Genomic DNA, 57,671 nt, shown 5'->3' with positions numbered 1-57,671 from the left:
CTTCCTGAGTTTCCACCAAGCGATCACGAAATTGCTTTTCGTAAAGGGAGCGCTTGATCGGCTCAAGTATGAGCGGATTTTCGCCAAGGAACGTAAAGATCGCCTGACGGTCTTCCGCGATGTGCTTGCGGTAGGCGGCGTCAGTATTGAGCTTACGCAACAAGGTCAGATTCTGCGCGATGAGTTCCTTGTTCTGGTAATACTGCACGGGATACACGCGGAGAATGTCGTCCAGCCCGTAGGTGTAGGGATCGTCGCCGAATTCCTGAATTGCATTAAGGTATTCCTCCAGCATGAGCTGAGGCTGCTGGTTGAGCTCATAGGCGCGGCCAAGCTGATAAATCGCGGCCGTCAACTCTCCCTGGTCCTCATACTTCTCGATGAACTGGCGCAAAACTGCAGCCATTTGCTGGTACTCACCATTAGCTTCCAAAAGCTGTGCCATCCGGAAATAGGCGTTTTGGATGAACTGAATGCTATCGGTGTATTTTTCAACATTACCGTAGTGCGTGAGGGCCGACTTGATGTTACCCGTAGCTGAATCCACTTCCCCGAGGAAAAATTCAACTTCGCCGCGCTGGGAGGTATGCGGGTATTCGCGAATATATTGATTGAAGTCCTGGCGGGCGGCGTCGAATTCCTCGATGCCCATTGAGCAGATGCCGCGACGGTAGAGGGAGTCTTCCGCGTATGTGCTGGTCGGGTAGTCGAGCAGGATCTTGTTGTAATATTCAAAGGCGTCGCCGTATTTGCTCTCAAGGATCTGGGCCAAACCGATCCAGTAGTAGAGGCCAGGAGTGATGACCTTGCCAGCATAAGCTCTTTCCCACTCTTTGAACTGGCGGGTCATTTCATCGTATTGGCCCAAACGGGTGTAAGAATCGCCCATCAAGAAAATAACCGACTTCGCGTAGTCCTTGTCTGGGCTCTTTTCCACGAAAGATTTCGCCAAATCGAAGAAATCCAGGTAGTTTTCGTTGTTCTTGTAGTATTCGAGCAACTTAACGATCACGTCGTCGCGGTATTCGGCGTTCTTGCTATCGGAAAGATATACCTCGCCCAATTCAACAACCGCGGCGGGCTTATTGATTTTGGTAGCGCCAGTGAAGGCAGCGTAGAGGTATTGCTCAAGGGCTGGGTTATCCGGGTATTGCTCTATCAAGTTACGATAAGCGTAGAAAGATTCCCAGTCGCGATTGGTGAGGAGGTAATTGCGGGCAATACGAACCTGCAACTCCGCGGTATAAGACTTGAGTTTTTCCAGAGCCTCGATCTGAGCCTTACAATTAAAAATGGCTGTTTCCAACTCAATTGCCCGATCGTTACTAGTATCCTGAACCATAACACGAAGACGAGTGAGCTGGGTTTCGAGATCCTTTAGGCGTTCCTTCTGCCATTCTTTGATATCTTCAACCGTTAGCACCATGCGATACATAAGCATCGCCTCGGTGTAACGCTTTTCTTTGGCTAGTTTGTCACCAGCATCAATCAGCGCCACATTGAGTTGTAGATTGTAGCGGGCTGGTGATTCGCCAACGAGGAAGCGGAGAAACTTTAAAGCGGTATCGTAGTTACCGACCTTGATGTTACCTTCTAACAATGCGGCCGCAGCCATAGCTTGATTGTCAGCATCTCGCGTTTCCTTGAGGAACATTTCGAAGTAAGGCAGGCCGCGCTTCCAGTCACGCTTAATGTAGAGGCACTCGGACAACTTTTCCAGCACTTCCATACGCTGCTCATAGTTCATTAGAGATTCCAGAGGCGGACGCAGCATTTTCTCGTAAATATCGGCTGCCTTCAGGAAGTCCTGCAATCCGCGGTAGGCGTCAGCCTCGTAAAGGTACCCCTTAATGGCGTTAGTGCCAACAGGAAACTCTTTCTGCATGCGCTGTAGCCACTCGATCGAATTCGTCAGGGCGTCCTTACTATTGTCCTGAGAATACTCGACCAAGTAACTAATCGCCATGTAGAAGTAAACGCTCTCAAGGTTATCCTTTTGCTCGCTTCCCTGAAATCGGTTTACCAGTTCTAACAAGTAAGGGCGCGCTGCAATGAACTCTTTGCGACTGACCATGGTATCGGCCGCCTCGAGAAGGTTGGACAGAGTCATGTTCGCCGCGTCTTGGGCTACGGCTTGGGAGCCGAGGCACAGGCCTAGGCAAACAATGACAAGCTGAGCAGAACGATGTAGGAATCTCCGCACGATAAAGTTAAAGGGGGTGAAAACTAAGGTTTAGCGCCCGCTAACGGGCTAGGAAGATTGAAGAACAAAGAGTTAATGCGTAATGACAAGCTTTTTTCAAGGTCCCACTATACACTGCGTTGAGCAAAATTAACACAGAACTCTAGCTAAAATCCAAAAATAGATCATAGAATTGACTCAAACTGAATCGATCTGACTATCACTCGCACAAACGCTTTGCGCCCCCCGAAATTTAAAAATAGATCAAAATTGATGATGAACCTGCCAGTCGCCCTATCCATAGCTACCAGTGACTCTGGCTGTGGAGCTGGCGTCCAAGCTGATCTCCTCACCTTCGCAGCCTGCCAAACCTATGGTATAACGGCATTTGCCGCCCTCACCGCCCAAAATCCAAACGGTGTTTCGGCCATCCACGAACTTCCCCCGGAATTCTTAGTTAATCAATTAAATCAGCTCGCGGAATACTATCCAATACAAGCCGCCAAAACCGGCATGCTCTTCTCCGCACCCCTCATCGAAGCAACTGCGGATTTTATCCGCAAGAAACAGTTAAAGGTTGTTGTCGACCCTGTTATGGTCGCCACCAGCGGCGCACGCCTCTTGCAGGATAACGCAATTAGTTGCCTCAAGGAGCAGCTTCTCCCCTTGGCCACTGTCATCACCCCCAATCTCGACGAAGCCGCTGTTTTGCTCGGCTATCGGCCACATACTGCGGACGAGATGCGCCAGGCCGCGCAAGAGCTGACCGCACGTTTTGGCGCAGCGACACTGCTCAAAGGAGGACATCTCCCCGGCAACGCTCTCCTTGATATTCTCCATCTTCCAGACGGCGGGCAACACGAAATCCTCGCTCAGCGTATACCGGCAGTAGACACTCACGGTAGCGGCTGCACACTCTCGGCAGCGATTGCAGCCCACCTGGCCCGTGGGCTTAGCTTGCCCTCAGCCGTCCGAGCCGGGCATGCCTACCTGAAAAATGGTTTACAAAACCCGCTTCACGTTGCGGGCAAGGCCTTTATTCGCCACTAAAGCAGGCGCAAATAGGGTATCTAAAAAGCCCAACCAGGTTGGTAGTGTGTATTTGAGCGGCAAAATTTGGGCTCCTTAATTGATGTAAAGCCAGTTCGTCGAGGTGAAGAAATGAGCTCATGACCAATGAAGACGTACTCCGACGGAAGCCAACGGCCTTCTCGGACGCTCTGAGAAAATTTCCGTTAAGGATTAAAGGGGCAACGCGATCTTCATATTTGCAGCATTAAACCCAAGCGCAACTACTGGCGAAATGGAGTAAGGCGTACTCTCAGCAACATGCCATGATAAGATTCTGCGTCTTTTCTGTAGCGAATGAATAAATCGCATTCTTAACCTTCATTCAAGCACAATTAGGATCACCCGTGATACTTGAGAATCATAAAAGCCTGTGCGTATTTTTTTATAATATTTACCTTTACATCGACCAGATGTGTTGCTCTGATGCCCATCGTTCCAAGGACGGAATATTATATATTAATTACAAGCTATCAACAATATGCACCGACTACCAACCTCCCGCCACCAAGGATTCACTCTGGTCGAAATCATGATTGTCGTGGTGATCATTGGCATCCTCGCCGCGATCGCCATCCCGGCATTTCAGCGCGTCCGTAGCAGCAGCCAAACCACCACACTCGGGGAAAACCTCCTCACCTTCCGTGAAGCACTCTACCTTTATGATATGGAAGAAGGCAGCCTCCCCGCCACCATGGAAGAAGACCTCGAAACCTGGATGCCCGAAGCTTGGGGCGCCACTCCACCTATAGCAGGAAGCTATGCCTATGCAGGTAGTGGCAGCAACGCCACCGTTACATTTACCTCCGCTGGCACCCTCGACGCTGAGCTAGCCCTTGAAATGGATGAAAAACTAGACGATGGCGACATCGCTACTGGCCTCATTCGTTCAAGCGGCAACACCATCACCATTAACGTCTACGATCCAGACGAAGCATAATTTTTTTAGCCAGTATGCAAATCAAGAAGAGGCTCCCCACCACGTCGGTGGGGAGTTTTTCTTTAAACGCTAGTAAGACTTCGCGAAGACCACGCGCTGCGGGCTCGGGTTGCCGGTAAAGGGGCAAACGCCGGGCGTCAAATCGCCTTCCAGTGGCACGTTGCGGATCGTGACCTTGAATTCCTTGGCCAGCGCGTCTTCCTCTTCGGCCGTACCGCCCCAGTGAGCCAGCGCGAAGCCGCCGTGGATCTCGGGCTTGTCCTTGTTGGACGGCTTGAAGAAGTCGACGAACTCGTCCTTGGAATTGATTTCCTTGGTGTTCTCTTCGCGGTAAGCCTTGGCGCGGGCCAACAGGTTGCCCTGGATCTCGTTGAGACGGGCAACGGCGGTCGCGCAGAACTCGGCGCGGGAAATGCCGGCCTTCTCGCTGGTGTCGCGGCGGAACGCAAAAACGCTGTCGTTGGCCATGTCGCGCGGGCCGACTTCAAGAATAATCGGCGCGCCCTTCTTGATCCATTCCCAGCGCTTGTCACCGCCACGGATATCGCGCTTGTCGATCTCCACTTGAATGGCACGGCCGGCAAAGAGCTGACCTTCGAGCTCCTTCTTGATGCCGTCGCAGTATTCGAGGATTGCGCCTGGGTTCTCCGCTTTGTGCAACACCGGCAGAATCACGACTTGCTTGGGGGCCAGCTTCGGCGGCAGCACGAGGCCATCGTCGTCGGAATGCGTCATGATCAAGCCGCCCACGAGGCGCGTCGAAACACCCCAGGAGGTCGTCCAGGCGTATTCCTGCTGACCTTGCTCGGAAAGGAATTGAATGCCGCAGCCCTTGGCGAAGTTTTGGCCGAGGAAGTGGCTGGTGCCGGCTTGCAGCGCCTTGCGGTCCTGCATCATGGCCTCGATCGAGTAGGTGTGGTCGGCGCCGGGGAAACGTTCGCCTTCGGTCTTCTCGCCCTTGATGACCGGCATGGCCATCCAGTTCTCCGCGAAGTCCGCATAGACGTCGAGCATCTGGCGGGTTTCAATCATGGCTTCCTCGCTGGTGGCGTGGGCGGTGTGGCCCTCCTGCCAGAGGAATTCAGCCGTCCGCAAAAAGAGGCGCGTGCGCATTTCCCAGCGAACGACGTTGGCCCACTGGTTGATCATGATGGGCAAATCGCGGTAGCTCTGGACCCACTTCGCGTAGCTCGCGCCAATGATCGTTTCCGAAGTCGGGCGCACGATAAGCGGCTCTTCGAGCGCGCCATCGGGCTTGAGGCCGCCTTGACCGTCGTCCACCAGTCGCGAATGGGTCACCACCGCGCACTCCTTGGCAAAGCCATCCACATGCTTAGCCTCTCGCTCAAGGTAGCTCTTGGGGATGAACAGCGGGAAGTAGGCGTTCACGTGGCCCGTGGCCTTAAACATGTCGTCCAGCGCGCGCTGGATGTTCTCCCACAGCGTGTAGCCCCACGGCTTGATGACCATGCAGCCGCGCACCGGCGAATTTTCCGCCATGTCGGCGGCCTTGATCACTTGCTGATACCATTCGGGGTAATCGTCCGCCCGGGTCGGGGTGATGGCTGTTTTCGCTTTGCCCATAAGAACTCGCGAGAAAAACCCAAATCCCGCCACATGCAAAGGCCAAAAAGCGGGAAATCATCACCACCCCTCAAATAAGCGGGACTACCGATCTTGCTAAAAAACAGCCTGTACTACTAAGTTATTCTAAATCATTTTTTTTACAGGAACTTTTCTCACCCCGCCCTGTCGTTTCTATCCGAGTAGTGATATTCTTTTGTTAGGTCCCGCGAGGGACGTTTTGGGGTAGAAACTAGCGCCGTCCATCTCACTGAGGTGGACGGCCATTTTCTTTTTAAAGGAGACGCCCTAACTGCTTAGATAGCAAATCCTCAACGCACCATACTGTCCTCCACCGACTATTATCCGGGCCAGACGAAAAAATTCGATTCCACCGTTGGCAAAAATCCGCATGGCGCCTTAACTCGCCCCCATGGAACTCCAATCCACATCCAATCGGGGCTATCAAGGCACGCTGCAGGTAACGATCACTGCCGAGCAGTTCCCTGCCCTCACCCGCCTGTGCGCCGGCGACCCGCAATTCCCCAAACTCATCGCCGAAAACCTTGAGCGCGTCGTGGAAGAATACCTCCACGCCGCCGAGCAGCAGGTAACCGCCGCCCAAGCCCAAAATCCCGACAAGCAATCCTAGCGACCACCAGCCTTCCTTTAATTTTTAATCTTTTTCCTTTAATCTCCCAAACCCATGCCTCGCAAATACTGGCTCATCAAATCCGAACCGGACGTCTTCTCCATCGACGACCTGAAAAACTGCCCCAACGGCACCGAGCCCTGGGACGGCATTCGCAACTATCAGGCGCGCAACTTCATGCGCGACGAGTGGCAGGTCGGCGACCAAATCCTCTTCTACCACTCCAACACTACGCCCCCCGGCGTTGTGGGCCTTGCCGAGGTAGCCGGCGAGCCGGAGCCCGATCCCCTCGCCTGGGACAAGAAGAGCAATTACTACGACGAAAAGGCCTCGCCCGAAAACCCACGCTGGGTCCGCGTGCCGGTAAAATACGTCGACACCTTCCCGCGCACGGTGACGCTCGACGAGCTCAAGTCCGAGGACAAGCTGGCCGAGATGCGCGTCGTCCAGCGCGGCAACCGCCTGTCGATCAACCCGGTCACCAAGGCCGAGTTCGACCACATCTGCAAGCTAGCCAAGAAGAAGGCGAAGTAGCCGCAAAATTGAAACCTCTTGGACAACGTTTTTCCTCTCGCAAAGGCGCGAAGGCGCAAAGCAGAAGCGCACACAACATTTCGTTAATCTTTGCGCCTTCGCGAGAGATACTAGCGCCTTGCTGGTCGAAGTTCGCCTCAAGTCCTTCATGGTAAATTAAAAGCCCAAATGAAGAAACCCACCTTTTCCGCCCCCACTGCGATCAGCACCGTCGCGCAGTCGTTGACGCATTTCATCGACACCCAATTCGCACACGGGGCCAAGTTCGAGGCCGAGCAATACCTGCAGTTCGGCTGGGTGCAATTTAAGATCGAGGAGGTCAACGGCGGCTTGCAAATCCTCGCGCCCAAGCCCGAAGCCACGCCCCTGCAATTTCAACCCGACTGCTCCGACGCCCTAAACCTCATCCTGCGCCAGCGCTACATGTGCGACAGCTTCGGCGTGCAAATGATGTCCTGCCACCTGGGCTCGTCCATCATCTGCATCAAAGACTTTGCCGAGCGCAAACAGCTCTTCATCGACCGCCTCGACGCCCCCAAGGAGCATGCCTCAGGCTGGTTCCTCGGCGCGCGCGACAGCGAGCTCGACACGCAAAATGTCGAAAACCTCGAGCTCCGCAGCCTGTGGGAAATCGCCTGCGCCTTCCCCGACTTCGTGGACTTCTTCCTCCTCCCGCAAGGCTGGCAAGTCATCCTTGAAGAGAAGGCCCCCATGGTCACCCACGCCTACGAAATCGCCACCGCCGCCCCCGGAACCTATTACGCGGACAAGTATCAGCGGTAGCGACTAGCTTCTCTGTAAATTCCAACGCTCCGCTCTAGCGAGTTCGCTTAGTAATGCCTAGAGCTTTCTTCAATTCCGGCGATAGCTTGGGCTTATTACGCTTGTCTTCCTTCCTCGTAGTTTTGACACCCCATTCTTCGCCTTTTTCCTGACACTCCCTTATTCGATTCCACTCCTTGACATCATTCTTTTGAGGGGCTCGAAACTTGTATCCCATGTAGGTCATTTCTTTACCGCATTCGGGGCACGGGTAAGCAGGGCCACCCAAACCATAATGGTGTGGTTTCTTGAAGACTTTCCTGCATTCGAAGCAGGCATGCGAAGAAATATCTGGCATCCTAAATCAACTAATTTTGAGCCAGCATATCGCCCGCTCTACTTCGACCACTCAAGCATGCGCTTAATGGGGGCGTAGGCGGCTTGGCGGACGGATTCGTCCATCGTAATTTCGGGCGACATGTCGCGCAGACAATCGCGGAGCTTTTCGACGGTGTTCATCTTCATGTAGCGGCAGTCGTTGCACGCACAGGTGTCCGTCGGGCCGGCTACAAAAGTCTTCTCCGGAATCTCGCGCTGGAGGCGGTGAATCATGCCCGTTTCGGTCACGACGATGATCGTGTCCGCCGGGTGATTCTTGCAGAAGCCGATCATTTTTTCGGTCGAGCAAACTTCGTCGGCCATGTCGCGGACGGCTTCCACGCACTCGGGGTGCGCGACGACCGGCGCGCCGGGGAACTCCAGCTTCACCTTCTCGATGGCGCGCGTGGTGAACATCACGTGCGCGTAACAGCTCCCGGGCCACAGACGCATCGGGCGGTCGAGCTGCTTGCTGACCCACTGGCCGAGGTTTTGGTCGGGCACGAAAAGGATTTCGCGATCAGCCGGAATGCGTTCGGCGATCTTCATGGCGTTGCCGCTGGTGCAAATGACATCGCTCAGCGCCTTCACGCCGGCCGAGCAGTTGATGTAGGCAACGGTGTAAAGATTGGGATTGGCGTCCTGGTAGGCCTTGAGTTTTTCGGGCGGGCAGCTGTCCGACAGCGAGCAACCGGCGTCCATCTCCGGCAGGAGCACGGTCTTGCCGGGGTTGACGATTTTCGCGGTCTCCGCCATGAAGTGCACGCCGCAAAACACGATCACATCGGCATCGGCCTCTTCGGCGTGGTAGGCCAAGCCCAACGAATCGCCCACGTAGTCAGCCACCTGCTGAATGGGATCGATCTGGTAATTGTGCGCGAGGATGACGGCGTTGCGCTCCTGCTTCAGCTTCAGGATTTCCTCCTGGATAGCCGACAGCGGCGCATCCCCCGTGGGACGCGGGTTAAAGACCAATGGTTCGTAATCAAGGACTGCCATGATCCGGCAAACAGTTAGGATTGGCGCCGTTTTGTCAAATACGGGCTTCGCAACCGGGATTTTTTAACAGAGGCCGGCGGGTGGTGAAGGTGTAGGTTTTGAACCGAAGGCAGCTAAGAGAGCAAAGCCATCCAACTGTTTTGTTTCTCGCGAAGGCGCGAAGCCGCGAAGGTTAATTTAAATTATGAAAACCAAAATGCCTTTCGTTGGATGGTTCTACGCGTCTTCGCAAGGGATCATCACTTGCCTCAAAGCCTTTGCTCTCTCTGCGGCCTTCTGTTCAAAAATCTCGCATATCATTACAAATAAACACCTTACAGAACAAAATCACCTTATCCGACTCCCCAAACCAATACTTTTATGCACTTTTCGATAGAGGCTTAAGTCCAATTCATGGAATCTAAAGCAAACTTTTGGTCGGCGCTGGCCACTCCAGCGCGGCGGCTCGCATGCCTGCCATGTGCGAAGTCGAATGGTAAGTTGCGCCCTACTAGCGCGAGCGGATGAAACTGCGGATCGAGACGATCCGCGCCATCTTTTCCACTCCAACGAGGCGGCTTGTCTGGAGACTGCACCCTACCCGTTCAGATGGATAGGCCATTGGCGCAATGCGCCAATCCAGATGCGCAGCATCTACCGGTCAAGCGGGACGCTTGGGGCGCCAGAGGCGGCGGTCGAGGAACCACAGGATGCCGATAGTCAGCAAGGTCAGGTAAAGCGCGATTAGACCCAGTAAAATCAGGAGGCGATGGAAGGCGTCCTCGATCAGGCGACTTCGCATGATCTCGACATCCTTCACGAGGTGGGCGCGCTCGTCTCCCAGCGCCGTGACAAAGCGGTCCATTTCCCGGTGGATGTCTTCCATGACGAGTGCACGGGCTTGGTGAAGCTCGCCCATGACGGCCTTGCGCTCATCGGTAAACTGCGCCATGATCGCCTTGCGCTCTTGGGAAAAGGTCGCCAGTGCCTTGTCCGTGGTCGCGCGAAATTCCTCCAGCGCCGCCTCCCGCTCCTTGGCAATGACGGACGGCATTTCCTGCATGGAAGCCTTGGCCTGGGTGAGCGTCTCGGTGCTCACCTCCATAAACGGCGCCATACTGGCGAAGGTCTCCTCAATCTCGTATTCGTCCGAGGCTTCGTGGACAAAAAGCTGGGCCTCCCAACGCGCCTGCGAGGGCAATTGATCGCTGTAAACATCCAGCTTGCGGCTGAGATCTTCCACGCTGGTCACCATAGCGTCGACGGCGCCGCCGAGCGAGAGCCCGAGCTGGAGCGTCATCTCGGTGGCGCGGTTGGTGATGTTTTCGCGAGAGTCAAACTGGCCCTTCACGGGATGATGCGCAGCCCATTTTTTAAGCATCGTGGCGGCGTCATTCATCGGATCATCCACGTTGATGTCGTCGTAGAGGAATTTCATGCGCTCGTTGATCTTCTTGGCGGCGTCGTAGCCCACGTAGGCGTAGTCCTTAAACGCAGCTTTGCCGGGCCCAGTCTCGAAATAATCCATCATCTGGTAGCTGAGCGCCCAGGTGTCGAGCAGCGCCACGATTGGGTAGCGCTCAAAGAGAGACTCCCGCACCGCCGGCACCGCGGCAACCTTCCAGCGTAGCGCTGCGCGGCGCACCTCGGGGTCGTCCGACTCGTCAATGACTTTATCCGCGGCATCGGCCACGATGCCCGTCATCGGGTTGACCAGCGACTGGACCCGGAGCCGCAGTTGCATACTCGTGACGCGCGTCCCCTCGACCACGTGGTCCTTCGTCTTGCCGCCAAAGAGGATGGAATCCGCGCACCCGGCAAACATCAACAACGCCGACAACAGCGCAGCGCTTAACACCCGAACCAGCAGAGATTTCCGTAGCATACTAGCCCCAATGACAGCAATTTCCCCGCCAATGACAAGCGCGGTTTGAGTGCGGAATGCGGAGTGCGGAATGCGGAATGTTTGGGAGGGAGTTGTGAGGGGCGAGGGGCGAGCAAATTCGCCAACTCAAAATCGCTACCTAATTAGCATCTGCCTTTTGAGCGACTGAGAGCGCTTGATTAATGTTTTTCAGCAACCTGTATCCCCCAATGCCAGGGACATTTGTTAGCGCAAGCTTGTATGTCTTGATCGCATCTTCACGTTGCCCCATGGCAAAATAGTTGTCTCCCTTTAGCTTTAAAAGTCTGGCCTTCATTGTTCGCTCACGGCGTAGATCCTCAATGGTTATCGCCAAAGCCCGATCGATTAACACGTTCGATTCCTGAAAATTCGTCTTCAGGTTAGCCATCAATGCCATCAAATAAATCGCCTGAACACGAGAGTATGCATTCATAGACTCATTATTATCAATGGCTTGAAGCACACGAATAGCATCATCAAGAAGCCCATACAGCATATACAACCGGGCAATGGAGAGCTGTATTTCACCGACAAAAGCTAAATCCGGTTCCGCCTTTGCCTGCTCCATATTTCTTGCCGTCTCAAAAACGGCCAGCGCATCTTTAGGCTGTAGCCTTACCATTAGCTCGCCCTTTCTTTGCATAGCTTGCAAACACAGGAGATGATCTTCCCCAAGCTTCTCGGCAATCCCAGCAACTGCCAAATCCGCCATTTCAATAGCTTGCGGGTAGTCGCCTTCACCATCGAGAGCTGATGCAAGCGTTAAGCGAGCAAGCCCAATGGTCGCAGGATGCGCCTCATTGAGCTTAATTTTTAATTCCATGACTTCCACTAGTACTTGGGCGGTTTTCAAGTCGCTATCGCCCAATTTGGTCCTCTCGCCAACCGTCATGTAGGCGTCCAAAATCTGCTGATTCAATTGCTTAGCCAGCTCACTTTCACTCACAGGCGGGGAGTCTGCATATAGCAACCCATGAGTAAAAAATAGTCCCCAGAGGAGCAGTGTTGATATATACCGCATAGCGGCATCCAACCTGGCGTGAAGAAGTTAAACAATAAAAATCACACACCATCCGTCATCCCCTCTCAAATTCCGCACTCCGCACTCCGCATTCCCCACTCAATATTCGCTTGCCTTCGGGCCCAAAACACTGTGTTTTCAATACTTTGCGCCGAAGTGGGTTTCCACGGCGGCATCACAAAAGAACAGATAAACCAACAACATAACCGTCAACCCGTGGCTGGCTAACGCCGGACACGACATCCAAATAACCACCATATGAGTTCATTAATGGAAGAGCTGCTGGCAGAAAGCAGCTTCGCAAACCTCCTCCCCCACGCCATCGTCAAGGGGTCCATCACCGAAATTCGCGCCAACGAAGTCATTGTTGACATCGGCGGCAAGAGCGAAGGCTCGATCAACGCCAACGAATTCATGGACATCGGTGAATTGTCCATCGGCGACGAGATCGAAGTTTACGTCGAAAAGGTCGAAGACAAGGAAGGCAACCCCATCCTCTCGTTCGACAAGGCCGAGCAAAAGAAGAACTGGGAAAACATCGTTAACCAGTGCGAAGAAGGCTCCATCGTTCCTGGCCGCGTGAAGGCTAAGGTCAAGGGCGGTCTGATCGTCAACATTGGCGTCGACTCCTTCCTGCCGGCATCGCAGATCGACATCCAGCCCCCGAAAAACCTGGATCAATACCTGCACCAAACCTACGACTTTAAGATCGTTAAGATCAACACCGAGCGCCGCAACATCGTTGTTTCCCGTCGCGAGCTGATCGAAGAGCAGCGCCTCGAAAAGCGCCGCACGCTCCTCGAAGAAGTGAAGCCGGGCGACGTCCGCCGTGGCGCCGTTAAGAACATCACCGACTACGGTGCGTTCATCGACCTCGACGGTCTCGACGGCCTCCTCCACATCACCGACATGAGCTGGGGTCGCATCAGCCACCCGAGCGAAATGCTCAAGGTGGGTGAAGAGATCAACGTCATGATCATCGAAGTGGACCGCGACCGCGAGCGTGTTTCCCTCGGCCTCAAGCAGACCGTTTCCAATCCTTGGGACAACATCGAGCACAAGTACCCGGTCAACGCCAAGGTTGCTGGTAAGGTCGTTAACCTCGTCCCCTACGGCGCATTCGTTGAGCTGGAAGAAGGCGTGGAAGGCCTCGTGCACGTCACCGAGCTGTCCTGGACCAAGCGCATCAACAAGCCGAGCGAAGTGCTCAAGGTTGGCGATCAGATCGAAGCCGTTGTTCTGGGCATCCAGAAGGACGAGCAGAAGATCAGCCTCGGCGTCCGCCAGCTCGAGCCGAATCCCTGGGATATGGCTCGCCACAACTACCCGGCCGGCGCCCGCGTTCGCGGCAAGGTGCGCAACCTCACCAACTACGGCGCATTCGTCGAGCTGGAAGAAGGCATCGACGGTATGGTTCACGTCTCCGACATGTCCTGGACCCGCAAGGTCAACCACCCGAGTGAAGTGGTCAAGAAGGGCGACGAAATCAATGCGATCGTCCTCGACGTCGACAGCGACAACCAGCGCATCTCCCTCGGCATGAAGCAGCTCATGGAAGACCCATGGGACAACATCGAGCAATACTTCAAGATCGGCGACATCGTGCAGGGCAAGGTTTCCAAGCTCACCGGCTACGGCGCGTTCATCGAGCTCGAGCACGGCATCGACGGCCTGGTTCACATCAGCCAGATCGCCGAAGACCACGTGGAGAAGATCAAGGACGTCCTCAGCGAAGGCCAGGAAGTCAACGCCCGCGTCATCAAGATCGACGCCGAAGAGCGTCGCGTGGGTCTCTCGATCAAGGCCGCTTCTTACGACCAGGATCAGCTGGCCGCCGAAGTTGCTGCATTCGACCGCATTCAAGGCTCCGAGCAGCTCACCAGCCTCGGCGACATCCTCGACGAAGCCACCAAGGGCTAAGCCCACGGTTGCCCAACCGATTTCCCCAAACCCCGGTCAGCAATGGCCGGGGTTTTTTGTAGTCACTAAACCGCAGTGGGCCCGCGTCGCCAATTTTCATGCCGCTATCCAGCGCGCTCAAATTCGATTCCCCCGGAAACACCAGTGTATTCCCGCAAGCCCCACTGGAGTTTTTAACAAAATCCACCAGCGCAGACTGACAAAACCACGCGGCAAATCGCACTGTAGATGACGTAGAGTCAACAGTATCGAGGTCAGCGAGTCGGGGCAAATCATCCACCAAAGCGGCTATCACTAGCTGCTTATACAGGAATGAGGCAGGAATCTTTCAAAAACCCCTTAAGTCTTACATTATAGTGGCAGGGAAGCCGGGATTCGAACCCGGAACCAACGGTTTAGAAAACCGCTGCTCTATCCATTGAGCTACTCCCCCAAGTTGGCCGGTAGAGACTTACCGACTGTTGCTTCTTATTCGAAACAAAGGCGGAAACTATGCCAATGCGAAAAACAACGGCAAGCAAATCCGCAGGGCGAGTCATCCACGCCAATCCATTAAGCGAAGGCTAACGCGTAACTAACTCCGCGAAACGGGCGTCCAGACTAGCGTAGGTTTCGGTGGAGGCCAGTGGGCGTATTTCGCTGTCGGCTTCAGGTTGGCAGAAGGTGTTTTCCAGCGATGTGATGTCGAGGCCGAGTGTGCTGTTTGCGGCGCGCATGGCAGCGCCGAGAGCCACGGAGCCACTCACCGCCAGGCGTTGGATCTTCGTTTGGAAGACATCGGCGGCGAGTTGTGCGATGGCGTCATTTTTCGAGGCACCGCCGGTTAGGAAAATCACTTCAGGGGCGAGCTGCATCCATGCGCTGCGTTGCTTGAGGTTGATGAACTGCCCTTCCACGCAGGCGCGGATTGCGGCAGCCGGCTCCTGCCAATTTTCGAAGGCTTCGCCACCAGCGAGCACCGGCTGTATCCAGTCCAGCCGTGGACTGATTTCGGGGCGGAAGAAGGGTAGCATCAGCTTGCCCTCGTTGCCCGCAGGCGTGGATTCCAGCGCCTCGGTGAAGCGCGCCCAGTCGTAGCCAAAGCGGCCCTTGACCTCCTCGCGCGCAAGTGAGCCATTGATAAAACACTGGAGCGACATCGGGCCGCCCAGCGGATTGCCAAACACATGACCACAGCCCGCGGGGTCCGTCACGATGCCCGGCATCGCCGCGAAGAAGGTGTCCGACGTCCCCAGCGAAACCACCACCTTGCCCGGTTGGCTCGCGCCCATGCCGACGAGGCTGCTCGGGTTGTCTCCCGTAAACACGGTGATCGGAATGCCTGCTGGCATCCCGTATTTCTCCGCAAAAAAGTCTGACAAATAACCAACCTCCGTCGCACCCGGCACGACCGGCGGCAGCTTGTCCTTAAGCCCGGGCGCCGTCGCCTCAAGCAGCGCGACATCCCAGTTCCATGTTGCGACATTGAGCAGGTTCATGCCAGCACCATCGCCGGTGTCGAGTGGCGCATCTGCCCCACAAAGCACCGAGCAGATGAACGAGCTAACCAAGTGAATTCGCTCCGTGCGCGCATAAGCGCCGGGATCGGTTTTATAAAAACGGCGAATCTGCGGGCCGGTAAATCGCTCAATCGCGACCGAGCCCGACTTCGCGCAAACGACCTCATTGCCGCCGACGGCAGCGGCGATTTCCGCACACTCGGCACCCGTGGATGTATCCATCCAAATCGGCGAAGTCTTGCGCGCCAGGCATTGCGCGAGCTGTTCACTGAGTTTGCCGTTTGCGTCGAGCATGCTCACGCGGTCGACCCATTTTCCGTTCAGGTAAACCGAGCCATGCTGCTGCCCAGCGCCGGAGATCGCCGCGATTTGCGAGAGGTCACACAAGCCGCACAAATCCTCCAAGAGCAGCTCCAAGGCATCGAGCCACATCAGTGGGTTAGCGTGCACCTCCCCCGCCGGTCCATCAGGGATGTAGCCGGACGGCGCGTTGTATTCAGGCAGGCGCTGGCCGAAGTTGACCGATGCATCGGCCACGATTGCGCCGCGCTCGGTGTCGATCACCAGTGCGGAAAAACTTTGGGTGGAAGCGTCGAGTCCAAGAACGAGGGGCATGCGGCTGAGAATGTTGAGGGTTGGCGGTTCGACGAATACTTTACGCGATGCGCGCGTTTTTGGAAATAGCGCGGTTCGACAAAAACATTGCAGTTTCAGTCAATTTGAAGTCGCCATGCGCTCGCAGAATCTGACCCAGTTCAACCGCGAACTCATCTAAAAGAGTGCTGGTTTGCGAGATGACAAGCGCCTGGGCAGGCAACGCGCCAAGTATGAATGAAAGTGCGAGAAGAAAGCGCTTCATCGTGGCAGATTGTCTAACGCTGAATTAACGAACAGGTAACCGTAGATAGATTTCACAGAGCATTTGCCTAGCTATCGTGCTTGCCAACGCCGCGCCAGCCCTCACCGTTAGCGGCATGTCTTCGTATGACGCCATCATCGTTGGTTCCGGGCACAACGGCATGATCTGCGCCGCCTACCTCGCGCAGGCCGGTAAGAAGGTCGCCGTGTTTGAGCGGCGCGGGACCGTGGGCGGCGCGGTTTGTACCGACACCACGAAGATCCCCGGCTACAAGATCGACGTCGGCAGCTCGGCCCACGTGATGATCCACCAGACGCCGGTCCTCGCCGATCTCGAGCTCTCCAAATACGGCCTCGAATACCTGGAGATGGACCCCTGGGCTTACTACCCCCTCCCCGGCCAGCCGGGCAAAGGCATCGCCTTTTATCGCGACGTCGAAAAGACCTGCCAAAGCATTGCCGAGATCAGCCCCAAAGACGCCGAGGCCTACCGCACGTTTGTCGACGCCTGGGGCAAGCTCAACGAGGGCGTGTTCGACGCCTTTCTCAAACCGCCGACGCCGTGGAACCTCGTCAGCACGATGTTCGGACGTTCGCTCAAGGGCAGCGACCACATGAACATGGTCCGCAAGCTCATGGGCCCCTACGGCCAGCTTGTCCTGGAAACCTTCGAGCACGAGGCGCTGCGCACGGCCATTATTTGGCTCGCCGCGCAGAGTGGTCCCCCGCCCTCGGAGGCGGCCTCGGGCGACTTCGCCGGCTGGCACGCGATGTATCACCAGTCGGGTATGAAGCGGGCCAAGGGCGGCAGCGGCGCGCTCACCCAGGCGCTCAAAAAGCGCATCATCGCCGACGGCGGCGAAGTCTTTGAAGATGCGCCCGTGAAGCGCATCATCACGAGCAATGGCCGCGCGACCGGCATTGAGCTGGAAAACGGTGACCGCCACGAGGCCAAGGCCGTCGTTGCCGCAACGCACATTAAGACGACGCTGGATAACTTCCTCGCCGACTGCCCTGACCTGCCCGACGAGATTCGCCAGCGCTCGAAGTCGCTCCGCGTCGGCAACGGCTTCGGCATGATTGTTCGCTGCGCGATGGAGAGTCTGCCCGACTACCCAGGCTTCAATTACGACAACAAAGGCGTGGGCGAAATGCACCGCGGTTTGCAGCTCCTTTGCCCATCGCGCGAGGCGCTTGACGCCGCTTATGGCGACTATCTGGCGGGCCGTCCGCCGGAGAAGCCGATCCCGCTCGTGATGACCTTTTCCAGCCTCGACGACACCCTCGCCCCGGCGGGCAAGCACGTCATGTTTGTGTGGGGCCAATACCACCCCTACGAGCTGCGCAACGGCGAGCATTGGGACGACATTGCCGACCGCGAAGCCGACAAGCTCCTGGCCGCCGTCGATGAATACGCGCCGGGCACGTCAGCCAAAGTCATCGACCGCTACATCCAGACTCCGCTCGAAATCGAGCGCCTCCATGGCATGCTGCGCGCCAACGTCATGCACCTGGAAATGTCGTTCGACCAGATGTTCTGCTTCCGCCCAATGCCCGAGCTGTCCAGCTACAAAATCCCCGCGATCAAGGGCCTCTACCTGACCGGTGCCAGCACCCACCCCGGCGGCGGCGTCTGGGGCGCCAGCGGCCACAATACGGCCAAGCTGATGCTCAAAGAGCAGAAACGCTGGTCAAAATAGGACGCGCCCGTCCCGCTAAGCGGCGACCTCCAGCCCTGCCGCCACCTGCCTCACCGCTTTTTCGCAATGCGAAAAACCTCCGATGCAACGGGACGTTGCAAGTAATGATGGAACTTCTTGCGCTGAAGTGTTATCTGATAGCATGATTCTGTAATATGCCGCCTTCTACTGAGACAGAACAAATTTGGATGCGCCATGCCCGCTGGACGGCTTGGGGGGCAAACCTGTTCTGGTGGATGCAGCGCTACCTGCCGCTTTTCCTGGCGTGGAATTTGATTTCCGCTGTCGGCGTCATCTATGCGCGGCAGCAACGTTGGCCGCAGGACGTGATTATCTGGAGCTACATTGGCGGGGCCGTCGTCTTGGCCCTGATTGCGCTGGGGCTGGCTTGGAAGCGCTTTTTAACGCAGCGCGACGGCCTAATCCGCCTCGAAGAACACCTCGGCCTGAAGAGCGCGCTGTCCGCTGCCCGAGAGGGCATCATTGCCTGGCCACCTTTGCCCGCCGAGCGCAGCGCTCCGTTCAATTTCAACTGGGGCCCCATCGCCACTCCGATCTCGGCGTCGGCAATCCTGCTGATCGTTGGCTGTCTCATTCCCGTTGACAAAGCCGACGCCAAGGTGGCCATCACCAACCCCGAGCAGCCCATAGCTTGGGAAGAGCTCGAAGCGTGGGTCGAAGAGTTGGAGGAAAATGACGTCGTCGAAGAAGTCGCCCTGGAGGAGCTCAAGGAAAAGCTGAACGAGCTCCGCCAGCAGCCCGCCGAGCAGTGGTTCACCCAAAGCAGCCTCGAGGCGGGTGACAATTTACGCGACCAAACCCAGCAAGATCTCCAAAAACTTGCGCAGGAAATGATGAACGCATCCGCCATGATGGATGCCATGCGCCAGGTCGGCAACGAGCCCTTCTCAGAGCAAGCCAAGGCCCTCGATGCTGAGTTTGCCAAGTCACTTCAAAAGATGCAGCTCGGCACCATGCCCATTGATGGCGAACTCATGGAGATGCTCAAGAAGATGGGCGACTGCCAGGCCTGCTCAGGCATTGATCCGTCCAAGTACAAGCTCGTCAAAGGCAAGCTCGATAAAAACGGCAAGCTCGTCGCGATGATGGCCAAGCTGGATCCCGAAGACCTCGAAGAAATGCTGCTCATCGCTGGCCAATGCATGATGCCCGGCAATGGCGGTATCGACCGTGGCCCCGGCGCCGCCCCCCTCACCGCCAACGCCACGGAATCCCGCGTCAAGCCGGGCAAGCTGGAAGCCGTCAGCAATGACGACCTGCGCAACGCATCGCTCGGCGACACCATCGCCATTCAGGATCGCGCGCCCGACGAAAACGAAGCCGGCGAAGCCTTTACCATCACGAACACCAGCGGCGCAGCCTCCCTCGGCGAGGGCGGCGACGTGGTCTGGAAAAACGAACTCAGCCCGGAAGAGCGCCAACTGCTCGAAAACTACTTTCAGTAACCAATGGATAACACCACCCTGACCGAACAAACCGCCGCCGAAGCCTCGCAAGCGCTCAAGGGCCTCAGTGCCGCCGTTAACGAAATCCTGTTCGGACAGGAGACCTTGATCGAGACCGTGATCCTCGCCCTGCTCGCTGGCGGGCACCTGCTGCTCGAAGGCCTGCCCGGCCTCGGCAAAACCGAGCTCGTCCGCACTTTTTCCAAGACGCTCGACCTCGACACCAAGCGCGTGCAGTTCACGCCCGACCTGCTCCCAGGCGACATCACCGGCAACCCGATGCTTCAGGAAAAAGACGGCCAGCGCACCTTCGTTTTTCAGGAAGGCCCAGTCTTTACGAACCTCCTCCTCGCCGACGAAATCAACCGCGCCAGCCCGAAGACGCAGTCCGCGCTACTCGAGGCAATGCAGGAGCGCCGCGTCACCGTCATGGGCACGACCTACGCGCTGCCGTTTCCGTTCTTTGTGTTTGCGACGCAGAATCCGATTGAGCTGGAGGGGACTTATCCGCTGCCCGAAGCGCAGCTCGACCGTTTTCTGTTCAAGCTCAATGTTTACAGCGCGTCCAAGGAAACGCTGGAGAAAATCATCACCGCCCGCACGCTCGGCCAAGAGCCCGTCGTCCGCAAATCCATGACTGGCGAACAGCTCGCGCGCATCTCGCAGCTGACGAATAAAGTCTTCCTACCAGAGATCGTTAAAAGCTACATCGCGCGCCTCGTGCATGCCACGTATCCCAATGAATCCACCGCCGCCAAGGTGATTAAGTTTGGCGCCAGCCCGCGCGCCGCAATCGGCCTGGCCAGCGCCGCCCGCGCCCGCGCCTTGCTCGAAGGCCGGATTCACGCCAGCGTGGACGACGTGCGCATGGCAGCACCCCACGTGCTCGGGCATCGCATCATTATCAACTACCAGGACCGCATGGAGGGCGTCACACCGGAGAGCTTCATTGCGAAGCTGATCGCAGAAATTAACCCCGAGGAAGCCGAGCTGCCCAAGAGCCTGTCCGCCGCCAAAATCAAGTAATCATGCGCCGTCTCCGCACTCTCCTGCTTCTAGCGCTTACTCTGCTGGCCGCGACTTTCGCGACATCTTCGTTTGCCGCCTCCGGGTTTTACCCGATTTATTCCAGCCCGACGGCTGGCATTCAGATCGACGCCCAACTACCGTGGGACCAGATTCCCTACGGCCGGGAAGGCTATTTCCCGATGTATATTCGCGTCACGAACAAGTCGAAAAACGACGGACGCTGGCAGGTCAGCAGTCTCTGCGATTCCGGGTACTACCAGGCTATGGTTAGCATGCACGCCAACGCGACGCTAGAGGTTCCTGCGGGCGAAACGCGCACCTTTGAATTCCTCTGCCCACTGGCCAACCAATACCGCAGCAATAACCTGCGCGTTAATTTCTCCGGCACTGGCATCAAACAGTCCACCACCTTCACACGGAACTCTAGCGGCTACCGCTCGGACGATATCGAGGCCTTCGGCGGCATGTCCGACGACCTCTACAGCAAGTTTGGGCTCCAACTGACCAACAAGATCAACAACTACGGCAACGCCATTTTTTACGTATCGCTCACGCCAAGCATTGCCCCCGAAGACTGGCGCGCCTACCAAGCCTTCGACCGCCTTTATTTCAGCCAAGAGGAATGGGAAAAGCTCAAGCCCAGCGCCCGCCGCGCTATTGGTGATTGGCTCATGCTCCAGGGTACGCTCCATATTTTGGCTGACCCCGCAGACGGCCTAAACGCCAGCCTAAGCGACCTCCCCGAAGGCGGCCACTTGCGCACCCTCGGCCTCGGCCGCGTCATCGTATTTGATGACAGCGTCGAAGCAATCAGCGCCTTGATTGCCAGCATTCCAGACTCCACCACCAAGCGCTTCGACCGCCACAATCGCCTTCCCTCCGATGTTTTTGGCCGCAGCAAAAATAACTTCATCAACTACGCCTACAAACCGCAAGACAGCCAGTTCATTCAGTTCGCACCGCCCCCAACCGAGCAGGAGAGCAAGCTTAGCCAAAAGCTGGATAAGGTATCCGGCGAAGCAATGTTTTTCGAAAACACGGTCCAGATCGAGAGCGTCAACTACAGTATCGTAATCCTCAGCGTCATTGCCTTCGGCGTGATCGTCGGCCCCGTGAACTTCTTCATGTTCGCGCGCGGCCGCAACCGCTGGCGCGTGTTCATTACGATCCCGGCCATCTCAATTATTTTTTCGCTACTGATCGTCATGAGCATCATCCTCAGCGATGGCTTTGGTGGCGAAGGTCAAACCAGCCGCATCGTCCTGCTCGACTCCGCGCGCAAGACCCGCATCAATCTGCAAGACGAGCTCTCCGTCACGGGCATCCTGATGAACGATACTTTCGAGATTCCCGACACCGGAACCTACATCCACATCGGGTCCAAGCTGCCCAACTCAACACTCGACCGCGACGGTAACTTTGCAATGCAAAGTAACCGCTACTCGGGCGATTATTATCAAAGCCGCCGGCTCCAATGGAACCGGCTGATGAACGTCACACCATCGCGCGAAGCCGTGCTGGTCAAAACCGGCAAAGGCGAAGCGACGATCAGCTCCAATCTGCAAGCTAATTGCCGCGAACTTTATTACATTGATGACGATGGCGACTTCTGGCTCGTGCACGATCTCGGCGTCGGCCGCAGCGCGCAAGCAGCGCCCAGTACCAAGGAAGCTTTCCGAAAATGGTGGCTTGAGCGCGCCAATCAGGGCGGAGCCTCCGAGCTCTTTGCCCCCAACCGCAGAATCGCCGCGCGCAAGGGGTGGTTTTACGCGCGAGCGGAGCCAGTACAGGACTCCTACCCCGAAACGCTAAAGAACATCGACTGGCAAAATCACCAAACGCTGATCGCTGGCCCAATCGTCAAAGAGGGGGGCAACTAACATGGCTGAAACGATGATCAAAGTTGAAAACGTCCACCGCCGCTTCCGCAATGTGCAGGCCGTCGGCGGCCTGAGTTTCTCCTGCGCCGCCAACAGTGTCGTGGGGTTCATCGGGGCCAACGGCGCGGGCAAAACGACCACCATGCGCATGATGGTCACGCTCGACAACCCCGACCACGGCCTCATCGAAATGGCCGGCTACGACACCCTCGCCCACCCGCGCGAAGTCCGCAACCTCGTGGGCTGGATGCCCGACCACTACGGCGCGTATCCCAACATGGACGTGCTCGACTACATGGATTTCTTCGCCCGCGCCTACCACCTGCGTGGCACCAAGCGACGCGCCCGCATTGATGAGGTCATGGACTTCACCGAGCTCAACCGCCTCGCCGAGCGCCCTTGCCAAACACTTTCCAAGGGCGAAAAGCAACGCCTCTGCCTCGGTCGCACCTTGCTCTCCGACCCCAAAGTTTTGATCCTCGATGAGCCCGCAGCCGGCCTCGACCCCAAGGCGCGCCTTGAGTTTAAAAACCTCGTGCGCCAGCTCAAGCAGATGGGCAAGACGCTCTTCATCAGCTCACACATTCTTTCCGAGCTCGGCGAGATGTGCGACTCCCTGCTCTTCATCGACGCCGGACGCCTTGTCCATCATGGCGACGCCGACAGCCTAACCAACGGCTCCGTCGAGGGCCTTGTTCTGCGCATCCTCACCAAGGGCGCGCCGGAGAAGCTGCAGCAGTTTATCGAGCAGCACGAGCAGATGGCCGTGCGCGAAAACTTGCCCAAAGGCGCGTCCGTTAACTTCGTCATTGAAGACGGGGGCAACGTCGAAGATAGCCTCCACGAACTACTCCAAACACTACTCGCGCACGGCATCGAAGTGTATGATTTCCACCGCGAACCCAAGCGCCTCGAAGACGCCTTTGTGGACATGCTAACCATCAAGAAAAACTGACGTGCTGAAGCGATTCACAGGCGAACGCGAGTTCAGCGATTTCTTTAACCCAATCCTGTTGCGCGAGCTTAAGCGGGCCGTGCGCTCCCGTTTTTTTGTGGGCGCCTTTGTGCTCGTGCAACTCGCCATGATCCTTTTCGTCACCTTCGGTATGGCTACCGCGACAACAACCGGACAGGTCCAATCAATCAGCGCCATATTCTGGGTGATCATCGGCATTTACGTGGTAGTCTTGAATCCTCTCATGGGCTTCAACGCCATCGCCCAAGAGTATCGCGACGGCCGTCATGAGCTGCTCGTTATTACTCAACTCAACACAAACCATATTCTGCTGGGCAAACTCTTTGCTCTAAACATTCAAGGTTGGCTCACCGTCCTCTCACTTGCGCCCTACCTCACTGTGCGTTACTTTGCAGGCGCGATAAATCCCATACAGGAGCTTCTGACTGTTGCGGGCATACTCTACGCATCCATCATTGCGACCACCCTAACGGTCAGTTCCTCAGCGGCGCGGACTCGCTGGGGCCGCGTTGTGTTTTTTCTTTTCGGCGGCTTCCTGCTGTTCCTCTTTTCCGGCATGGCGGGGACGGCGGCGGCTGGGGCAGGCCCCATTGGCGGCATTGCTATCCTAATCATGTTTCAATCGTTTTTTAGCTTTCTCTTTTTCATGTCGGCCAGCGGCATGCTCAACCGACAGGCGGTCGCATCCGCCGCAGTTTTTGACACCACACCAATGGCCGCACTCTGACCTCTACCATGCTCAAACGACTTCTCGGCAACCGCGAATCCAGCGACCTCGTCAACCCGGTTCTCCTCAAGGAACTGAAGCAGGCCGTGCGCTCCAAGCAATTTGTTGGTGTGTTCGTCACGGTGCAGATCGCGATGATTCTCTTTGTCATCTTCGTGATGGCCGCCGCGACCGGCGCCAGCAACATGGAAGAAATCAACGCCTTCTTCTGGAGCATTGTCGGCGTGTATCTGCTGTTCATTCTGCCGCTGTCGGGGCTCAATGCGCTGGGCCGAGAATTTGATGATGCGCGCCTGGACTTGCTTCAACTCTCCTGCATGCGCTCGCGCGGCATTGTGTTTGGCAAATGGCTCTCGCTGAATTTCCAGGGATTGCTCGTGGTGCTCTCGCTGCTGCCTTACATCGTGCTGCGGTATTTCACTGGCGCCGTGAATCCGCTCTACGATCTGATCACGCTTAGCATCCTGCTTTACTTCTCGCTAATTTTTTCCGGCTTAGCCATCTGCGTCTCGGTAGTGAAGGGCAAGATCCTCCGCGTCCTCGTGGCCATCGGATTGTGCATCGGTGTGATCATTTTGGTAAACATCTTCGACAACACTTCTCTCTTGAGGAGCAACCCGCTGGACATCATCACCGGCGACAACTTCTATGTCATCGTCCCCCTCATTCTGCTCATCACCATTCTTAGTGGTGGTCTGCTCCTGGAGTTCGCCAGCGCACGCATCAGCCCCCTCGCGGAAAACCACGAAACGCCCAAGCGTTTTTACCTGATCGGCTTATTCATCATGTGGTGCCTGGCCTACCTCACGCAGCAAGAGGCAACGATGGCGCTAGCCTTGTTTTCGCTGAGCCTCGCACTGATTGCCGTCAGCATCAGTTGCATGGTCAATGAGCCCGTTGCCCTGCCTGGCATCTATTGTCCATTCCTGCGCCGCGGCAGTGTATTACGCGCGTTGAGCCGCATTTTCTTATATCCGGGTTGGCCCTCGGGTGCCAGCTTCGTCGTCATGATGTTTGCCGCTTACACCGCCACCGTATTTTATTTTGACCGCTCCGGCAGTCCCGGCAACACCCCGAAATTCATGCTCATGATTCTGGGCGTAGTCGGCTCGCTCCTCATGCCGCGTGCGATCTTTGTCATTTTCAGAATGCGCAATGGCGGCGTGCGCCTCTTCATGCTCGTGCAACTCGTTCTAATCTGCGTTTGCGTGCTGGCCATGCTCACGGAGGAGGTCAAGAAGTGGCCCATCACCGATGGACTCTTCTGGCTGCCGCAAGCCGGCGTGCTCTGCCTGGGGCTTATTAAAAACAATTCCACCCAACTCGACCTTTATCTGATTGGCAACGCTGCCGTCGCGATCTTCAGCTACATCATCATCATCGTAGTTGGCTCCGCCCGCATGAAGGCTCAACAATCAGCGCTGGAAGCACAGGCTCAGGCGATCAACGAACGTAAAAAAGCTGAGCAGCAAGCAACTGCCGACGCAGCGCATGCCGAACCCATTGAAGCATGAGCGCCGACGCCATCCAGTTGCCCGACTTAACTTTGCATCGCAAAGCATTGAAAAATGCCGAAGCCGCGGCACGCGTCATCCAGCTGTCATTCCGCCGCGACAACTGGCACGGGCAGGCGGGCAATTGGGCGGGCATGGGCATCGGCAGCTCGATTGATTTTCAGGACCACCGCCAATACGTCCCCGGCGACGACCCGCGCCACATCAACTGGCAGGCCTACGCCCGCAGCGGTCACTACACCATGAAGCTCTACCGCGAGGAAGTCAGCCCGCAGGTGGACCTTGTCTTCGACGCCTCCAGCTCCATGTATGTCACGCCGGAGAAAGCGCAACGCGCGCTGGAGCTGCTTTACTTTGCATCGCAAAGCACGTTTCAAATCAACGCCCAGCTCAAGGCCTACCAAATCGTGGGCGACAAGGTGAAGCCCATCGCAGTCGAGAGTCTCCACAGCGGCAAGCTGGACCTCATCGCCACCGCAGGCTCGGTGCCCGCCGTCCCCCACTTTGACCGCGTCCCCTGGCGCGCGCAATCGCTCCGCGTCATCGTCAGCGACCTGCTGTTTCCCAGCGCGCCGGAAGCGGTCGTCAACATTCTCTCGGGTGGCCGCATGCGCTGCCTGATCTTCTGCCCGTGGGCCGAGGAGGAGGCCAACCCGAACTGGATTGGCAACGTAGAGCTGGTTGACTGCGAGCACGACGCCCGCCAAACGCACAACCTCAACGTCAACGAGCTCGAGGCCTATCGCCAGCGTTACCGCAACCACTTCGCGGTGTGGAGTGATGCCTGTCGCCGCCGCTCCATCGACTTCGCCCGCGTGCGCTCCACCGGCGAGCTCGTTCCCGCCCTCACCCGCGAAGCCCTCGGCTCGCAAGCCGTGGAGGTGCTCGGCGCATGAACCTCTTCCTCGCCAACCAATGGGGGCTGCTTGGCCTGCTCGCGATCCCGGCGATCATCGCCATCCACTGCTTTCAGCACAAGGCGCGCCCTGTGCTCGTCTCGACGCTCTTCCTGATGCCCAAGCCGAAGTCCGAGAGCCGGAGCGGGCGACGCTGGGAATTCTGGCGCCACTCGTGGGCCTTCTGGATGCAGATCCTTGCCGCGCTGCTCCTCACGCTTTTGCTCACGCAACCGCGCATCATCAAAGACGAATCCACTGCCAAGGTTGCCATCGTCCTCGACGCCTCGGCCTCGATGAGCGCCTTCACGGGCGAAACCGCGCAAACCGTCGACCGCATACTCGCCGACACGCGTCGCCTCGCCGGCAGCACGACGTGGCTTATCCGTGATTCACACCCAACGAGCTCGCGTTTTTATCAAGGCGACGATGTAAACTCTGCATCGCAAAGCTTGGCCGACTACCACCCCAACCGCAGCGCGCACGATCCCACGCACGCCCTCCGCGCTGCGCAAGTCGCCGTGGGCCGCGAAGGCCGCGTAATTTACGTGACCGATGCGCCCGCCCTGGAGTTTTCCTCGCTGGCAGAAGTTGTCACCGTTGGCCAAGCGTTGCCCAACGTGGGCTTCACCGGCGTCCGCGCGAACAGCCGCGACGGACAGATGATTTGGCAAGCGATGATTCGCAACTACGGCGACACTGAGCAGACCCGCCAATGGTGGATCGCCAGCGACGACGGACAGCAAACTGAGCCGCAAACGATCACCATTCCCGCGCAAGGCGTGCGTCGTGTCGGGGGCGCCTTCCCCGCCGACCAATCCGCCATCACACTGCGTCTCCAAAACGACGACTTCACTATCGACAACAGCGCGCCAATCGTCAGCCCGCAGATGCGCCCTGTCGCGGTGAAGCTCTTTGGCGGGCAGGAGTTCACCACGTGGATTCGCAAAGTCGTCGACCGCATGCCCGCGCTGCGCTATGGCAATGTGGACGGCCAGACCGACATCGGTATTTACTCGCTTGAGACCGCCGACCGCCTCACCTCGCTCGCCGAGCCCAACGCTATCGCCTTCGCCAAGCTCCCCGCCGAAGGCACGACGCTCTCCGCGCCGCAGTCGTTCGTGGAGCAGCACCCGCTCGTCGAAGGCATTACCTTCAACGGCCTCGTGATGCAGCGCGGCGAAGAGCTCCCCCTGCCCCCCAGCGATCAAGCCGAGGTGCTCGTGTGGTCCGGCGCCGAGCCACTCATCTATTTAGAAAGAAGCGTCGCCGGACGCGTGCTCGTGTTCCGCTTTGACCCCGAGCAGAGCAACCTCGACCGCCTACCCGCCTACGTCATTTTGATGAACCGCTATTTCACGCGCGCCCGCGAGCAACGCACCACGCCCTGGCGGGAAAATTTCGAAACGCACCAAGCGTTCCAACTCCCCGGCGGCGCCACAAACTTTGCGATGCAAAGTAAAGACGGCGCCAGCACTCCGCTTGCTTCGTGGAACGCCCCGGCCGAGCCCGCGCTCTTCACCATCACTCACGAAGGCCAACCCATGCTCCGCGGGGCCGCACGCTTTGCCGACATTCGCGAGGCCGACTTCACCGCCGCCGCCTCCGAATACGACCTCACCGCCGGCAACGAAAAGCTGATCCGCCAAAACACCGAGGACGACTTCCTCACCCCGCTCTGGGGCCTGCTCCTCGTCGGCGCGATGCTGGCGAGCTATCATTTCGCCGGTCGCAACCAGTAATTGGCCTTGCCTCGGGCCATAGCGCCGCGCTTGGCTGTCGCCGTGAAACTCACCCCAGCAAAGTCGATCCTGCCCGTCGCGGCGTTTATCTGGCTGATCTCGCCCAGCTTTTATTGGCTGTGGCAGGAGGCCAGCCCGGTCGAAACGACTTTGCTGCCCGCGCTTTCCCTCGGCCAACGCATCCTCCTCGCGCCGCATTTGATCCTGGAGCAGCTCGGCTACTGGCTCTGGCCGATGGCGCGCGAGCCGCTGACCTTTACCGTCGCCCCGGGCGCGGTCATGCGCGAGGGCCTCTTCTACTGGCTGATCCTGGTCCTGTTCATCCGCTTTGCGTGGCGGCTGAAAAAGATCGAGCCGTGGATTTTCTACGGGGTTATCATTTCCTTTGTCGAAATGATCCCCTTCAGCGGCATCGCGCCGGGGCTCGTCACGCCGTTCGACCACTTTCCGCTGCTGCTCGGCGGCATGGGGCTCTCGCTCACCGTCGCGGCGCTCTTTGTGCGCGGGGTAAAATTCTGGCGCGACACCGAGCGTGGCCGCCAGGCAATGATCCGCCGCCACGGTTGGCGGGCCACGAGCGTGCTCGCCATCGGCTGGGTCGGCCTGATGAGCGTCAACCTGTTCGCAATCATGGGCCGCAGTTGGGAGCAGCGCATCACTGCGCAGCAAACCGACTCGCCGGAAATCGTCGTCGCCACGGAAATTGCCCGCCAATACGGCGTCGACGGCCGGGCCGCGGAAGCCGAGTCGTTGATCATCCGCTGCGGCCAGGCCGCGCCCTGGTATGCCGAAGTGTCGGTGGTTAAAGCTGAGCTCCTGCTCCGCCAGGGCCTGCCCGACGCCGCGCGCGTTCATTTGGAGAAAGCCCTGGAGCTGGCGCCCAACCACCAACACGCCAAGGAATTGCTTCAAAGCTTGCCCAACACGTCAGCCACGCCGCAACCGTAACAAAACTTTTTCTTATACCAGGCTTGACTTAAATTAGGATTTGCCGATTCTCAGCAGCGTTTCAGCTGCAAAAGGTCGGCAAACCGGCTTGGTGCAGAATAACGCTTGCAAAGGGTTGGAATCAGGCTTTGCTTCCACCTTCCACACCACTCTGCACGGAGTTTTTCAACCAGAACCAACAAACACAGATATCATGGCAGTAAAAGTAGGTATCAACGGCTTCGGCCGTATCGGTCGCCTCGTGTTCCGCGCTCTTGTAGACAAGGGCCTCCTCGGCACGGAAATTGAAGTCGTTGCAATCAACGACCTCGTCCCCGCGGACAACTTGGCTTACCTCCTCAAGTACGACTCGATTCAGGGCCGCTTCAATGGCACCGTCGAAGCGCCTGACGGCGACACGCTCGTGGTCAACGGCCACACGATCAAGAGCCTCTCCGTGCGCGAAGGCCCGGCAGCTCTCCCTTGGGGCGAGCTCGGCGTAGACATCGTCATCGAGTCCACCGGCCTCTTCGTTCAAGACGAGAAGGCTAAGGGCCACCTCGACGCTGGCGCCAAGAAGGTCATCATCTCCGCTCCCGGCAAGGGTGACGGCGTCAAGACCGTCGTTCTCGGTGTCAACTGCGAGTCCCTGACCGCTGACGACAACATCATTTCCAACGCAAGCTGCACCACCAACTGCTTGGCTCCGATGACCAAGGTGGTCCTCGAAGAGTTCGGCATCGTTGAAGGTCTCATGACCACGGTCCACAGCTACACCGCAACCCAGAAGACGGTTGACGGCCCGAGCATGAAGGACTGGAAGGGCGGCCGCAGCGCAGCGATCAACATCATCCCCTCCACCACTGGCGCCGCCAAGGCTGTTGGCCTCGTGCTGCCGGAAGTTAAGGGCAAGCTCACCGGTATGGCTTTCCGCGTTCCGACCCCAACCGTTTCGGTTGTGGACCTGACCGTGAAGACCGAAAAGAAGACCTCTTACGAGGAAATCTGCGAAAAGATGAAGGCTGCTTCCGAAGGCTCCCTCAAGGGTATCCTCGGCTACACCGCAGACGAAGTTGTCTCCAGCGACTTCATCCACTGCGAGCTTTCCTCCATCTTCGACGCCGGCTCCGGCATCGGCCTCAGCGACGACTTCTTCAAGCTCGTTAGCTGGTATGACAACGAGTGGGGCTACTCCAACCGTTGCGTCGAGCTCATCCAAAAGGTTGCTGGCCTGCTTTAAGCAGTCCCCTAAACCCAAGGAACATTCCTTTACAACCGCTCCCGGCTTTCCGGGGGCGGTTTTTTGCAGCGTCCCGCTGCACCGTCGGATGCGTCGCATCCGGATTTGCGCAGTGCGCAAATGGTAGGGGCGGTTGAAAGTGGACGAAGCAGCGGCTCAAGGCCGATACGTCGAGAACGCTTGCTTCGGGTCGTCCGCAATCGAATAGACGACGACTCTACCGTTTACCTCGGTAGGCACGCCGTCGATCGGTAAAGTGATTTTGCCATCCCCATTCTGGTCCACGACCAGGACTATGTTGGGGTTGCCAAAGCCATCGACTATGGTCGGGTAGTCCCAGCCCTTCGGCGTTTGCCACTCATGTTCTGGAAAGCTGTAGAAGGTGATGCACTTTCGATTCCCAGCCGCCCGAGCTGCGTTATGATTCCGCACGCCATCGATTGAATCCCCACTGAAGGCCGCAACGTAGCTCTTAATATCCGGCAGCTCGGCGAGATTCACGCTTTCGCGTCCTTGAAAAAAAGCTGGGTAGCGCCCGTACTCTTGGTTAAACGCCTCCAAAACAGCGACATAGCTTTCAAACTGAATCCGCGTGCGTGGCATGGAGATATCCCGTCCACCTGAGGACGAAATCGGTACAAAAATCCCCACCAGTATCGCACTACAGGCCAGAGCGGTTACGATCTCTAATTTTCGTCCCACAGAGGACATCTATCACATTCCACTAATTTCCGCGCCCTAAGTCCTTGATGCCCAACGCGGGTTAATAGTGAGAGCTACTCACTATTAAAATGCTCAAGTGAGCACTTTTCCATTGGCAAAAGGCCGGAAAGCATTAGTATTCTATTGATCACTTAAGTGGCGTATTAAGTAGCATAGGCGTCCCGCCTGTGCCCTACCCCCATCTGACTGCGCACAGGCGGGACGCCTATGCTACTTAACGCGACTACTCCACAGAACGCTCATCCTACGTAGCACTCGCTGAAGCTTCGCGCTCCTCCTACTCCCACACACTTTACACACCCTACACACCCTACACACCCTACACACTCTACACACTCTACACACTCCCAACCTTACACACCAATGAACTCTCCCATCCAACTCCATCCGCCTTAGCCATTGCCGCGACGGTATCCCAGTCGACGCCAAGCGGGGGCTTTCGAGTCGGCCGTCATGTGAGCGTTGCGACAGCGGGCCCATTCGCCACCGGGTAGGTGTAAAATGCCCGGTGATCGACGCCCAATGCTACCGCAAATCAGTTCCATACCGGACCCTCTATGCCAGCCTGCCCAGCGCAGTGTCGACGTTCACATCGCGGCCCCTGAGCCGCGTTGGCCCCACCTGCGCCTCGTTTCCGGCGAGCGGGCGGGTTGGGCAGTGTTCTTTGAAATTGAAAAAGGCGGATTTACCCCCCCCCCCCCCGGCCCCCTGCGGGAGAGGAAAAGGAAAATGATTAAAGGAAATAGTTCGAGCGTTGTCCTCGGATATGGAGTGCGCCAGTCCTCTGCCGCTTTAGCATTTTGCGAAAGCAGAAAAGGGTTCGTATGAGCTTTGTTCCATTCGAAAGCGCCAGAGGACTGGCGCACTCCATATCGCGGCGGCATTGTCGTCCAGCTCTTCGCCTCCAAAAAATTGTGAGCAAATTCAAAGGCCGCCGATGGATTTGCCGCACACGGTGCAAATTTCCCAAACGGAACCTTCAGCATTCCTTCCCAAAACAAAAGCGCCAGATATCTGACGCTTATTGGTAATCGATTCGTGAGCGCTGTTGATCAACTACGCCCAGTCTCAAAATTTTAGTTTGTGCTCTGTAATTTCCGACGCGCACTAGCGCTCGTTCGGGAACCAGCCCAGGAAGGCCGACTGTGGCGTTTTTTCCCAGGATACGTCGTCACAACCGAAGATTTCCTGGAAGACGCCACCGAACTCGTCGTCAATGCGGGACAGTGTCTGCTCATCGCCCTTACCGGCGACATACTCGACCTTGCAAATCCAGTGGTGCTCTTGAAAAGCTTCAGCCCAAAGCGAGAAGGTTACATCTGGCATTTCCTTGGAGAGCTTTTTGAGGGCCTTGAAAGGCGGCTCCCATTCACAGTGGAAGAATACGCGGTCTTCGCTGGTCTGCACTTTATCGCCGGCCTCGGCGGCAAGCTGCTTGACCGCTGCCAGGGCGGCTTCACGCTGTTCGGCGTTCTCAGACGCCACGGCAATTACGTTATCAATATCGATGTGCAGACTCATTATAAGAAAACCAAAGTCGCGCACTTAAGTGCCCGCAAACTAAATTGGCCAGTCAAAAAAGTTCCGATGACGCATTGCCAGCCACCAAACCCATGACAAATGCGTGAAATTCACCGCTCGAGAGGGCATTTAGGGGGACTTTTGTCTGTTTGCGATTGAATCAGAGGGCTAAAACAGTTGAAACAGGGACAGTTCATCCGAACTCCTCTGCAAAACCGCTAACTCCTACTGTTATGTCTCGACCCGTCACTCTGTTCACCGGCCAGTGGGCCGACCTCTCCCTCGAAGCTCTCGCGCCCAAGATCAAGGAAATGGGCTACGACGGCGTCGAGCTCGCCTGCTGGGGCGACCATTTTGACGTCTCCCAGGCCGGTAAGAAAACTTACCTCAAGGAAAAGTGGGAGCTCCTCGCCGACAACGGCCTGACCTGCCTCGCCATTTCCAACCACCTCGTCGGCCAGGCCGTCTGCGACAACATCGACGCGCGCCACAAGTCCATCATCCCCGACTACGTCTGGGGCGACGGCAAGCCGGAAGGCGTTCGCAAGCGTGCCGCCAAGGAAATGATCGCCACCGCCAAGGCCTGTCGGAAATTCATGGACCTCAAGCCAAAGGGCCTCGACGATTGCAAGCTGCCCGCCGTGGTCAATGGCTTCACCGGTTCCAGCATCTGGCACTACCTTTACTCCTTCCCGCCCGTCTCCACACAGATGATCGAAGACGGCTTCAAGGACTTCGCCACGCGCTGGAAGCCCATCCTCGACGCCTTTGACAAGGTGGACGTCAACTTCGCCCTCGAAGTCCACCCGACGGAAATCGCCTTTGACATTGCCAGCGCCGAACGCGCAATCGCGGCACTCAAGGGGCACAAACGTTTTGGCTTCAACTACGACCCGTCGCACCTCGGCTACCAGGGAGTCGACTACGTGAAGTTTATCCGCACCTTTAAGGACCGCATCTACCACTGCCACATGAAGGACGTGTGGTGGGATCACGGCAATGGCGACGTAGGCGTCTTCGGCGGCCACACCGACTTTGGAGACCCGCGCCGCTACTGGGACTTCCGCTCCCTCGGCCACGGTGACATCATGTTTGAAGACATCATCGTCGCGCTCAACGACATTGGCTACGCCGGCCCGCTCTCCGTCGAATGGGAAGACATCCGCATGGACCGTTTCCACGGCGCCACGGAAGCCGCGGAATTCGTCCGCAGCATCGACTTCCCGACCAGCGACGTTGCCTTCGACGCCGCCTTCGACAAGGAGAAGTAAGCCCAGCAAATAGCGGACAACAGGCCTAAATCAAGATTGCGCATTGGGGCGTGATACACTTCAATCCGCCCCAATGAAAGATCAGGGGCTGCATACTGGTCGCGATTGGATTGCCTGTCCAAGCTGCGACGCGCTGCACCGCAAGCCGGCGCCAACCGCCGACGGCGACGGCCTTTGCACCTCCTGCGGGCACCGGCTGTTCTCCAACTTGGTCAACCCGATTCAGCGCTGTCTGGCGTTTTCACTAGCCGGCCTGGTGCTTTTCATTCCCGCGAATGTCTTCCCACTAGTGGCAATCAGCTCCTACGGCGTGCACTCGTCCAACGACCTGATTTCCGGCCCGTTTGACCTGTTCAACGAGTATCATATGCCGGGCATTGCGACACTCGTCTTCCTGACCAGCGTGGTCTTCCCGCTCGTCTTCCTGCTCGGGTTAGCCGTGGTGAATACCTGCGCGCTGTTCAACCGCTACCCAATCTGGTTCGCCCACCGCTTGCGCATCACGCAAATCCTCAACCGCTGGGCCATGGTCGATGTTTACATTCTGGCGTGCCTGGTGACCTTTGTGAAGCTCGCGGACCTCGCCAAAGTCGATCCCGGCCCCGGCCTTTTCTGCCTCGCGGGCGTGTTGGCGTGCACGGTGTTTGCGGGCATGAACTTTGACCCCACCCTCCTCTGGGATCGTTATGCCCACCACAAACAGGAGGCCGCCGGATGAGCCGCCCCACCGCCCGCAGTCACCAGCTTGTGGCCTGTGAAACCTGCGGCCAGCTCTCACGCTTGCCGGAGAAAGCCCACGGTGCCCTCTACTGCCCGACCTGTGGCGGCCGCGTAGAAAGCCGCATGGAGCGCATGGTCTCACGCACCTGGGCACTCGTCATCGCGGGCTTCATTCTCTACATCCCGGCCAACCTCTTTCCGGTCATGACGATCAGCATCCTCGGCAACCCCGAGTCGGACACCATCATGAGCGGCGTCATTGAGCTCTTCCAAAGCGGCATGTGGGCCATCGGCCTACTCGTGCTGTGCGCCAGCGTAGCCGTCCCCCTGATGAAGCTGGTGAGCCTCGCCTACTTGCTTTTCTCCGTCCAGCGCGGCCACCGCACCCGCACGCGCGACCGCACCCGGCTCTACCGCATCGTTGAACTGATTGGCCGTTGGTCGATGCTCGATGTTTTCCTGGTATCCATCCTCATCGCGGTGGTGGACCTTGGGCAGGTGGCCACCATTAGCCCGGAGATCGGCGCGGTGTTTTTTGCCAGCGTCGTCATCGTGACCATGTTTGCCGCCAATACTTTCGATCCACGCATTATCTGGGACCGCGCGGAGTCCCCTTAACTGATTCTCTCCATGAATAAAAAAGACAAAGAATCGCTACCCGAAGTCACCATCACCAAGCACCACAGCTTTTCGATCGTGTGGGTCGTGCCAATCATCGCACTCGCCATCGCCGGTTGGCTGGCCTACCGTGCGATCGCCATGCGCGGGCCGGAGATCGAGATCACCTTCACCGACGGTTCAGGCCTGGTTGCGGGTAAAACGGAGATCCAATACCTCGGCGTCAAAGTCGGCTCAGTGGACAAAGTGCACCTGGACGAAAAGTTGTCCAAAGTGGTCGTCCGGGCACGTCTGGAAAAAAGCGCAGCTGGCCTGGCGACCGAAGATGCCGCCTTCTGGGTCGTGCGTCCGCAGATTGGTTTTGGTGGGGTGCGCGGCTTGGACACCCTGCTCAGCGGCCCGTATATCGGCGTCGCTCCAGGCAAAGGCGGCAAGACCGTTCACCAATATGTTGGCCTGCCCGATCAACCACCTGCTGGCCCCCGCGAACCCGGCCTGAACTTAATTCTCCAAGCGGAGAAGCTTGGCTCTCTCAGCAACGGCGACCCCGTTTACTACCGCGAGTATCAAGTTGGCGAAGTTGACCAAGTTTACCTAGCCAGTGATGCACGCACCGTCCACGCCCACGTGCACATCAAGGATGAATTCGCGCCGCTAGTCCGCGAAAACACGAAGTTCTGGAACGCATCCGGGATCGGCATGAGCCTCGGCCTGTTTGGTGCCAAGGTGAAAACCGAGTCTCTCAGTGCGCTCTTCAAAGGCGGCATAGCCTTCGCCACCCCCCCAAATGACGAGATGGGCGCCGAGGTTGCCGACAACACCGTCTTCAAGCTCTTCGACGATCCAGATGACGACTGGACCGAGTGGTCGCCCACCATCGACTTGCCCCTGGTCAGTGAGAAGCTCGCCAAGTCAGTCAGCGTGAGCGGCATCCCTGCCTCGAAGGACGCGACCATTGCCACCCCCGCTGGCACTCAGGACGTCAAAGACGAGTCTGAACCGAAGAGGCCTTTCAGCCCGCCCGGACGCCACGAGTAGGCTGAGACTTCAAGCACGACAGCGCCGACTCATTCATGCCTGTTTCAACCGCCGCGGTGCCATCATCTCATATTCTGGGTAAATTCTCGAAAGCTTCGGGTCGGGCTCATAGCATTTAGAAACAAAAAACCCTGTCAGCCGGAGACATCCGAAAACCCGACGCTGATAGAGGCCGAAATCAGCACTCCGGCATTCAAGTTCTCATCCAAGTAAATCTAAATATGCAAGTGTGCGCCTAGAACACTTAACGTAGGCATTTAATTGAACTCAACCAAACGGAAATTCGAGAAACACATCATTGTCGGCCTTAGCAAGCACTGCCCCGAGATTGTCATGCCGTTCTAACCTATCTCGATCAAAAATTTTTTATACACCTCCAGAAATACGTTGACAACGCGCACATTATTTACTTCATTGAATGAAACAAAAGATTACCATGAAATATATCCTAAAAACAACTGCTCTCGCGCTCTTCTTAATGAGCGCTACGATCTCAAATGCGCAAACACTCGTAATTGATGATTTTGATAGCTACGGCGATACTGCTGCGCTACAGACGAACTGGAATTCATTCGGCACTGCCGCCTCCTCTGGGGCACCAACCCTTGCAGCTGGCGAAGGCGTTAGCGGTAGCAATGCCGCCAAATTCAGTTTGAACTGGTTTGATGGAAACAACGCAAACATGCGCCGTATCAATCTCACGAATCTGGACCTCAGCAGCTATGACTTCCTCGATATCTCCCTGTACGTCGAAACTGATGTCGGTAACGTATCTCCTACCGTACCCACGATTCTTAAAGTCGCCTTTCAATCGAGCGATGGCACAATATGGCAGACATCATTAAGCTTTGCCCAAGAACCGAATGTAGACTCCTACTCTCTGCTTTCATTCGAATTATCAGAAAGCATGATGCAGCGAACAAACGGTAGCGGATCATTCTCCTCAACCATTACTGATATTACCAATATCCGCCTCAGATTCGAGAACAGCCAAGAATCCAATGTAGGGCAAACTGCCTTTATCAGCTCGATTGCCGCATCTACTATTCCAGAACCTAGCTCCTACGCGCTCGGCTTCGGCGTGATGATGATTGGCACAGTATTACTTATACGCCGTAAGCGTAGCTAAATACTAGCATCCGAGGTAACACGGACCATTTTAAATAGCGCGATTCAGTTGTTAATCGCGCTATTTTTGCATCCCCCCATCCCCTCGTAACCGCGCATGAAATAATTCATGGCGTGAGCTGAGCTATGCTTGGCGCAAAACACTAACATCATCAAAGGCAATCCATGTACGACTACACAAATCTTCCCTTGTGCAAGGGAAGCTACTCCAAAATCCTGGCGACCAGCCTGTGCATATTCTTGCTTAGCGCAGTCTTACTCCGAGCAAATCTAGATCGCGCCCTCTGGGTATGGGATGCAGAATGCATAACCAACTCAACAAAACGCTCTGACTTATTCAACTTCTGCACGACCAAAGGCATCACCACGATCTTCATCAACACTGGCAGCGCATTTGTAGCCCCCAGCGACTCTGCCTACAGCAGCAAGCACCCTGTCACCAACCCCCAGTTAGGGCAATTTAACATCGCGGCGCATAACCTCGGTCTTCAAGTCCATGCTTTGGATGGCGACCCATCATTTTGCCTGAACAGCCAGCATAGCAGAGCCCTCGGGCGCATGCAGAAAGCAGTGAATTTCAATTACAACCAAGCTAGCAATGCACGCCTCGATGGCTTCAATTGGGACATTGAGCCCCACGGCCTTACGGCATGGTCGAACGCAACCAATCAGCAAAAGCTCGCATATCTAAATGGCCTACTACTCGTCGCAGAGCAATTAACGGACGAATCGATCTACGCCATGCCCGAATTACCCATCGGCTTTACCATCCCCTTCTGGTACGATAATAGCGACTATATCCGCACATTCAATGGCCTCACGCAGGAAACGACATTCCACCTGTTCGACATTGTGTCCAATGCTGATAATTCCTACATCGCGATTATGGCCTATCGCGATGACGCTTTTTCTTCATTCTCTATCGCAGAAGATGAGTACAACTACGCAAAGCTCAACACTCCGGCAGTTAAAATCTGGCATGGATTAGAGACAGGCCCCTTCTCTCCTGAATACATAACATTCAACGAAGAGGGAGAGTTCGACCTCAACTCAAACATTGCACTCTTAGAGTCTTACCTGAGTCCATACCTCCCATCGAATGCCGATGTAGTCGCCGGTGTGGCCATCCACTCATATCAGTATTACAGCGCCTGGTAAGTAGCTCCATAACCCTTAAACGCAAGTCTCGCGGAGCTCATCACTTCGCGAGACTTTTTTGCGCAAATGCACCTGCCTGCTACGAAACCTTCTTCATTGTATCCGCATCAAAAAGATGAATCTTGTCGATGTCCATTACGACTCGCGCTCGCTCGCCAATACGGTGGTGATTCTCACTTGGAAAACGACCTATAAAATCATGGCGTCCGGTATTGAAGTAAAGATAGGTTTCCGAACCCATAGGCTCGACTACCATCACTTCTGCATCGACTTCGCATCCCGACGCCTGTCTTCGCAAACCAATATCCTCCGGGCGCACACCCATCATAATCTTGCGGCCACTAAAGTTTCTGGCCAAGGCAGTCAGCCGATCATCAAGTGATAAACGAAATGGCGCGGCGCTCATATTCTCCTCAACAAAGGAAAATCTATTACCTTCTTTTTCTATTTTTCCGCTAAAGAAGTTCATTGGTGGACTACCAATAAAGCCAGCCGTGAAAATATTGTTTGGGTGCTGATACAGTGAGATAGGATCGTCTACCTGCATAATTTCGCCCTCCTTCATCACGCAAATACGATCCCCCATTGTCATGGCTTCGACTTGGTCGTGAGTCACGTAGATCATCGTTGCCTGCAAGCGTGAATGAAGACGGGATATCTCGGTACGCATCTGTACGCGCATCTTCGCGTCGAGATTGGAAAGAGGCTCATCGAACAAGAAGACCTTTGGCTTCCTCACAATTGCCCGGCCTAAAGCGACACGCTGACGCTGTCCGCCGGACATTTGCTTTGGCTTGCGCTCCAACATACTTTCTAGCCCCAAAATTTCGGCTGCCTCATGAACACGATTACGAATTTCCCCACGAGGAAACTTCTGCAATTTCAAACCAAAAGCCATGTTGTCAAACACCGACATGTGTGGATAAAGGGCATAGTTTTGGAAGACCATCGCAATGTCACGGTCCTTCGGCGCGACTGAATTCACGACGCGCCCATCGATTTCGATCGTACCCGAGGTAACATTCTCCAACCCCGCGATCATACGTAAGGTGGTCGATTTGCCACAGCCAGACGGGCCAACCAGGATCATAAACTCTCCCTGCTCTATCTCTAAGTTAATGCCTTTCACTGCGGTAAATTTGGCACGTCCGCTATCCTGATATTCTTTGACCAGATTGTTTAGATTTACTAAGCCCATATTAAACTCCTGCTTGTATTAAAGGTAAGTTGAGCAACCCGCGAACGCGTTCGCCAAGCGCCAGTTCGGCATCCCGTAGTGGAACGCCCAGCTCATCGCACAAGTACTGCACCGCACCATCCGGCGTCAGAGATGACCCTGCAAAACCCGAACGGTCCGGCTGCCTAACAAGGCCATCGGCCCCAACAACTAACTCCAGTTCACCAAGCGTGTAAATACCTGCCGGCGCTCCAGCCGCCGCCATGCAGTCTGTCGTAAAAATCGATCGATGCCACCCCTTGGTGCGCACGTAATTCCTGAGCACAGGAAAAGGGATGTGCACGCCATCCGGAATAAAGCATGCTATCAGTTCATCACGAGCCAAGAGCCGGTTAATGATGTTGTCATGACGATGCATCACCTGTGGCGCTCCATTTCCCAAGTGTGTGCACATGCAGGCTCCAGCCTTAATAGCCAGATCGATATCACGCTCGCTTGCGTCGGTATGCCCGAGCGCCACCGATACCCCCATATCCGTTAACTCACGAATCACGTCGATACCTCCCTGACGCTCTGGAGCAAGCGTAACTAGGCGCAAAAGGCCACCGGCTGACTTCAAAAATTTACTCAACAGAGCCGGAGTTGGATCTAGCACTGCATGCAAGGGATGCGCACCTCGGTATCCATCCAACTCACTGATGAACGGCCCTTCAAGGTGAATGCCAACTGCCATCTCATGTATAATAGGCGACTCCCTCCTCCACTCAACGAGCTTGCGCATTTGCTGACAAGTCTGCTCGAGTGGCGCCGTAATTAAAGTAAACAGAAAACCGCCAACACCACGCGCACGCATTTGCTCGCAGGCCAATTCCAACTCACGCATGGTCAAGCTCGGCTGCTGAAAATCAATCCCAGCAAAGCCGTTTACCTGCAAATCAAACAAGCACGGTTCGCGCGAGGGACGAGAGTTTCCAATATCCATGATAACATTTAGATTCTCAATGCCGCATCGCCATCTAACCATAGCACGGCAGCTGGATGAGTCCGCAAGATCGACGCCGGACAGTCCTTACTAATCGGGCCACGTAAGCTTTCGCCAACGGCATCGGCCTTTAGCTTTCCTGGAACAACACATGATACATGTCGACAACTCATCAACGATGGTATCGTCAATGTAAAGGCATGCGTTGGCACGTCGTCGATCCCCAGGAAGCAGCCGTCATTAACCTGCTGCTGCCGACAAGCGGGTTCCAGCTCAACCACCTTAACCCACGCCGAATCATTGAAATCCGCAACCGATGGATCGTTGAATGCGATATGACCATTTTCGCCAATACCCATGCAAACCAAATCAATTGGCTTTGATTTTAGTGCGGCTTCATAGCGCGCACACTCGGCATCCGGATCTTCGGCCTCACTGCCGATGGGAAAGAACTCCTTGCACTCGATATACGACAGCAAATTCTCTTGTAAATAAAAGCGGAAACTTTGCGGGCTGTCACCCGATAGCCCCACATAGTCATCCATATGAAAAACAACGACTTTAGACCAATCCACTTTTCCTCGATTTTGTATGAGCGCACTCAGAAAATCATCCTGCGATGGCGCGCATGCAAAGATCACCCGAGCTTCACCTCGTATCTCGATAGCTTGATTGATAACGTGAATCACGTGCGCAGCAGCTGCGCTGCCTTGTGACTGGCGATTGGGAAAGACTTCGACTACCAGGGAATCTACTTGCAGCGCTGTTTGAAGATGGTTCAGATTTTTCATAGATTGATTTACGAATGAGAAGGAACAAGGTCATGGGGCAGCTGTGCCTCAGTCACTTGAAGACTTTGTCTAAAGTTGATAAGAAGGTATTCGTTTTCCTCCCAACCAAATACCGGACTAAAGCGGCGGTGATCGTCAGCAAAACGCTCTCGATCCCAGATCTGCTCTAACTTCCCAAGCCACTTGCCCCCCTCCTCCGTAAGCTTTTCCCAAGCTTCACGACTCAACCCTCGTGCCTTCAGCAAAGCAGAGCGACGGTAGAGATAGCTCATCCAGGCCGCGAATAGCTTGAGTGTTTCTATGGAGGCGTATTCTCGCTTAACCCGTGGCAAAAAGCTGGATATGTGGTCTGAGATTTGCGCCCATTCCTTTGAGCGCCGAACCAGCAAATGCTCGTCTAATTCATTCGGGTCTGCCTTCAGGACGCTAAGGTATTCTTTGCGCTCGGGCGCAATTTCAAAGCTAAAAGTTATGGCTTCGACAATGAGCGGATCAGGCTCCACACCATGAAATTCACGGATATGCTTTGCAACGCTTTGTGGCGCATCTAATCTCCCTTGACTCAACATCGTATCGGCGGCAATGCCAAGAGCTGGCCAAAGCGCATCGTGTAAATAACGCATTGGCGTCCAAATAGTCGTCAAGGCCCCCATGACTTTTCCATTACCACATAGCTGTTGGTAGCGGCTCATCCTCTCAATGTTAGGCAATGCAATATTCCCTGGATACGCCTGCTGATCATAGGTAATCATCGCCGGGCACAATATAACTGAAAATCCATCGTCGATGAGTCTTTGAGCCAAGTCTGGTTTCACGTCGGGGTTATACTGCCACACGGCCAGTATAATCTCTCTGGACAGTCCATGGATGAAGCCAGCATCAAAGCTATTCTGATCAACCCACATGATCATCTGGCGGCTAAGTGCTGTTACCTCATCGTAGATAAAGGTTACATAATCCAGCAATAGCTCCGCTACGCATTTCGTCGCTAACGCTTCCTGCGTAAGGGGATGCCCCCCCAGCTTAATCTCGTCCAAACCAACATGAATCCATGGCGATGGAAAGATCGCTGCAACATCAGCAAGCAAACGCTTCATCAAACTACGCGTGTCTGGATGTATGGGACACATCGCAGTGAAATCTCCATCACTTTCACAAAGATGCTGGTAATGTGCGTGCCCTGTGATGTAGCGCGAATGGCCCAGCGTTTCCAACTCTGGAATGATCGTGATTCCCCTATCTTCCGCATAAGAGATCAGCTCACTCATCTCCTCCGAGCTGTAGGCGTGCTTCCCCGCCAGGCCGGGTTCGCTGGGGAAATCCATACTCACCCCCTGATCATCCGAAAAATGCCAAAGTATCGTGTTTAAGTTCCTCGACGCGCAAAAGCGGATAAACCGACGGTAGTATTCACGGTTTTCCATACACCGAGCGCTATCGAGCATAAAGCCACTTATTTGCTTCATAGATATGTAGAAAATTTTACCCTTTGATCATCGCCATCAAGCTAGCGAAGGCATGGGAGAAGGTTAAGATTCATTTAATTTATTGAATGAACTAATTGAGTCGAGAGATTTTTTTAGTATTTGGAAAATCCGAATATAGCTTAAAGGAAACTTCTCGCTCCCCACTGGGATCATCCTGTTCGCTTGGATAAAAAACAATGAGGATACGCCCATTTTGACGCGCCTCAATAGCTGTAGACATAAAACGCTCCCACTTAGTGGACCGCGTGGTCTTGCACGCAAATTGGATTGAGATAAACTCTCCTGTGTTGGTTGCAGGCACGACATGATCACGCCCCTCGTTCAGAACAACTTCTTGCCTCCCAACCAGCCCACCAAGCGGACGTCCACTCAAATTAATTAAGCGAATGGAATTCTGTGGATGCGCAGCCTCGCTATCATCAATCGCGTATAGATTGAGTACGGCTGTCTCCGCTACATACTGGCCAAGAAAAAGCATTTCCCGCCACTGATCTCTTGCTGTAACTCTCGCAACGGGAACACCCTTACCTTCTTTGAGCGAGGAATCGTAAAAGATTAAGTCTTTCGTCCCACAATAATAGAACTCTTCCGACCTCTGATCAATCGGCGCATGGAGATGCTGAATTTCGCCGCCTGTACGCAAAGTAATCCCCGACAAGGGCTCGCTCCCCCAGGATATCATGCGAAAGATAAAGGAAGCGGATTCCTTTGATCCTACTGTAGCTTCTGCCTTCAGCGACTGAGCTAACATAATTGCCCCGCATAAAATTAACATCTTCATTATATTTCTCTTTCGTTGAGCCACCGAAAACCGATGACCTTAAATTTTCTCCCCATACCATCTACTGGCTCGTAAAAACCGACCTCATCCGCATCATCACTCACTGGCGTCACGGCTTCAGGAAAGCGTTGCACGATGGCCTCACATATCGCCTCCGCCTCCACTCCATCGGTAAATGGATTCACTGAATCACCATAGGCGCGGATGATAAATGTATCCGATCGAACCGCAAGATATGGTCCAATAGCCGTTAAGACATCTGCCTGCGTCAGCCAGCCAGGCGCCGCAGTGCTGCGCGCCCCCAGCCCCGCTTGGGCATTCTGCGCGCCCGAATCATCATAAGTCGTCACCATAGGTGTTTTCAGCTTACTATTGATAGTCGACAGACCATAGCTTTTGCCGTCTAACTCAACTGCAGTGTCACTGTCAATCGCGGCTTGCAGTAAACCGATATCCTCACCCAAGGGTCGATTGATAAACTCTGCCAGCGAAGTAAATGGACGGCCACGATTACGAATTCGCTCCACAATTTGAGCCGCCAAAATTTCAATCTGCTCAGAGGTTAGCGCATGATAGCCACTCCACGGCTTGTCAGCATCTCCATTGGGACTCAGTGAGCGAAAATAGCTATTATCCAGCGTCACCTCCGACATCAAGCCAGACTCTGTATTATAATAGCGCATCCTCAGCCCAGCAAAGTTACTCAACATTGCCTTCCATGCTTCAAGCGATGTTGAGTTAACATTAAAACCGCCTTCGATTAACAAGCCAGCAGCAGCAATGGCTGGGGCTTCAAGTAGTGACGATTTCGCATCACTAAGAAGTTTTACACGTGGATTTTCAGCAATCCATTCCTCGCCATCTGCTTCTCGCACGAGACTGGAGAAGAAAAAGTCATCCCAGAAAAATTCGTTCAGCTCATAGCTCAGATCAACATCACTCGACGCCACAAAAGGGCTCGCATACGAATTACCGAAAGAATAGGTCGGATCCCAAACGCGCTCAGAAAACGGAGCATGCTGTAGAAACCCAAGTGAGGTAATTCGCTGACGGGGCACGCTGAATAGCGTTACCACACTTTCGCCTAATGCATTAGTTGAATCTCCCCAAAATCCTCGAGCATCTCCACTTATATCGAGCTGATAATCGATGATCCAGTCAGAGTTTAACGGCAGGTGATTATTCGTATTTCCGGCGTCAGTTAACCAAAGTGGGTGGGATATCCAACCCGGAGGTCGGCTGTTAACAGTAGAAGCGCGAGGATTAAAATCCGCCAACCAACGCAAACCAGTACCGCGATAACTATCCGAAACATAGTCTGTCTCACTGGTGCGCATACTAAAACGACGGCGAATCAAATTAATCGACGGTGGCGCTCCACCAGCAACATCTGGCTCCAGGCTGACCTGCACCTTTGGCTGGCCAGCATCATCAAGTTGGTTATTACTTGGTGAAATACCAATTCCAATTTGCTCAATATCCTGAAGTGACTGCCATGCGCCGCCACCACCAAGGCGGTATTGCAATGAGTAGCGACCACCACTAATTTGCATAGTAACTCGCCCTTCGGGTCCTCGTGTGAAAGAACCCAGTTCTCGGCGCGTATTTTTCCATACGTAGTTCGAACTTGGATACGCTTCACTCAGTACAGCGCCATCATTGCCGCTTTCCGGGTATTCCCCTGTTTCCGCCAGACCAAACAGCTTAACTTCACCGGGCTCAAAACTGGCCCCGCGTATCGTAAAAGTCGGAGGCTCCCCCAATAAATCCTGAGGATGAAACTCTGTGCCCCGTGTATTCACCCCCTCCTCGAACTCAACAGAACCATAGGCTGGCTCAGGCTCAAATGAAATCATCATGTAGCCACGGCCAGTCTCCGGTGCGACTTGAACTTGATAGTCAGCAGCAGCTAAGGAGACATCATAGGGATTTGCCAATGCCACGACAGGCTTCATCGTAATTTGCAAAAGAGCGCCCTCACCCGTGCCAGATCTTATGGCCCCCCAACCAATTTGAACCAGCACGGGCAAGGGGAAAAGTCCAGCCTGAGTCACACTGGGCGCCTTCGGCTCCACCAGAGGCATCGGCTCTTCTGCCTCGCCCCAATCATCCCAAGGATTGGCGAAGCTACGCAATACGCCCCAAGTAACTAATGGCTGTGACGCGTCGGCAATTATTGACGCACTGTTTTGGTAGGGAGCCGCATTGTAGTCCTCATCCAATATTCGCGAAAGGTCTTTTCGAAAACCACCACTCTTGACACTCACGGGTAGCATCCTCGACACCACCGTCGTATCCAAATCGTGCAGCACGGGACTATTTTCAGTCTCCCCTTCCAATGTATCAGAACGCAGAAGCTCAGCCTGATCCTGTGACATCAGTAGCTCCAACCGCTTCCCCCATTCCACATTCCCACGCAAGCTTCGCATAGAATTCCATGCGTCAATTTCTTCCACACCTGGGCGGCGGGAAGACTCACGCGAACGGCGCTCCTGTGCGTCATCGTTACTTCCCCAGGCATAATCCCGCAAGTTTATGCGGGCCTTCACCCCCTCATCCAAAATGCAGTAAGCATACCTTTCAAGGCCATCATCGCTGATATCAAGTAAAGGAGCACGCACCTCAGATCCGCTGGCGGCATCACCAAATACAGTGACCGACTTAGCGAGAGCCAACTCAGGCGAAAATTGAATGGGGTCTTGCAGGTTAGCATTTCCCGAAACCAGCCAAGTCACCATAGACCCACTATTCGCATCCCACACACCTGTCCAAAATTCATTAGGAATCTCCGCTAATCCCAAAATGTTCGCCCGAGCAGTGACGCGGCGATCTTCGCCAGCAGCACCTTGCAAATGCCCCAAGGCAATCAACAGCCCTAAGCGCGCGTTTTCCCTAGCCTTAGCTTCAGCGAGCATCTGACTGTTTGACGCGAGTTCTGTTCGCGTCAAGGTTGCCATTGATAAGGCTATCAGCAGCATAAAACTCATTAAGCTCAGGGCAACGATCAGAGCGAACCCTCCCCTTCCGCCAATCTTGCCTTTGCAGAATTTTTCCATCTTTGACATCCCTCCTCTCAGGGCCACATAGCATTAATTTCGAAAGCATGCCGCCCTATTGTTTCATTTAATGAAATATTTCTCTCGACTTATGTCAATCTTTAGTTTTTGCATTTTCTAAAGCAAAAGCCGCCTCGATTATTATGTTGTTCAAAAGAAGCTTAGCGCACCTAATACTACATTAAGCAAAATAATAGCTTATTATTACCAGACGCAAGCAACCCAATACCCATGAAGAAAACCAAGAGCACCGAGAGCAAGTCCAAGAACAACCGCAAGCAGGCGCAAATCGCGAACCGACTACGCATTCTGAGATTAATCTATTCACAAACTCCGTATTCGCAGCGTGGATTAACCCTAGAAACGCAACTTCAAGCCTCGACTATATCCAATATCGTTGCCGAGCTCCTGCAGTCTGAAATCATAACCGAAGGCGAAACGCTGGAGAGTGGCAAAGTAGGGCCACGCGAAACAATACTACAAATAAATCCCAGGATTACCGCCACGGTGGGAATTAATGTGCACACAACAGCACAGGACATTTGCCTGATCAACGGCAACGGCGATATAATTTCACACGAATGTATTGAAAAGCGATGGAATGATGAATCCATCCAACTGATAGCCGACCAGATAAGGCAGACCGTAAAGAAATCAGGCCTAAAGCTCAAGGAAATCGGCGGCATAGGCTTCGCCATCCCAGGCGTGGTAGACAACGAGACCGGCACTGTCATCCTATCGCGTTCACTGAAGCTGGAGAACTTTCCCTTGCGCAAGATATTCGGGCAAAAGCTCAAGATACCCGTCAATGTCGACCGCAACGTAATCTGCGGAAGCTATTTCGAACAGCATTCCCAACCAGATCTAAAATGGGCAAACTCAGGATATTTGTTCATCAAGGATGTCACGCCTCGCAAAGGAGCCAGTGAATACTCTGTTGGGATGGCTTTAACCGTAAACGGCAAAATATACCGCGGCATCAATCACGCTGCAGGCGAGCTCGACGCAGTACTCCTCCCCTCTGAAGAGCAAACCGCCAAGAGCAGGACCAGCTCACAAGACTTCTTTCATGCGATGGGCAGCCACCTTGCTTCAGTAGTGAACTTGCTAGACATAGGTAAACTCATTATCTCGTCGGACGGAGAGACCATGACAAAAGAAGATTTCACGATCCTCTCAACTGCACTAAGCAAGTCGCTCATCCCCATCAGCAATCGAACCTTCGAAGCGTCTTTTTCCAGGCTGGGTTTTTCGGGGATGACGCAAGGCGCTGCGCTACAGGTGCTCCACCAAAAGCTAGAGAACGACCTGAGCAATTTAATTCTGAATCATTGAAATTTGACGATTCCCTATGTTCCGAAAAGCACTCGTAAGCCTTTGCGTCATTTGCACGCCCATACTTCTTCAGGCCGAGCCCCAGAAGGAGAGAGCCGATGAAGTCACTGTTCGCGTGCAAAACCTGCCCGGACCGACTTCGGAGGGCGTAAACGCCCAAGCACAGCGCAAAGTTTTGAAGAGCTTTCTTGACCAGCACCAGGGGATCAATATCGAGCCATTTGCCATGCCCAAAGTAGCAGGCAGCGCAATGGACATCGGACCACTGATGGCTATTGCCGCGGGAATTCCGCCTCACGGCATCTACGTAAATTTTCGTCAGTCGTCGACTTATGTCGAACAAGGCTTTCTGGAGCCCTTGGAAACCCTGCTTGCACGCATCCTAAGTAGCAACGAGCAAGTCCGAAAATGGGATGCGCATAACCAATGGCTTGCCGATCCAAGCAAGCAGGAAATCAAAGACGCCCTTGCTGCAATCAAGGAACGCACGCCTAAACCAGCCTGGCCGGTCGTCTATCGCCCGAACTTCGCATCGGAAAGCACGTCACCACACGTATGGGCGCTACCAACGAGGACGCTAGTCGTAGGGCTTCTGTATCGTAAAGATCTATTTCAAGAAGCAGGCCTCAATCCCGAACGGCCACCCGGAAATTGGAACGAGCTATTGGAGTATGCCCGGGCTTTGCGCGACCCAGACAAGCGACAATACGGAATGATCTTCGACCCAAGTAATCCCTTGGGCTATGAAGCCTATACCTTCATTGTGTCGCAGGGAGGTCGCGCCGTCAAAGAGAGCTCACCCGGCGTCTGGGAAGCCGCATTCGCCTCACCACAAGTCGCCGAAGCTGCCTATTATTTTTGGCAACTACTCCGCGAGCCATTCACCAAAAATGGCGAAATAGTCGAAGGTGCGGCGGGCCTCATTCCTGGAGGGCGAAGGCTCGACTGGAATCGCGGCAAAGTAGGCATGATATTTTCCTATCTGGACAGTGAATTACTCGACAGCATAAACCCTCAGCTGGTCGGCATAGCACCAGTCCCCGCCTCTGCCTCAGGTATCAGGGCAAGTGAAATCAATTCTGAAATGCTAGGCGTTTTCTCGCAATGCAACCCCGCCCAGAAATTAGCGGTGATGCGCTACATCTGGTACATTACCGGCACAGAGGCTGAGCAAATTCGTACCGAGACTTTCGTCGAAAACGGCTACGGCATGTTCGTCAATCCAGAGTTACTTGAGAAATACGGCTATGAGCGCATCCTGCAACGCGTACCGCCAAGTTGGCGAGCAACCTTCAACCATGCGATGGCAGATGGCGTTCCCGAGCCATACGGACGCAACACCCAAAGCGTATACCGCTGGATGTCCCTGCCCCTCACCAAAACGCTGGACACTGACTTTGTTGGGGTCCCTCGCACAAAAGCAATAGGCATAATCGAGGGCTACTTGAAAACTACCGCCCAGGAGATGGATGAGAAGGCGCTAGGCAATATATCTCCAGAGCAGATGCGGATACGGCGCATTGGGGCAATGATCGTTCTTGGTATCGTAGTGAGCTCTTTTTTTCTAGGTTTCAGGTATCTATGGCGCTACTTCACAAACATTGACAAAAGCCTGCCAGTCAACAATGCGAGTCGCCGAATAAAGGTCGGCTACCTCCTACTCATCCCCGGCCTCTCACTTATCCTCATGTGGCAGTATTTGCCGCTCCTGGGCGGCGGTTTAAGCATTGCATTCATGGATTATCGCATCGCTTTGGAAAGCGTTTGGGTGGGCATTGACAACTTCGCAAACGTTCTCTTCGACGACAAGTTTTGGAGCGGCATAGCGCGCACGTTTTACTTTGTTGCGTTAATGATCGGTCTGGGCTTTTGGCCACCAATCCTGCTCGCAATCCTACTACAGGAAGCACCAACAAACGCAGCCAAGTACATTTTCCGAACGATTTTTTACCTTCCCTCCGTACTAAGCGGCATTGTCGTGATGTTCCTATGGAAGCAACTCTACGACCCCTCACCTAGCGGCATTCTCAATACGCTTATTATGAGCGTAAACTCGCTAGACCCGTTTTTCGCCTCACTCCTCAAGCTGACCATGCTGGCAATATGGCTTTGTCTCATATTCATCCTATTATATCTACCACTCAAGTTACATGAGCAAAGCCGTGCAATGAGGACTGGCATGTGGATTGTTGGCCTTGGATTCATAGCTGTGACACTCTGGCCGCTCTACCAATCTTTTTCCTCAAGCGGTATCACAGGAGTCAGCAAAACCATTGGAACTCTGTTCCAAAGCTTTCAAATAGAGCCTATGCGTTGGCTTGAAAACCCGCGCACAGCCATGCTCTGCGTAGTCATTCCAACCGTTTGGGCAACCTCTGGCCCGGGCTGCATTATATATCTAGCGGCTCTTAAAACGGTTCCCGAAGAACTTTACGAAGCGGCTGAAATCGACGGTGCAAACTTCTGGCATAAGGTATTTTATATCGTCCTGCCACGTCTGAAGTTCCTGATTCTTATTCAATTCGTGGCTGCAGTAGTCGCTGCATTTAAGGGGGGGCAGGAATTTATCCTCGTCATGACTGGCGGTGGCCCTGCCGAATCCACCACTATTTTGTCACTGGAGATTTTCTTCCGCACTTTCCTGGATCTGGAATTCGGCATTGGCACTGCGATGGCATGGCTACTTGGTGCCCTACTCATCGGTTTCACCGCCTACCAACTGCGTCTACTCGCTAACGCCGAATTCAAAGGAGGTAACTAGATGCCCATCATTTCACAACAAGCAGCACGCACGCTCAAAGGACGTTTCGCTCACGCCTTAATTCTGCTCACCCTGACACTTGGCAGCATCACGATTCTTTATCCGTTTGCACTGATGGTTTCCGGCTCCTTGAAAAGCGAAATGGATGAGAACGACTTAAACCTCGTCCCAACGTATCTCTACCAAAGCGCTGAGCTCTACCAGAAGTTTCTCGAAACCAAGTACGGACAACGCATCGACTTGCTAAACCAAGCACATCTGACAAACCACATTAAGTTCCGCCAGGCACAAACGCCGCTCCCAAATGAAGCGCTGGCCAACGAATACGCCGCCTTCCTAAAAGAGTCATCCATGCCACGAGAATGGCTAGTCCTTGGTGGCGTAACAGGCTTAAAAACTGTGCCGAACAACCTGCGCAGGCTTCGCGATGATCTGAAGAATCAATTTCACGGCGACCTCGAAGCATTTAACCGTGAAACAGGAGGTGTCGCCGCAACCTGGCTCAATATCACCGTTCCACAGCCTGACCCGCTCTCTCAACGCTATGACTACCCGAACAACGCCGTGGGAGATGCCTACTTCGAAACTCAATCCTCCACGCCACTGGGCGAGCTATATGCGATCAGTCCAACCGGCTTTTTCTTGGATCGTATGGTTTACCCCCGTTTTGGCCGCTACGACACCACGGCCTTTGCCGAGGCATTAGGAAGAGACTTAAGAAGCTTTGAATCATTTCGGCTGGAACAAACCTACCCGAGTGACGGTAGCGAAGCTTACCAGGCACTCTGGATTGAGTTCGTGCTCGAAGAACTCAACGCTTCCTATGTCCTCACGCAAAATGTATCACCACAGAGCTATCAGGAATTCCTCCAAGCTACCTACGCCAGCATTGTCCAACTCAACGAGGCATGGGGCACAGATTTGAAAAGTTTTGGAGAAATCACTCATCCAGAGAATGAATGGCTCAGCGGTGCAAGACGCACAGACTACAATAGCTTTCTTAAAACGCTATCGCCGACAAAACTTCGATTAGCTGGACCTGAGTTTCGCTGGCGAGATTGGCTACATCGACAATACGGATCACTGTCCGAAATAAATAGCCAACTCAATACAACCTACACCAGCATGGACGCAATCTACCCACCATCCGCAGAATTGGAATGGCAGTTCATTCAGTCCAATAGCTCAACTCTCAAAAAAGACTTTGCAGTCCGTAATTTCGTAAATGTCATTGATGAACTATTTGTTGAAGGCCGCCCCTTCCTAAACACTGTCATCTTTTGTTCGTTATCGGTCTTGTCTGCCTTGATTATCAATCCGCTGACCGCCTATGCGATGTCACGCTTTCAATTACCCGGCTCTTACAAGATTCTTCTGCTACTCATGGCTACAATGGCTTTCCCACCGATGGTCACACTGATTCCAACATTTCTTATTCTGCAAAAGCTCAACATGATGAACACATTCGCGGCCCTGGTTTTACCAACCATCGCCAACGGATACCTAATATTTTTATTGAAGGGCTTTTTCGACTCACTCCCCAAAGAACTCTATGAAGCTGCAAGCATTGATGGCGCGTCCGAAATGCGCATTTTTTTCCAAATCACCTTGGCACTAAGTAAGCCAATCCTTGCCGTAGTCGCCTTGAGCGCTTTCAACAGCGCCTACACCATGTTTCTCTATCCGCTGCTTGTCGCGCCCGATCCCCAAATGTGGCTTCTCAGCGTTTGGCTATACCAGTTTCAGCTTGAGGCCTCAACAGGCGGCATTTTTGCCTCTGTGCTTATCGCAGCGATTCCCACACTCCTACTCTTTATTTTCTGCCAGCGAATCATCATGCGCGGCATTGTGGTCCCAGTTGAAAAATAGACCTCCACAGGTTTATTCGTCATGGTTTCTTGATAAATTTGAAGTTGACACAGACAACCCTTTTCGCAATTATTTCATTCAATGAACCCTTAGGCATATTTGACTAGCTAGTGTAGATTCAAACAGATCATGTTCATTAAAAAATTAGGCTTATCGATCTCAGCCACTATATTCGTGTTACAGGCATTATTCGCTGAGCATTTGGTCATTGACGATTTTGATAGTTATTCCAACACAGAAGAGCTGCGGCTGAAATGGAACTCCTTTGGCAGCGCAGCATCCTCCGGCCCTGCCTCTTTAGCTATTGAAGAAGGATACGCAGGCTCCAATGCAGCGCTTTTCAATCTGAATTGGGACGTCGGAAACAACGCGAACATGCGTTTGTTTCAACCACCGACTCAGGCACAAAATTTAACCCGTTTCATAACCTGCGTTGTTTGGCTGAAAATATTGAGGGATGATGGCAATTTTGATGCCCCCAGTACTACGACATCCCTTCGCCTTGCGATTGAAGGAGGGCCCGACAACAGTATTTGGCAAACCAAAGCAGACGAAGAAGTTGAAATTGATTTCGGTAAATACGAAGAAGCTCAATTCTCCTTACTCGACACAGAAATGGAGCGAGTGTCTGGAAAAAGCAGTTTCAATGAAACACTGGCTGAGATAAAATCCATTCGGCTCCGTTTTGAAAACCAAATTGAGTCGCGTGCTCGGCAAGACGTATACATCGATTCCGTAATCGTCATCACTAACACCAAGTAATCAACAGGGCAAAATTAGCCCGCCCCTAAACCAACTTTTTCTACCTCGTTGCGGCAATCATATGCCGGGATGGGTGCAGCATCACACTGCTGCACCCATCCACTCCCCAGCATATTCATGCCACAGCTTCATAGCTCACAAATCAGCAATATAAAATTATCCGAAATGCAGACATCTATCGCTATATATAAATTTGCCAAACGGAGCATCACCATTACTGCATGCAGTCTACTTTGTTGCGCAGTTTCCGCGGGTGCTCCATCCGTCAGCATGCATCCGCATGCAGAAGCGACACTACAGGAACACCATCTGCTGGCACCAGGAACAGACCTTGGTATGTGGGTGTGGCGAAAAGAATATGTCGCCGATCCCGGTGAGCGAGAAAAGCTGATCCAATTCTGCCAGAAATTCGGCATAACAAGAATATTTGTTCAAGTAAGATACCACAAAACCAGCGATGGCTATCTTTTCGCCGAAGCGGAAAACTGGAACAGCCTCCTCAAGGAAGCAAATGCTGCTGGCATCAAAGTAGAAGCTTTAGATGGCGCTGGCTTCATGGGTTTTGAGGAACATCGATCCGACACCATAAACCGCCTCAATGCGATACTGGTATTTAATCAAAACCAGCCGGACGACGCTAAGCTATCCGGACTCCACTACGATATTGAACCCTATGTCACGGAACGCTGGAAAGAAGGCGACCGGCAAGCCATCGCAATGGAGCTACTGGAAACGATGGCACAAATACAAAGCACAGTAAAAGCGAGTGATCCATCCTTAACCGTAGCTCATGACATACCATTCTGGTACAGTGGTCGTGACTCGCTAAAGGTACAATTCAATGGTAAGGAGAAATTTCTTGATGAGCATGTCCAAGACTTGTCCGACTTCATCGGCATAATGTCTTACCGCACTCACATGACCGGCAGTAATTCAGTTTCAGCGATCAGCCAAGATGAAGTAGACTACGCTGGTCAGAACGGGGGCAAAGTTTATCTGTCACTGGAAAGCGTTCCCTTAGCTGAGACCCCAAGCATTACGTTCTACAACCAAGCACCGGAAAAGCTTGCACTAGCCATAAAAGAGCTAAGCGACCATATGAGCAGCGAGCCCGGCTTTGGCGGAATTTTCATTCACTGCTACCGCACTGCGGGCCCCATGCTCGAAGCATGGGCAGAAGCTAAAGAGCAGACAGCGACAAACTAGGCATCCCGACGTGAGTGACTCGAACAGCAGCATGGCATCGACGTTAGAATCCACTGGAGAAAGTTTGGAAAAGCCAACTCTCTGCTTTGACTCATTTCCCACGGATCTCGCCACAGCCCTGGAAGGCATTAAAGAATTGTTTCCGGAACGCTTCCTCACCAAGCCTGAATCTTGGAGCATAGAATTAGTACCCACTCCCAAGGCAAAGCCCTTTCTCAAAATTAGCATCCTCCAGGCAAAGCGAGTTGCCATTACTTACTCGGAACCATCGTGCGCCTTTCGAGCGATAGGCATATTGATGGGGCAATTAAGTAATGGGCAACAGCCAGAGCCAGTACATGAACAAAGCAGCTTCCGCGCAATAGGAGCCATGATCGATGTGTCACGCAACGGTGTACCCCATCTCAAAACGATCAAGAAGTTCATCCGACATTTCGCTCTTATGGGCATTAACCAGTTGATGCTCTACACTGAGGACACCTACGAGATCCCAGGAGAGCCGTCATTCGGCTATTTCCGCGGTGGCTACACTCAATCTGAACTTAGGCAGATCGATGATTATGCAGCGCTTTTTGGGCAGGAAGTGATCCCCTGTATTCAATGCCTTGGTCATTTGGAACAAGTTCTGCAGTGGCCAGCGTATCGGGATATCAAGGATACCAACGGTGTCCTGCTAGCTGGAGATGCAAAAACGAAGCAGTTCGTGCAGAAAATGATCGATGCAGCATCAACACCATTTCGCAGCAATCGAATCCACATTGGCATGGATGAAGCTCATGGTATTGGTTCCGGCATCTATCGCCTGAAAAACGGCCTCAAGCCCCCCTATCATATTCTGTGCGATCACCTACAGGAAACGGTAAAAACCTGCAAACAACTCGGACTCAAGCCGATGATATGGAGCGACATGTTTTTCCGCCTAAGTTCTCCAAAAAACAGCTACTACGATATAGACTCTTCAATCAATCCAACTCTAGCCGAAAACATCCCTGAAGCAGTCGAACTGGTCTACTGGGATTACTACCACACTGACCCAAACTTTTACCACGAATGGATTAAGCGTCACCGTGCATTGGGCAAAGAACCCATCTTTGCAGCAGGAGTATGGACTTGGAACCGATTCTGGGCGCAGCTCCCTCACTCTATACAAACAATTACTGCTGGCATGCAGGCTGCACGTGAAGAGGGCCTAAGTGAAACCTTTGTCACGATGTGGGGTGACGACGGCATGGAGTGCGAAGCATTCTCCGCTCTGCCAGCCATCCAGTGCTTTGCCGACCAAGCATACTCCGCTGAAGGTTCATTTGAAAATACAACTCGAAACTTCCTCGGTAGCGTCGGAGGAAGAATGGAGCATTGGATCGTAGGCAGTCAGTTAGATCTCGTACCAGTGCCCACCGATTCTGATTATGAAGCAAACGTCAGTAAATGGATTCTTTGGCTCGACCCCCTTATTGGCCACTTCGAACAACAGTTGACGGCAGAATTCTGTGCTCATTTCAAACGGACCGCCGAGCAGCTCTCGATGCTAGCCAGGTCAGGCCCAGTGGATACCCATACTGATATTGCCCGTCAGGCCGCAATTGTTCTAGCGCTAAAAGCTGAGCTCCATGTAGCCCTTCGCCCCGCCTATAAAGCAAAAGATTTGCAGAAGCTTGAATACATTAATACAATCGTAATTTTCCGATTACTACAGGAACTAACTGCCATGAAAGAACTGCATGAAGAAAATTGGCGGCGTAATTTCCGCTGCTTCGGCTGGGAGGTAATCGAACGTCGTTACGCAGGACTCCAATCTCGGCTAACGACTTTACAAAAAAAGCTCTGTTACTTTCTGGATGCCCCCTACACGATCATCGATGAGCTAGAGTGCAACAGTATACAGCTATGGCCTCATAATCAGACACAAGCCACGACGATCAACTATAGACAAGCCGCATCGCCCAGCTATATAGGCTAACATTTCACTATAATTACCACACCTTGAATAATTTAAAACCACATCGCCGCGCCTTCACTCTGGTAGAACTACTGGCTACGATTGGCATTATTGCAATCCTGGGAAGCATCTTGCTTGTGGCCGTTGGCAGCGTGCGCAAATCAGCAAAAGAATCTCAATCACTATCCAATCTTCGACAAATCGCAATCGCAATGCAGATGTATACATCTGACAACAACGGCCTTTACCCACCAGGATACTTTTACAAACCAGGAGAAGGAGAACGGATCTGGACAGTGGAACTACTGCCGTACATCGCACAAATCAGCGATTCGAACAGCTCAACCGAAAACGTATTTGTTTCTCCACTGGTAGAACGGGAAATTCGACAAGGTGACCTTAAAAACCATGTAATCCCCTCCACCTACTCTGTGCATGGCGCCATCTGCCCGAATATTTCCAATGAGGACACCAGAATTCCCTACTGGAATATAATTAATCCGGTGGAGCTGATTCTAGCTGGTGAAGCAACCTTGCGGGATAATAATACATACGCCAGCGCGACCTTCAGTACGCCAAGTGCTTTCAAAACGATTGGCCTAGACACAGAACTGGATTCCCCCATCCCCACGGATTCTTCTGAAGATGGAATCGGTGGCGCACTTAGCTATCGATCCAATGGTGCAGCCCCTGTCGCTTTCGTTGATGGCCACGTAGAAGCAATCCCTCAAGGCGATGTCCTTTATAGAAATATCACAGTGCAAAAGTAGATTTCCTGTTAGCCTGGCTCTTCAAGCTCCTCAAAGAATCGCAATTTGACCCACGCTAACCCGAAATTCGAATATTACCTGGCTGTTGGAATTTGCCTACAACACATACTGGGCGTATATCTATCGAGAGTGAGGCTACTAACGTAAGCGTCCGAGCTCCATCCCACTTGACTACCAATGGTAAGCATTGTCGTTTCTCATTGGTAAGGGTTTGTAGTTA

45 protein-coding genes and 1 tRNA gene (1 of these 46 running past the window's edge) are annotated in these 57,671 nt (G+C 54.3%); 30 read left to right on the top strand and 16 right to left on the bottom strand.

Annotated elements, in window-relative coordinates:
• Positions 1 to 2,110, bottom strand: the 5' portion of a protein-coding gene (locus RBB62_RS05630; protein ID WP_309397757.1) for a tetratricopeptide repeat protein. Its footprint begins 806 nt before the window's first position; only the first 2,110 of its 2,916 coding nucleotides appear in the window; its start codon is at positions 2,108 to 2,110; its stop codon lies beyond the left edge, outside the window.
• A 345-nt stretch (positions 2,111 to 2,455) separates the two neighbouring features.
• Between RBB62_RS05630 and thiD the strand changes: the two genes are divergently transcribed.
• On the top strand, positions 2,456 to 3,232 hold the full coding sequence (thiD, locus tag RBB62_RS05625; RefSeq protein WP_309397756.1) for a bifunctional hydroxymethylpyrimidine kinase/phosphomethylpyrimidine kinase: 777 nt from the start codon (positions 2,456 to 2,458) through the stop codon (positions 3,230 to 3,232).
• Positions 3,233 to 3,731: 499 nt separating this feature from the next.
• The gene (locus tag RBB62_RS05620) at positions 3,732 to 4,190 is read left to right on the top strand and encodes a prepilin-type N-terminal cleavage/methylation domain-containing protein (RefSeq protein WP_309397755.1); all 459 of its coding nucleotides are present in this window, start codon (positions 3,732 to 3,734) and stop codon (positions 4,188 to 4,190) included.
• A gap of 69 nt (positions 4,191 to 4,259) precedes the next feature.
• On the opposite strand, the gene proS is transcribed toward RBB62_RS05620, so the two are convergent.
• Positions 4,260 to 5,774 carry a proline--tRNA ligase gene (gene proS / locus RBB62_RS05615; protein WP_309397754.1) on the bottom strand — a complete coding sequence of 505 codons (1,515 nt, stop codon included), beginning with the start codon at positions 5,772 to 5,774 and terminating at the stop codon, positions 4,260 to 4,262.
• Positions 5,775 to 6,186: 412 nt separating this feature from the next.
• On the opposite strand from proS, the gene RBB62_RS05610 reads away from it, so the two are divergent.
• From RBB62_RS05610 to RBB62_RS05600, 3 genes are all read left to right on the top strand, one after another.
• A complete protein-coding gene (locus RBB62_RS05610) occupies positions 6,187 to 6,405 on the top strand; it encodes a hypothetical protein (RefSeq protein WP_309397753.1) in 219 nt (72 codons plus the stop codon).
• Positions 6,406 to 6,459: 54 nt separating this feature from the next.
• Complete coding sequence (locus RBB62_RS05605; RefSeq protein WP_309397752.1) at positions 6,460 to 6,939, top strand: EVE domain-containing protein; 480 nt, start codon at positions 6,460 to 6,462, stop codon at positions 6,937 to 6,939.
• A gap of 168 nt (positions 6,940 to 7,107) precedes the next feature.
• Complete coding sequence (locus RBB62_RS05600; RefSeq protein ID WP_309397751.1) at positions 7,108 to 7,722, top strand: immunity protein Imm33 domain-containing protein; 615 nt, start codon at positions 7,108 to 7,110, stop codon at positions 7,720 to 7,722.
• A 375-nt stretch (positions 7,723 to 8,097) separates the two neighbouring features.
• Here the strand turns inward: RBB62_RS05600 and nadA are convergent, their stop codons facing one another.
• The 3 genes from nadA to RBB62_RS05585 form a co-directional block, all read right to left on the bottom strand.
• Positions 8,098 to 9,081, bottom strand: a complete 984-nt coding sequence (nadA, locus tag RBB62_RS05595; RefSeq protein ID WP_343219074.1) for a quinolinate synthase NadA — start codon at positions 9,079 to 9,081, stop codon at positions 8,098 to 8,100.
• A gap of 637 nt (positions 9,082 to 9,718) precedes the next feature.
• Positions 9,719 to 10,942 carry a hypothetical protein gene (locus tag RBB62_RS05590; protein WP_309397749.1) on the bottom strand — a complete coding sequence of 408 codons (1,224 nt, stop codon included), beginning with the start codon at positions 10,940 to 10,942 and terminating at the stop codon, positions 9,719 to 9,721.
• A gap of 139 nt (positions 10,943 to 11,081) precedes the next feature.
• A complete protein-coding gene (locus RBB62_RS05585; RefSeq protein WP_309397748.1) occupies positions 11,082 to 11,909 on the bottom strand; it encodes a hypothetical protein in 828 nt (275 codons plus the stop codon).
• A 333-nt stretch (positions 11,910 to 12,242) separates the two neighbouring features.
• On the opposite strand from RBB62_RS05585, the gene rpsA reads away from it, so the two are divergent.
• A complete protein-coding gene (rpsA, locus tag RBB62_RS05580; RefSeq protein ID WP_309397747.1) occupies positions 12,243 to 13,904 on the top strand; it encodes a 30S ribosomal protein S1 in 1,662 nt (553 codons plus the stop codon).
• Between the two features lie 357 nt (positions 13,905 to 14,261).
• Here the strand turns inward: rpsA and RBB62_RS05575 are convergent.
• From RBB62_RS05575 to RBB62_RS05565, 3 genes are all read right to left on the bottom strand, one after another.
• Positions 14,262 to 14,337 (bottom strand) — tRNA-Arg (locus RBB62_RS05575).
• 130 nt (positions 14,338 to 14,467) lie between these two features.
• Positions 14,468 to 16,018 carry a xylulokinase gene (locus tag RBB62_RS05570; protein ID WP_309397746.1) on the bottom strand — a complete coding sequence of 517 codons (1,551 nt, stop codon included), beginning with the start codon at positions 16,016 to 16,018 and terminating at the stop codon, positions 14,468 to 14,470.
• A gap of 40 nt (positions 16,019 to 16,058) precedes the next feature.
• On the bottom strand, positions 16,059 to 16,262 hold the full coding sequence (locus tag RBB62_RS05565) for a hypothetical protein (protein WP_309397745.1): 204 nt from the start codon (positions 16,260 to 16,262) through the stop codon (positions 16,059 to 16,061).
• 76 nt (positions 16,263 to 16,338) lie between these two features.
• Between RBB62_RS05565 and RBB62_RS05560 the strand changes: the two genes are divergently transcribed.
• The 11 genes from RBB62_RS05560 (at position 16,339) to gap (ending at position 30,358) form a co-directional block, all read left to right on the top strand.
• Positions 16,339 to 17,961 (top strand): phytoene desaturase family protein, encoded by a 1,623-nt coding sequence (locus tag RBB62_RS05560; RefSeq protein WP_309397744.1) that lies wholly within the window; start codon positions 16,339 to 16,341, stop codon positions 17,959 to 17,961.
• Between the two features lie 155 nt (positions 17,962 to 18,116).
• Positions 18,117 to 19,427 carry a hypothetical protein gene (locus RBB62_RS05555; protein WP_309397743.1) on the top strand — a complete coding sequence of 437 codons (1,311 nt, stop codon included), beginning with the start codon at positions 18,117 to 18,119 and terminating at the stop codon, positions 19,425 to 19,427.
• Between the two features lie 3 nt (positions 19,428 to 19,430).
• Positions 19,431 to 20,453 carry an AAA family ATPase gene (locus RBB62_RS05550; protein WP_309397742.1) on the top strand — a complete coding sequence of 341 codons (1,023 nt, stop codon included), beginning with the start codon at positions 19,431 to 19,433 and terminating at the stop codon, positions 20,451 to 20,453.
• 2 nt (positions 20,454 to 20,455) lie between these two features.
• Positions 20,456 to 22,336, top strand: coding sequence for a hypothetical protein (locus tag RBB62_RS05545; protein WP_309397741.1), 1,881 nt, complete (start codon positions 20,456 to 20,458; stop codon positions 22,334 to 22,336).
• A gap of 1 nt (position 22,337) precedes the next feature.
• On the top strand, positions 22,338 to 23,291 hold the full coding sequence (locus RBB62_RS05540; RefSeq protein ID WP_309397740.1) for an ABC transporter ATP-binding protein: 954 nt from the start codon (positions 22,338 to 22,340) through the stop codon (positions 23,289 to 23,291).
• A gap of 1 nt (position 23,292) precedes the next feature.
• Positions 23,293 to 24,039 (top strand): ABC transporter permease, encoded by a 747-nt coding sequence (locus RBB62_RS05535; protein WP_309397739.1) that lies wholly within the window; start codon positions 23,293 to 23,295, stop codon positions 24,037 to 24,039.
• 8 nt (positions 24,040 to 24,047) lie between these two features.
• Positions 24,048 to 25,553 carry an ABC transporter permease gene (locus RBB62_RS05530; RefSeq protein ID WP_309397738.1) on the top strand — a complete coding sequence of 502 codons (1,506 nt, stop codon included), beginning with the start codon at positions 24,048 to 24,050 and terminating at the stop codon, positions 25,551 to 25,553.
• A complete protein-coding gene (locus tag RBB62_RS05525) occupies positions 25,550 to 26,449 on the top strand; it encodes a DUF58 domain-containing protein (RefSeq protein ID WP_309397737.1) in 900 nt (299 codons plus the stop codon). Before RBB62_RS05530 ends, RBB62_RS05525 begins: the two co-directional genes overlap by 4 nt.
• Entirely contained in the window at positions 26,446 to 28,191 is a 1,746-nt protein-coding gene (locus RBB62_RS05520) for a BatA domain-containing protein (protein ID WP_309397736.1), read from the top strand. The genes RBB62_RS05525 and RBB62_RS05520 overlap by 4 nt, the downstream gene beginning before the upstream one ends.
• A 42-nt stretch (positions 28,192 to 28,233) precedes the next feature.
• A complete protein-coding gene (locus RBB62_RS05515; RefSeq protein ID WP_309397735.1) occupies positions 28,234 to 29,139 on the top strand; it encodes a tetratricopeptide repeat protein in 906 nt (301 codons plus the stop codon).
• 193 nt (positions 29,140 to 29,332) lie between these two features.
• On the top strand, positions 29,333 to 30,358 hold the full coding sequence (gene gap, locus RBB62_RS05510) for a type I glyceraldehyde-3-phosphate dehydrogenase (RefSeq protein WP_309397734.1): 1,026 nt from the start codon (positions 29,333 to 29,335) through the stop codon (positions 30,356 to 30,358).
• A gap of 156 nt (positions 30,359 to 30,514) precedes the next feature.
• Here the strand turns inward: gap and RBB62_RS05505 are convergent, their stop codons facing one another.
• Together RBB62_RS05505 and RBB62_RS05500 are read right to left on the bottom strand one after the other, a co-directional pair.
• Positions 30,515 to 30,961, bottom strand: coding sequence for a hypothetical protein (locus RBB62_RS05505; RefSeq protein WP_309397733.1), 447 nt, complete (start codon positions 30,959 to 30,961; stop codon positions 30,515 to 30,517).
• Positions 30,962 to 32,188: 1,227 nt separating this feature from the next.
• A complete protein-coding gene (locus RBB62_RS05500) occupies positions 32,189 to 32,602 on the bottom strand; it encodes a DUF1281 family ferredoxin-like fold protein (RefSeq protein ID WP_309397732.1) in 414 nt (137 codons plus the stop codon).
• A gap of 233 nt (positions 32,603 to 32,835) precedes the next feature.
• Here RBB62_RS05500 and RBB62_RS05495 point away from each other — a divergent pair, with 233 nt between their 5' ends.
• The 6 genes from RBB62_RS05495 to RBB62_RS05470 all read left to right on the top strand — a co-directional run bounded on the left by RBB62_RS05495 (position 32,836) and on the right by RBB62_RS05470 (position 38,535).
• Positions 32,836 to 33,873 (top strand): sugar phosphate isomerase/epimerase family protein, encoded by a 1,038-nt coding sequence (locus RBB62_RS05495; RefSeq protein ID WP_309397731.1) that lies wholly within the window; start codon positions 32,836 to 32,838, stop codon positions 33,871 to 33,873.
• A 73-nt stretch (positions 33,874 to 33,946) separates the two neighbouring features.
• Positions 33,947 to 34,591: a paraquat-inducible protein A gene (locus RBB62_RS05490; protein WP_309397730.1), complete on the top strand. Its 645-nt coding sequence runs from the start codon at positions 33,947 to 33,949 to the stop codon at positions 34,589 to 34,591.
• Complete coding sequence (locus RBB62_RS05485; RefSeq protein WP_309397729.1) at positions 34,588 to 35,211, top strand: paraquat-inducible protein A; 624 nt, start codon at positions 34,588 to 34,590, stop codon at positions 35,209 to 35,211. Before RBB62_RS05490 ends, RBB62_RS05485 begins: the two co-directional genes overlap by 4 nt.
• Before the next feature lie 12 nt (positions 35,212 to 35,223).
• A complete protein-coding gene (locus RBB62_RS05480) occupies positions 35,224 to 36,249 on the top strand; it encodes a PqiB family protein (RefSeq protein ID WP_309397728.1) in 1,026 nt (341 codons plus the stop codon).
• Between the two features lie 418 nt (positions 36,250 to 36,667).
• Positions 36,668 to 37,378, top strand: coding sequence for a hypothetical protein (locus RBB62_RS05475; protein ID WP_309397727.1), 711 nt, complete (start codon positions 36,668 to 36,670; stop codon positions 37,376 to 37,378).
• Positions 37,379 to 37,542: 164 nt separating this feature from the next.
• The gene (locus tag RBB62_RS05470; RefSeq protein WP_309397726.1) at positions 37,543 to 38,535 is read left to right on the top strand and encodes a hypothetical protein; all 993 of its coding nucleotides are present in this window, start codon (positions 37,543 to 37,545) and stop codon (positions 38,533 to 38,535) included.
• A 79-nt stretch (positions 38,536 to 38,614) separates the two neighbouring features.
• Here RBB62_RS05470 and RBB62_RS05465 read toward each other — a convergent pair whose 3' ends face one another.
• The 6 genes from RBB62_RS05465 to RBB62_RS05440 all read right to left on the bottom strand — a co-directional run bounded on the left by RBB62_RS05465 (position 38,615) and on the right by RBB62_RS05440 (position 46,809).
• Positions 38,615 to 39,733 (bottom strand): ABC transporter ATP-binding protein, encoded by a 1,119-nt coding sequence (locus RBB62_RS05465; protein ID WP_309397725.1) that lies wholly within the window; start codon positions 39,731 to 39,733, stop codon positions 38,615 to 38,617.
• Position 39,734: 1 nt separating this feature from the next.
• On the bottom strand, positions 39,735 to 40,694 hold the full coding sequence (locus tag RBB62_RS05460) for an N-acetylglucosamine-6-phosphate deacetylase (RefSeq protein ID WP_309397724.1): 960 nt from the start codon (positions 40,692 to 40,694) through the stop codon (positions 39,735 to 39,737).
• 8 nt (positions 40,695 to 40,702) lie between these two features.
• Complete coding sequence (locus tag RBB62_RS05455; protein WP_309397723.1) at positions 40,703 to 41,485, bottom strand: glucosamine-6-phosphate deaminase; 783 nt, start codon at positions 41,483 to 41,485, stop codon at positions 40,703 to 40,705.
• 8 nt (positions 41,486 to 41,493) lie between these two features.
• Complete coding sequence (locus RBB62_RS05450; RefSeq protein WP_309397898.1) at positions 41,494 to 42,930, bottom strand: family 20 glycosylhydrolase; 1,437 nt, start codon at positions 42,928 to 42,930, stop codon at positions 41,494 to 41,496.
• Between the two features lie 112 nt (positions 42,931 to 43,042).
• A complete protein-coding gene (locus RBB62_RS05445) occupies positions 43,043 to 43,753 on the bottom strand; it encodes a hypothetical protein (RefSeq protein WP_309397722.1) in 711 nt (236 codons plus the stop codon).
• Positions 43,753 to 46,809, bottom strand: coding sequence for a hypothetical protein (locus tag RBB62_RS05440; protein ID WP_309397721.1), 3,057 nt, complete (start codon positions 46,807 to 46,809; stop codon positions 43,753 to 43,755). The genes RBB62_RS05445 and RBB62_RS05440 overlap by 1 nt, the downstream gene beginning before the upstream one ends.
• Positions 46,810 to 47,040: 231 nt before the next feature.
• Between RBB62_RS05440 and RBB62_RS05435 the strand changes: the two genes are divergently transcribed.
• The 7 genes from RBB62_RS05435 (at position 47,041) to RBB62_RS05405 (ending at position 57,451) form a co-directional block, all read left to right on the top strand.
• The gene (locus RBB62_RS05435; RefSeq protein ID WP_309397720.1) at positions 47,041 to 48,144 is read left to right on the top strand and encodes an ROK family protein; all 1,104 of its coding nucleotides are present in this window, start codon (positions 47,041 to 47,043) and stop codon (positions 48,142 to 48,144) included.
• Between the two features lie 226 nt (positions 48,145 to 48,370).
• Positions 48,371 to 50,905: an extracellular solute-binding protein gene (locus RBB62_RS05430; RefSeq protein ID WP_309397719.1), complete on the top strand. Its 2,535-nt coding sequence runs from the start codon at positions 48,371 to 48,373 to the stop codon at positions 50,903 to 50,905.
• Positions 50,906 to 52,774: a carbohydrate ABC transporter permease gene (locus RBB62_RS05425; RefSeq protein ID WP_309397718.1), complete on the top strand. Its 1,869-nt coding sequence runs from the start codon at positions 50,906 to 50,908 to the stop codon at positions 52,772 to 52,774.
• Between the two features lie 129 nt (positions 52,775 to 52,903).
• Positions 52,904 to 53,536, top strand: coding sequence for a hypothetical protein (locus RBB62_RS05420; protein ID WP_309397717.1), 633 nt, complete (start codon positions 52,904 to 52,906; stop codon positions 53,534 to 53,536).
• A 117-nt stretch (positions 53,537 to 53,653) separates the two neighbouring features.
• Positions 53,654 to 54,742 carry a hypothetical protein gene (locus tag RBB62_RS05415; protein ID WP_309397716.1) on the top strand — a complete coding sequence of 363 codons (1,089 nt, stop codon included), beginning with the start codon at positions 53,654 to 53,656 and terminating at the stop codon, positions 54,740 to 54,742.
• A gap of 10 nt (positions 54,743 to 54,752) precedes the next feature.
• Entirely contained in the window at positions 54,753 to 56,702 is a 1,950-nt protein-coding gene (locus RBB62_RS05410; protein WP_309397715.1) for a beta-N-acetylhexosaminidase, read from the top strand.
• Positions 56,703 to 56,725: 23 nt separating this feature from the next.
• Complete coding sequence (locus RBB62_RS05405; RefSeq protein ID WP_309397714.1) at positions 56,726 to 57,451, top strand: type II secretion system protein; 726 nt, start codon at positions 56,726 to 56,728, stop codon at positions 57,449 to 57,451.
• Positions 57,452 to 57,671: the final 220 nt, after the last annotated feature.

Source organism: Cerasicoccus maritimus, assembly GCA_031296935.1.
Lineage (GTDB): Bacteria > Verrucomicrobiota > Verrucomicrobiia > Opitutales > Cerasicoccaceae > Cerasicoccus > Cerasicoccus maritimus.
This window is presented reverse-complemented; position numbering and strand designations above follow the sequence as displayed.

Bases quoted from the DNA above. Each gene is read 5' to 3' on its own strand.
- thiD (WP_309397756.1), top strand. From the start codon at position 2,456: ATGATGAACCTGCCAGTCGCCCTATCCATAGCTACCAGTGACTCTGGC.
- RBB62_RS05620 (WP_309397755.1), top strand. From the start codon at position 3,732: ATGCACCGACTACCAACCTCCCGCCACCAAGGATTCACTCTGGTCGAA.
- proS (WP_309397754.1), bottom strand. From the start codon at position 5,774: ATGGGCAAAGCGAAAACAGCCATCACCCCGACCCGGGCGGACGATTAC.
- RBB62_RS05610 (WP_309397753.1), top strand. From the start codon at position 6,187: ATGGAACTCCAATCCACATCCAATCGGGGCTATCAAGGCACGCTGCAG.
- RBB62_RS05605 (WP_309397752.1), top strand. From the start codon at position 6,460: ATGCCTCGCAAATACTGGCTCATCAAATCCGAACCGGACGTCTTCTCC.
- RBB62_RS05600 (WP_309397751.1), top strand. From the start codon at position 7,108: ATGAAGAAACCCACCTTTTCCGCCCCCACTGCGATCAGCACCGTCGCG.
- RBB62_RS05590 (WP_309397749.1), bottom strand. From the start codon at position 10,942: ATGCTACGGAAATCTCTGCTGGTTCGGGTGTTAAGCGCTGCGCTGTTG.
- rpsA (WP_309397747.1), top strand. From the start codon at position 12,243: ATGAGTTCATTAATGGAAGAGCTGCTGGCAGAAAGCAGCTTCGCAAAC.
- RBB62_RS05570 (WP_309397746.1), bottom strand. From the start codon at position 16,018: ATGCCCCTCGTTCTTGGACTCGACGCTTCCACCCAAAGTTTTTCCGCA.
- RBB62_RS05565 (WP_309397745.1), bottom strand. From the start codon at position 16,262: ATGAAGCGCTTTCTTCTCGCACTTTCATTCATACTTGGCGCGTTGCCT.
- RBB62_RS05555 (WP_309397743.1), top strand. From the start codon at position 18,117: ATGCCGCCTTCTACTGAGACAGAACAAATTTGGATGCGCCATGCCCGC.
- RBB62_RS05550 (WP_309397742.1), top strand. From the start codon at position 19,431: ATGGATAACACCACCCTGACCGAACAAACCGCCGCCGAAGCCTCGCAA.
- RBB62_RS05545 (WP_309397741.1), top strand. From the start codon at position 20,456: ATGCGCCGTCTCCGCACTCTCCTGCTTCTAGCGCTTACTCTGCTGGCC.
- RBB62_RS05540 (WP_309397740.1), top strand. From the start codon at position 22,338: ATGGCTGAAACGATGATCAAAGTTGAAAACGTCCACCGCCGCTTCCGC.
- RBB62_RS05530 (WP_309397738.1), top strand. From the start codon at position 24,048: ATGCTCAAACGACTTCTCGGCAACCGCGAATCCAGCGACCTCGTCAAC.
- RBB62_RS05525 (WP_309397737.1), top strand. From the start codon at position 25,550: ATGAGCGCCGACGCCATCCAGTTGCCCGACTTAACTTTGCATCGCAAA.
- RBB62_RS05520 (WP_309397736.1), top strand. From the start codon at position 26,446: ATGAACCTCTTCCTCGCCAACCAATGGGGGCTGCTTGGCCTGCTCGCG.
- gap (WP_309397734.1), top strand. From the start codon at position 29,333: ATGGCAGTAAAAGTAGGTATCAACGGCTTCGGCCGTATCGGTCGCCTC.
- RBB62_RS05505 (WP_309397733.1), bottom strand. From the start codon at position 30,961: ATGCCACGCACGCGGATTCAGTTTGAAAGCTATGTCGCTGTTTTGGAG.
- RBB62_RS05500 (WP_309397732.1), bottom strand. From the start codon at position 32,602: ATGAGTCTGCACATCGATATTGATAACGTAATTGCCGTGGCGTCTGAG.
- RBB62_RS05495 (WP_309397731.1), top strand. From the start codon at position 32,836: ATGTCTCGACCCGTCACTCTGTTCACCGGCCAGTGGGCCGACCTCTCC.
- RBB62_RS05490 (WP_309397730.1), top strand. From the start codon at position 33,947: ATGAAAGATCAGGGGCTGCATACTGGTCGCGATTGGATTGCCTGTCCA.
- RBB62_RS05485 (WP_309397729.1), top strand. From the start codon at position 34,588: ATGAGCCGCCCCACCGCCCGCAGTCACCAGCTTGTGGCCTGTGAAACC.
- RBB62_RS05480 (WP_309397728.1), top strand. From the start codon at position 35,224: ATGAATAAAAAAGACAAAGAATCGCTACCCGAAGTCACCATCACCAAG.
- RBB62_RS05475 (WP_309397727.1), top strand. From the start codon at position 36,668: ATGAAACAAAAGATTACCATGAAATATATCCTAAAAACAACTGCTCTC.
- RBB62_RS05470 (WP_309397726.1), top strand. From the start codon at position 37,543: ATGTACGACTACACAAATCTTCCCTTGTGCAAGGGAAGCTACTCCAAA.
- RBB62_RS05465 (WP_309397725.1), bottom strand. From the start codon at position 39,733: ATGGGCTTAGTAAATCTAAACAATCTGGTCAAAGAATATCAGGATAGC.
- RBB62_RS05460 (WP_309397724.1), bottom strand. From the start codon at position 40,694: ATGGATATTGGAAACTCTCGTCCCTCGCGCGAACCGTGCTTGTTTGAT.
- RBB62_RS05455 (WP_309397723.1), bottom strand. From the start codon at position 41,485: ATGAAAAATCTGAACCATCTTCAAACAGCGCTGCAAGTAGATTCCCTG.
- RBB62_RS05450 (WP_309397898.1), bottom strand. From the start codon at position 42,930: ATGCTCGATAGCGCTCGGTGTATGGAAAACCGTGAATACTACCGTCGG.
- RBB62_RS05445 (WP_309397722.1), bottom strand. From the start codon at position 43,753: ATGAAGATGTTAATTTTATGCGGGGCAATTATGTTAGCTCAGTCGCTG.
- RBB62_RS05440 (WP_309397721.1), bottom strand. From the start codon at position 46,809: ATGGAAAAATTCTGCAAAGGCAAGATTGGCGGAAGGGGAGGGTTCGCT.
- RBB62_RS05435 (WP_309397720.1), top strand. From the start codon at position 47,041: ATGAAGAAAACCAAGAGCACCGAGAGCAAGTCCAAGAACAACCGCAAG.
- RBB62_RS05430 (WP_309397719.1), top strand. From the start codon at position 48,371: ATGCCCAAAGTAGCAGGCAGCGCAATGGACATCGGACCACTGATGGCT.
- RBB62_RS05425 (WP_309397718.1), top strand. From the start codon at position 50,906: ATGCCCATCATTTCACAACAAGCAGCACGCACGCTCAAAGGACGTTTC.
- RBB62_RS05420 (WP_309397717.1), top strand. From the start codon at position 52,904: ATGTTCATTAAAAAATTAGGCTTATCGATCTCAGCCACTATATTCGTG.
- RBB62_RS05415 (WP_309397716.1), top strand. From the start codon at position 53,654: ATGCCACAGCTTCATAGCTCACAAATCAGCAATATAAAATTATCCGAA.